The sequence below is a fragment of the Shinella sedimenti genome (genome assembly GCF_022601905.1).
GTDB classification, from domain to species: domain Bacteria; phylum Pseudomonadota; class Alphaproteobacteria; order Rhizobiales; family Rhizobiaceae; genus Shinella; species Shinella sedimenti.
Genome location: NZ_JAKVIN010000003.1, coordinates 392,238 through 448,000, shown reverse-complemented (window position 1 = coordinate 448,000; position 55,763 = coordinate 392,238). Strand labels below are relative to the sequence as shown.

Sequence of the window (55,763 nt, the reverse complement as noted above, 5' to 3'; positions counted from 1 at the left end):
CGTGGAGGACGGGTCGCCGGGAACGTCGATGATCTGGCCGGTGAGCTTGCCGCGGCCCTCAAGCCGGATCGTACGTACGCCGTCCGCATCCGTCTCGACCGTCAGGTTAGCGCCGAAGCCCTGCAGCATCTTCTCGGTGTGGTCGCGGGTCATGATCGGCTCGATGACCGTGGTGATTCCGGGCGTGTTGAGGCCGGCGAGCAGCACGGCGGACTTCACCTGGGCGGACGCCATCGGCACACGGTAGGTGATCGGCGTCGGGGTCTTGGGACCGCGCAGCGTGACCGGCAGGCGATCACCCTCGGCGGACGTGACCTGCACGCCCATCTCGCGCAGCGGGTTGAGCACGCGGCCCATCGGGCGCTTGGTGAGCGAGGCATCGCCGATGAAGGTCGAATCGAAGTCGTAGACGCCGACAAGGCCCATGGTCAGGCGGCAGCCGGTGCCGGCATTGCCGAAATCGAGCGGCGCTTCCGGCGCAAGCAGCGCGCCGTTGCCGACGCCATTGATGATCCAGGTATCGCCGTCCTTGCGGATCCTGGCGCCCATGGCCTGCATCGCCTTGCCGGTATTGATGACGTCTTCGCCTTCCAGGAGGCCGGTGATGCGCGTTTCGCCGCTCGCCAGGCCGCCGAACATGAAGGAACGGTGGGAAATCGATTTGTCGCCGGGAATGCGGACGGTGCCGGAAAGGCCGGAGGATTTGCGGGCGGTTGCGGGCCGTGCATGGGCGCCGTGCGACATGGGCGTCTTCCTTATATGGTCGGCTCTCCGCCAGGCACTCCGGGGAGATCGCGCGCTTGCTATCACAAACGATTTAAAGCGTCATCATCCCGCCGAAAAACATTCGCTACGAACGCAGGCTTCGATGCACCATCAGTTTCGCTTTGACAGGATAGCGCAAGACGATTAAGGGGACCGGCTAATCATTTTCCCTTTAACGCGCCGGTCCACCCGGCCCCGCCTGAGACAATCGGCACCTGAGAGGCTTTGACAGTGGCAAAACCGGAACTCGGAACCAAACGCATCGACCCGGAAACGGGCAAGAAGTTCTACGACCTGAACCGCGATCCGATCGTGTCGCCTTATACGGGCAAGTCCTATCCGCTTTCCTTCTTCGAGGAAACCTCCGCGGCCGCCGTGATGGAGAAGGATGAGGAAGAAGACGTCAACGAAGTCGATACCGAGAACACGGAAGTCGAACTGGTTTCGCTCGAGGATGCCGATGAAGATGCATCCGGCGGCGACGACATTCCGGATCTCGGCGATGACGACGTTGAAATCGACGGCGACGACGACGACACGTTCCTGGAACAGGACGAAGACGACGACAACGACGACATGAGCGACCTCATCGGCGTCACCGGCGACGAAGACGAAGCGTAACACTCTGATTTCCGGCCGATTTCAAAAAAATCGGCCGGATATCATTTTTCGGCTTGCCATCCTCCAGCACGGCAAGTAATAAGCCGCACACCGAACGGCAACGCCGCTTCGGTTCCCGGAAACCGGCCTCGCCGGACCCGTTATGGGGCTATAGCTCAGCTGGGAGAGCGCTTGCATGGCATGCAAGAGGTCAGCGGTTCGATCCCGCTTAGCTCCACCAAACCTTCCACAGCACCAATCTCTGTCATTTTTCTTTACGGCTGCTCGCGCATGCCGGGTGTGGCTTCGCGCTGATCTGCGTCTTCCAGATCGGTTTTGACCAGGAAGGTGTCGGAGTGCTGGCGGGCGGCTTCGCGGAGGGCTGCGAGGTTGGGCTCGTCGTCTCCCCCGATCTCGCCATTGCCCTGATCGATTTCGTGCTCGGCCTGATACCAGTGATCATCGGGCTTGCCTTCCGGCGCGCCCGCCTGTTGCCATAGTTCGTAGGCGCGCTTGCGGATGCGGTCTTCTCTCGTGTCTTCCATTGGTCTTCTCCCTTGGTTTCGTAACGCGAGAACGGACCGGCGAGCAGGTTGTTCCGCGCACCCACGGCCGCTTGCGCGATACTGCCGGCAAGAATAAGCAGATCGGTATGTACGTCCCATGACGTAGATCAGTCTTGCTGGGGAACACCATGAGCTTCACGGAAACGACGACCACGTCCTGGTTCTCCAGACTGAAGGGGGCGCTGGTCAGGATCGTGATCGGCCTGATCCTGCTTGTCGCCTGCATCTGGCTGCTCTTCTGGAACGAAGGGCGCTCGGTGAAGACCTACAGGGCGCTCGTGGAAGGGGCCGGGCTTGTCGTCTCCGTCGATAACGGTCGCGTCGATCCAGCCAATGACGGCAGGCTCGTGCATGTGTCGGGGCCTGTGAAGCCTATCGGCATCCCCGAGGATAATGTGCTCGGCATTGCGGCGGACGGTGCGGCCGGGCTCGGACGCGTCGTCGAGATGTACCAGTGGGTCGAGACATCGCGGTCGGAGACCCGCAAGCAACTCGGCGGCGGAGAGGAAACCGTAACTACCTATTCCTACAGCAAGGAATGGAAACGCGACGCAGTCAATTCCAGCAGCTTCCGCCAATCGGGGCACGAAAATCCGCAAAAGCCGATCGACGATGCAAGCTTCTTTGTCCCATCGGCAACGATCGGGACCTTCAGCGTCGATGGCCGGGCCGTCGCGCGGCTGGGCGACGAGCGGCCGATCCCGCTGACCGGATCGGAAGCAAACCGCCTGGGCGAGAAAGCAGCACTCGGCAAGCCGGCCTCCGTTGTCGGCGGCCAGGCGATCTTTTCCTACAATCCGCAGAACCCCGAGATCGGCGACATCCGCATTTCCTTCACGCGTTCTGACATCGACAGCGCAAGCTTCGTCGGCGCGCAACGCGGCGCAGGTCTTGTTCCCTATACAGCCTCGAACGGCCGGGCGCTTTTCCTGAGCGAAGCCGGTCTCGTGGATGCGCCGGCCATGTTCGACGCAGCCCAGAGCGAGAACACCGTCATCACATGGCTGGTGCGCGCCGGCGGGCTCATCGGTCTGTTCATCGGCTTCGTCTTCATTCTGTCGATCCTCGGGGTCATCGCCGATCTCGTGCCGTTCATCGGCTCGCTCGTCCGCTTCGGTACGACCGCGATCGCGCTGATCTTCACACTTCTGATCGGCCCGACTGTCATTGCCATCGCCTGGATCACCTATCGCCCGCTCATCGCCATCGCGGTTCTGGCCGCCGGCATTGCGCTGGCGGCAGGCATCCTTTATCTGCGACGGGGCAAGGCGGCACCCGCCGCCGCACCGGCATGATACCAACAGCGGGGTAAGCGACGCGTGACCTTCTACATTTCGAAGATCTTCTGGCTCGTCGCCCAACCACTTTCACTGGCCTTTTTTCTCATCGTCGCCGGCCTGCTCGCCGGATTGCTGAAGTGGAACCGCATCAGGATGCTTTCGAGCATACTGGCCGCGCTCATCCTGTTCCTTACCCTGTTCACGACGACGGGCGCGGTGCTGCTGCAGACGCTGGAGGACCGTATCCCGCGCGCGGCGCTGCCCGAGGGCGGACCGGCCTGCATCATCACGCTCGGCGGCGGCTTCGAGGCTGACGTCACGACTGCGCGCGGCGGTTACGAGATGAACCAGGCCGGGGATCGCTTCGTGGAAACGCTGCGGCTTGCGCGGGAGTTTCCACAGGCGCGCATCCTGATTTCCGGCGGCGACGGCTCGCTAAGTGGTGATTTTGAAGGCGACGCGGTCATCGGCAGCCGCTTTCTCGCAGCCTTCGGCATTCCCGAAACGCGGCTCATCCGCGAGGGCGGATCACGCGATACATTCGAGAATGCGGACTACACGCAGGCGCTGCTTGCGGAAAACGGACTGGAACGCTGCCTTCTCGTGACCTCGGCCTTCCACATGCCGCGCTCGATCGGGCTCTTCCGCAAGCGCGGCCTCGACATGCTGCCGTGGCCGACCGACTTCCGCACGACGGGCAAGGCCAGTCTCGGCCTCGACCTCACCCAGCCCTCGGTCAACAGCCAGCTGATGACAATGGCTGTTCGCGAATGGATCGGCCTGGCCTTCTATTCCCTGGCTGGCCGCACGAGCGCCTTCCTGCCGGAATAATCTACTTCTTGGAGATCGTCTCGAACCGGGCGTTGCGAACGCGGATCGTCATCGTGCAATACTCGCTGTCATCGCGGCCGCAACTGGCGGCGTTGGCCTTCAGCTCCAGCACCATGTTCCCGAAGCGCTTCTTCATGTCATAGCCGTAGAGATCGGCGACCGCGGCGAGGAAGAAACCGCCCTCGGAAACACGAATGTAGAAGTGGTGCGGGCAACCGACATTGCCGCACAGGCCGCCCGGCACGCCATCGCAATTGACCGCGCCGAGATTGAAGATCGCATCCACCAGACGGTCATTGTTGAAGTCGATATAGTCGGCGAAATCCTCACCGTAGACCGCCGTCTTGCAGCGCTTGGCGACCTCCGACTGCACCGTCGATAGCGCATCCGGAACGATGTTGGCGGCGCCAGCCGGCATCGCCATCGAAACGAGGGCGGCGGAGAGGAGCGCCAGAAAACTCATGCGGATAGCCATCTCTCAAACCTTTCCATGGCACGCGATTCGGTCATTATGGGCCGCTGACGGCGCGCGGCGTGATTCTGCCGGCGCACTCTACTGCGGCAAGGCTGTCGCGAGGCTTGGCCCGCATATGAGGGGAACACCGTGTCGATCCTGGAACTGCTTGACTACACAGGGGTTGCCGTCTTTGCCGCGACCGGCGCGCTTTCGGCCTCGCGCAAGCAGCTCGACATCATCGGCTTCCTGTTTCTCGCCGCCGCCACGGGCATCGGCGGCGGCACGTTCCGCGATGTCATTCTCGGGGCCACGCCCGTCTTCTGGGTGGTGAACCCGACCTATCTGATCGTCTGCGTCTCGGTCGCGCTCATCGTCTTCGTGCTCGCGCACCGCATCGAGTCCCGGTACCGCCTCCTGCTGTGGCTGGATGCGATGGGCGTGTCGGCCTATTGCGTGATGGGGGCGGCCAAGGGTTTCGCGGCAACCGGTTCGCCTACGGTGGCGATCGCCACCGGGGTGCTGACGGCAAGCTTCGGCGGGATCATCCGCGACCTCCTGGCAGGAGAGCCTTCCGTGCTGCTGCGCCCGGAAATCTACGTCACCGCGGCCCTCATCGGTGCAGCGGGCTTCACGGTGGCGACGGTCGCGGGCGCGCCGCTCTGGCTGGCATCGGCCATCGGCATCGGCGCGGCCTTCATCGTGCGCGGCGGCGCACTGAAGTTCGGCTGGCGGTTCCCGGTCTACAAGGCCCGCCCCGGCCGCCATCCCGATGATGTGATGTAAAAATTTCAGCCCTTTCGCGGACGCAGGCGGATAATCACGTCGACATGCGCGATTTCCATGCCTTCCGGCGGCTCGGGCAGGTTGCCGATCTCGATATTGCTTATGGGAATATCGAGGACGTGGTTTTCACCTTCAACGAAAAAGTGATGGTGATCGGAGACATTGGTATCGAAATAGGTCTTCGAGCTTTCCACCGCCAGCACGCGGATCATGCCCGCTTCGGTGAACTGGTGCAGCGTGTTGTAGACGGTGGCCAGCGAGACCGGAACGCCGGCGGTGACGGCTTCCTCGTGCAGTTCCTCCACCGTCAGGTGGCGGTCGCCCTTGGCGAAAAGCAGGTCGGCAAGGGCCACACGCTGGCGCGTCGGGCGCAGGCCGCAATGGCGCAGGCGCTCTTCGATGGGCATCTCATGTGCATGCGTCATGATCGACGTATCCGCTTGTCTGGCCTTGAACTCTAATCCTGAACTTTCGATATAACTTTTGCTGGAGCGGTATTCAATAGGATTGCGTCCGCTTCAAAGCGCGCAACATGCGGAAAAACCGGGCTCCCACCCGCCGTTCTGTACTTTGCACTGGCTGTCATGGCGAGCATCATGTATGCGGACAGCGGAAAGAACGTCTCGCCCAGACAGGGCGCGGCGAGAAGACGAGGAGATTCGGTGCACTTCAATCCGCACCCTGCCTCCACCAAATCTATGCGAACCAAGCGTCGCTCAAGACCGGGGATGAGACATTCGATGACGACCAGGCAATCCAGCTATAACTACGAGGAAATTCTGGCCTGCGGCCGCGGCGAGCTTTTCGGCCCCGGCAACGCGCAGCTTCCTCTGCCGCCTATGCTGATGGTCCACCGCATCACCGATATTTCCGAAACCGGCGGCGCTTTCGACAAGGGCTATATCCGCGCCGAGTACGATGTGAAGCCGGACGACTGGTACTTCCCTTGTCACTTCCAGGGCAACCCGATCATGCCGGGCTGCCTTGGCCTCGACGGCATGTGGCAGCTGACCGGCTTTTTCCTCGGCTGGCTCGGCGAGCCCGGCCGCGGCATGGCACTGTCAACCGGCGAAGTGAAGTTCAAGGGCATGGTTCGTCCCGACACGAAGCTTCTCGAATACGGCATCGACTTCAAGCGCGTGATGCGCGGCCGCCTCGTGCTCGGCACGGCGGACGGCTGGCTGAAGGCCGATGGCGAAACCATCTATCAGGCAAGCGATCTTCGTGTCGGCCTGTCGAAGGACAAGGAAGCTTAAGGGCGGCGCCAGCCACCGGCAGCCTGAGGGCGGCATTCGCCCTCACCATGAGACGTTCTAGAAAAGGTCAGGAAAATGAGACGGGTAGTTGTCACGGGCTTGGGGATTGTATCCTCGATCGGGAACAATGCTGATGAGGTGACGGCATCGCTGCGCGACGCGCGTTCGGGCATCAGCTTCTCGCAGGATTTCGCCGACCATGGCTTCAAGTGCCAGGTCTGGGGTTCGCCGGATATCGACACCACGGAGCTCGTCGATCGCCGTGCCGCCCGCTTCCTGTCCCAGGGCGGCGCGTGGAACCATGTCGCCATGAAGCAGGCGATTGCCGATGCCGGCCTGGAAGAGGCCGACTATGCCGCCAATCCGCGCGCCGGCATCATCATGGGTTCGGGTGGTCCGTCCACCCGCACGCTGATCGAAGCCGCTGAGATCACGCTCAAGAACAACTCGCCCAAGCGCATCGGCCCCTTTGCCGTGCCGAAGGCTATGTCGTCCACGGCATCCGCCACGCTCGCCACCTGGTTCAAGATCCATGGCGTCAACTACTCGATCTCGTCGGCCTGCTCGACCTCAGCGCATTGCATCGGCAATGCCGCCGAGATGATCCAGTGGGGCAAGCAGGACCTCATGTTCGCCGGCGGCCACGAAGATCTCGACTGGACCATGTCGAACCTGTTCGACGCAATGGGCGCCATGTCTTCCAAGTACAACGACACGCCTGCCACGGCATCGCGCGCCTATGACGCGACCCGTGACGGCTTCGTCATCGCCGGCGGTGCTGGCGTTCTGGTTCTCGAGGAACTGGAACATGCCAAGGCGCGCGGCGCGAAGATCTATGCCGAGATCACCGGCTACGGCGCCACGTCCGACGGCTACGACATGGTCGCCCCATCGGGTGAAGGTGCTGTGCGCTGCATGCGCCAGGCACTCGCCACCGTGAAGGGGGATGTCGACTATATCAATACGCACGGCACCTCGACGCCCGTTGGCGATTCCAAGGAGATCGGCGCGATCCGTGAAGTCTTCGGCGACAAGATTCCGCATATCCAGTCGACCAAGTCGCTGACCGGCCACTCGCTCGGCGCCGCCGGCGTGCAGGAATCGATCTACGGCCTCCTTATGATGCAGGCCGGCTTCATCGGCGAAAGCGCGCATATCACCGAGCTCGATCCTGAATTCGACGGCGTTCCGATCGTGCGCAAGCGCATCGACAATGCGAAGATCGATACGGTTCTTTCCAATTCCTTCGGTTTCGGCGGCACGAACGCCACGCTGGTCTTCCAGCGCCACAACGGATGACAGGCATGACGGGGATCATGAACGGCAAGCGCGGCCTCATCATGGGGGTCGCGAACAATCACTCCATCGCATGGGGCATCGCACAGAAGCTCGCCCAACAAGGCGCGGAACTCGCCTTCACATATCAGGGTGAGGCGCTCGGCAAGCGCGTGAAGCCACTGGCCGCCGAGCTGGGCTCTGATTTCGTCATTCCCTGCGATGTCGAGGACATCGCATCGGTCGACTCCACGATCGAGGCCATCAAGGAAAAGTGGGGCAAGCTCGACTTCGTGGTGCACGCCATCGGCTTTTCCGACAAGAACGAGCTAAAGGGCCTCTATGCGAACACCACGCGCGAAAACTTCTCGCGCACGATGGTGATCTCCTGCTTCTCCTTCACCGAAATCGCCAAGCGTGCGGCCGGCCTCATGACGGACGGCGGCTCGATGCTGACGCTGACCTATGGCGGCTCCACCCGCGTCATGCCGAACTACAACGTCATGGGCGTTGCAAAGGCGGCGCTTGAGGCCTCCGTGCGCTATCTCGCCGGCGACTATGGTCCGCAGGGTATTCGCGTCAACGCGATCTCGGCCGGCCCGATCCGTACCCTGGCGGGTGCCGGTATCTCGGACGCGCGCGCCATGCTCTCCTGGCAGCAGAAGAACGCTCCCTTGCGCCGCACCGTCACCATCGAGGATGTCGGCAATTCGGCGCTTTACCTTCTCTCTGACCTATCGAGCGGCGTGACCGGCGAAATCCACTATGTGGATTCCGGCTACAATATCACCTCCATGCCAACGCTGGAGCGACTGGCCAAGGCCGACAGCGAGTAACGGAAACGGCGCGAAGCTTCACACTTCGCGCCGTTTCTCTTTGATCGATCAGAGCACTAAGAGGGCACTTACGAGAAGGATCATCGCGACCAGGATGCCAAGCAGCATCATGCGCACGCGGCTGTTCATTTCGATCGGCTTGCCATCTGCCCCTCGCCTCAAGAAAGCGAGCGGCGATTCGGAAGGCGGCGTATGCCCCTCCCCCTGCTTCACGTCCTTGGCGATGACTTCCGCTACATCTTCCATCATCGGCGGTCTTGTAGGTCCAAAAGCCATTGCGGGTCTCCTGAACGGGTGCGGTTCCATCATGGTGGACCCGTTTCAGGAAAATGGCAATCGGCTGCGGCAATCAGCGCCAGCGGAAGGTGACGCCGGTCAACCCCTGGATCTCAGCGTCGGCCGAAGAGGACCTTGAAGCGGGCGTTGCGGCACACTTCGCCGCTTTCCTTGAAGGCTTCCTTGAGCACCGGCTCGTAGGGCAGGCCGCGATTGGCGACCATCAGCAGGCGGCCGCCGATCTTCAAGGACTTCGCAGCCATTCGGATCATGCCAGCACCAAGCGAGTGGTCTGCGGCATGACCTTCGTGGAAGGGCGGGTTCATGACGATGAGGTCATAGTGATCGCGCGGCGTTTCGGCCGTCAGGTCGAACCAGTAGAAGCGCGCAGGAACGTTCGGGCAGTTCTCCGCCATGTTCTCCTTGGCCGCTTCCAGCGCCTCGTAATGCGCCTCGAAAAGGTCGACGCCCTTCGCCTGCGGCGCGCGATCGGCGAGCATGACGGAGAGGTAACCCCAGCCGGCGCCGAAATCGGCGGCATGGCCGTTGAAGTCTTCGGGAATGCGGCTGGCGAGCAGCTCGGAACCGTCGTCGATGCGGTCATGCGAAAACATGCCGGGAGCCGCAGTGAAGCGGCCGTCGACGCGCACCGGCTTGGCCGCCAGCTTGGCGATGGCCTCCGCCGGATCTTCCGGACGGGCAAACCAGATGGCGAGGCCATGGTACTTCGGCATGGAATCGCCGGTCAGGCCGAGCTGGTCGAGACGCTTGCGCATGGACTGCACGCCGTCTTCCTTGCTGCCCGCCACCACGATCAGGCCGCCCGTGCGAACGCGCCGAAGGGCTTCTGCAATGCGGTTCTCGTTTTCATCCTTGTGCTTGTTCATGAGGATGAGCGCGCCGTCGAAATCCTCACCATCGATGATCGCCTTCACCGGCTGACGCACGGCCTCAAGGCCGCGATAGAGCGAGCGCAGCGGCTGCACGGCGTCCAGCGTCGCGGAGAAGCCTTCCGGCGGGCGCTGGCCGGCTTCCGCGCCGAGGAAGAGGTAGCGTTCGCCCTCGCCGGGCATGCCAAGCGTGCCGGAGGCAAAGGGATGGAACAGGGTCTTCAGGGCATCGCGGGTCATGGTCGGCTCACAGGGTGGGGTTTCAGACGTTCAAAAGAAAGGGCGCGGAACATGCCGCTCCGCGCCCCTTCCAAAAGGTAGAGGGTCCGATTACTCGGCGGCTTCGCCGTCGGCCTTCTTCTCGGCAACGATTTCCTTGCCGGTGGCCTGATCGACGACCTTCATCGACAGGCGAACCTTGCCGCGCTCGTCGAAGCCCATCAGCTTGACCCAGACCTTGTCGCCTTCCTTGACGACGTCGGAGGTCTTGGCGACACGCTCGGAAGCGAGCTGCGAGATGTGCACGAGGCCATCGCGCGGGCCAAAGAAGTTGACGAAGGCGCCGAAGTCGGCGGTCTTGACGACCGTGCCTTCGTAGATCATGCCGACTTCCGGCTCAGCAACGATCGAGTGGATCCACTTGCGGGCCGCTTCGATCTCCTTGCCGGAGGACGATGCGATCTTGATCGTGCCGTCGTCTTCGATGTTGATCTTGGCGCCGGTCTTTTCGACGATTTCGCGGATGACCTTGCCGCCCGTGCCGATGACTTCACGGATCTTGTCGACCGGGATGTTCATGACTTCGATGCGCGGTGCGAATTCGCCGAGCTGCGAGCGACCTTCGGAGATGGCATTGGCCATTTCGCCGAGGATGTGCTTGCGGCCGCCCTGGGCCTGGCTGAGCGCGACCTTCATGATCTCTTCGGTGATACCGGCGATCTTGATGTCCATCTGCAGCGAGGTGATGCCGTCGGCGGTGCCGGCGACCTTGAAGTCCATGTCGCCGAGGTGGTCTTCGTCGCCGAGAATGTCGGAGAGAACTGCGAAACGGTCACCTTCGAGGATCAGGCCCATGGCAATACCGGCAACGGGCTTGGCCAGCGGAACACCGGCGTCCATGAGAGCGAGCGAGGTACCGCAGACGGTGGCCATCGAGGACGAGCCGTTCGACTCGGTGATCTCGGAAACGACGCGCAGCGTGTAGGGGAACTGTTCCGCCGTCGGCAGCATCGGGCGGATAGCGCGCCATGCGAGCTTGCCGTGGCCGATTTCGCGGCGGCCCGGGGAGCCCATGCGGCCCGTTTCACCGACCGAGTAGGGCGGGAAGTTGTAATGCAGCAGGAAGCGTTCCTTGTACATGCCGGTCAGGCTGTCGACATACTGCTCGTCTTCGCCGGTGCCGAGCGTGGCAACGACCACGGCCTGCGTTTCACCGCGGGTGAAGAGAGCCGAGCCGTGCGTGCGCGGCAGGATGCCGACTTCCGAGACGATGGCGCGAACGGTTTCGAGATCGCGGCCGTCGATACGGCTCTTGGTGTCGAGGATGTTCCAGCGAACGATCTTCGCCTGAAGGTGCTTGAAGACGGAGCCGATGACTTCGGCGGAGTACTTCGGCTCGACGCCCTCGGGCAGGAAATGTGCCTTCACCTTGGCCTTGACGGCGTCGACGGCGGCGTAACGGTCAGCCTTCTGCGTGATCTTGTAGGCGGCGCGCAGTTCGGTTTCCGCGATGCCGAGCATTTCGGCTTCGAGCTCAGAATAGTCTTCCGGCTGGAAGTCGCGCGGTTCCTTGGCAGCCACTTCGGCGAGCTTGATGATCGCGTCGATGACCGGCTGGAAGCCCTTGTGGCCGAACATGACGGCGCCGAGCATGACGTCTTCGTTCAGTTCCTTGGCTTCGGATTCCACCATCAGGACGGCGTCCTGCGTGCCGGCGACGACGAGATCGAGAACAGACTCGTCCATCTCGTCGAGATGCGGGTTCAGGACGTATTCGCCGTTGATGTAGCCGACGCGCGCTGCACCGACCGGGCCCATGAAGGGAACGCCGGAGATTGTGAGCGCTGCGGAAGCGGCAACCATCGACAGAACGTCGGGATCGTTTTCGAGGTCATGCTGGACGACGGTGACGACGACCTGCGTGTCGTTCTTGTAGCCTTCCGGGAAGAGCGGGCGGATCGGACGGTCGATCAGGCGGGAAACCAGCGTTTCCTTTTCCGAAGGACGGCCTTCGCGCTTGAAGTAGCCACCCGGGATCTTGCCGGCGGCGTAAGTCTTTTCCTGGTAATTGACGGTGAGCGGGAAGAAATCCTGGCCCGGCTTCGGCGCCTTGGCCGAAACGACGGTGGCGAGAACGACGGTCTCGCCGTAGGTGGCAAGAACCGCACCGTCAGCCTGGCGGGCGATCTTGCCGGTTTCCAGCTTGAGCGGACGGCCCGCCCATTCGATTTCAACCGTATGGGTATCGAACATGTCTTGTCCTTCGTAAGGCGGATACGCGCACCGCCGCCCGAAAAGGCGCAGGTGGTCTATCCGCTTCATGACGCATCATGGGCAAGACAACGGGAGGCTTCTTTTCTTGCTGTTGCGATTCCGGACGGAAGACCGTTCTGGAATTGCTCCTCAGGGAAGCATCCTGCAATCCTGCCCCATGACAGGTCATCGGTTGGTTCCGCAGGTCCGGCCCATCCGGCCTGCTGGATAATTCCATTTCGCGAGGCGGCCTCAACCGGCACTGGCGAAACGGTACGGCGGAATTTTCGTCCGCGAAAGAGTGCGGCGGGCGCTCGTGAGAACGCCCGCCGAAATTGCTTAGCGGCGAATGCCCAGAGCAGCAATCAGCTTGCTGTAACGGGATTCGTCCTTCTTCTTGAGGTAGTCAAGAAGCGAGCGGCGGCTGGACACCATCGTCAGAAGGCCACGACGGGAGTGGTTGTCCTTCTTGTGACCCTTGAAGTGTTCCGTCAGGTTGTTGATGCGCTCGGTCAGGATCGCAACCTGGACTTCCGGCGAACCGGTGTCGCCTTCGACCGTTGCGTATTCCTTGATCAGCGCAGCCTTGCGCTCAGCAGTGATCGACATCGTATGTCCTTTCATGAATGGAGAACCAGAAGTCGCCAAAAGCCGGGATGTCGTCCAGCGATGGCCGTGAAGGCAAGGGGCAAGAGCCCACATTGCTGGCGGTGCCTATAAACCATTCGCTTGTGAAAGGGAAGGCCCGTTCTACCGCTGCGTCGCCGGCAGGCCGGGCGCAGCCTTCACCGCATCGCTCGTTGCCGGGCAAACAACATAGGCTGCAAAGATCCATCCGAGCTGCCGGCCCCGCACTGAAACCAGCAACCAGTGTTTCGTACCGAGCCTGCGCTCGCCCAGAACGGCAACGCCGGTGCCGTTTTGAAGCGTCGTGAGAACCTGACCGTTCGGCTCGGCGCGCACGTTGAGCGGCGTGCCCGTGGGATCATCGACCAAGCACTCTCCGGCAAGCGCCGGCGAGACGATAAAGAGGCCGGCAAGAGCCGCCGCACGCAAAAGAAACCTCATGGCATAGCCCCAAGCATGAGAAGGAGCCCCACTTCTATCATGAATTGTGGCGCGCGTTATGTGCTTCTTCATCGCGCAGCCGCAGGAGCGGGATGGTGACGCGCCATTCTATGCCGTCATCATGCACGATGAAGTCCAGCTTGGCATCGAGCGCCATGCCGAGCATGCGTTCCAGCACAACGCTGCCGAAGCCCTTTCGGCTGCCGGCGATGGCCTCGCGGTCGATCGACGCCTTGCTTTCGCGCCACACGAGATTGAGATCCTCGCCCTTCGCCACCCAACTCAGCGAGACGATACCCTTCTCGTTTGCGAGCGCCCCGTATTTCGTCGCATTGGTGGAAAGCTCGTGCAGCGCCATTCCCAGCGTCTGCGAGGCCTGCGGATCGAGCAGAACGGCTGGGCCTTTGATGAGAACGCGCGACGCATCGTCGGGCGTGAACGGCTTCAACTGGTTTTTCGCAAGCTCCATCAGGTTGATGCCGTCAGATGCATTGGCGATCATCAGATCGGTCGAGCGTGCGAGGCCCGCCACGCGCTTGCGGAAGGTTTCGGCGAAATCGGCGGCGTTCTCGGCACCGGCCGCCGACTGGTTCAGCATGGCCTGGATGACGGTAAGCTGGTTCTTGGAGCGGTGCGCGACCTCCCGCATGAGGAAACGCACCTCGTTTTCGGACTTCACCCGTGCGTCCGCCGCCTCGGCGAGCGCGCGCGAGACCGTCTCAAGCTCGGTTATCGCATAGGGCCTTGGAGCGACGCGCTCGCCATGGCCAAGCCTGCGGGCATCATGCGCAAGCAGCCGCACGTCGCGCGACAGCACCCGCGCGATACCGACGGCGCCGATCGCGGCCAGAAGCGCAAAGACCACGCCGCCGATGACCAGCCAGCGGAACGAGGAAACAGCCGGCGCCTGCACGTCGGAGGACTTCGCCCAGGCGATCATCCGCCATCCCGCCAGCGACGAGAACTCGGTAACGACCTGATAATTCGTGCCGTCCTGCCGCATCGTGCTGACACCGAGGCGCAGCGACGGCACCACGCGCAGGAAAAATTCCGTGCCGGTCTTCTGTTTATCGTCGGTCGACGCGATCACCCTGCCCGTGCTGTCGATTACCGCGGCATTCCAGCCAGGCGACAGAACATCCGGGTTGACTGCACGGCGTAACGCATCTGCGTTCTTCGTCAGTGTCAGGAGCACCTGCCGGCCGTTTGAAAGCTGCATGGGCTGATAGACGTTGAATACCCACTGCTGCGCCGTCCTGCCGAAGAAGATATCCGAGACCATGCGTTCGCCACGTTGCAGCGCAAGGCCCGCCGAAGTCGGGTCGGACGCCGTGCCGAGGGCCGTGCCATATGGCACGCGCGTATTGAGCAGTTGCCTCATCGACGGATCGATGACCAGAAAATAGATATCCGTGCCTTCGAGCGTCTTGGTGGCCTGCGCATGCAGCGCGGCAAAGTCGCCCTGCACCAGGCTTTCCGATGTGGACAGGAAGTTCAGCGTGGAGAACATGCCGGAGATTTCGCGCTCGACGGCGCGGTTCACGGCACTCGTGGAGGTGCGCAGCAGCGATTCGAAAATCCGCTCCTGCGCTTCGTTGGTGCGCTTCAGCACCACAATGGAAAACAGGAAGGCAGGCACGATCAGGACGAGGATCATGCACACGAGATAGAAGACGACCGGATAGTGCATGCGCCTGCGTTCGACGGCAGGTTTTGCCTCCGCGTCTCCGGCAGAGACTGATCTGTCAGTCGGCGCAATCGTCAACGGCCAGCCCTTTTCACCCTTCCCTCAGAAGCGATGGCGGCGGAAAAACCGCCACCCCGCCCCGGAGTGAACCTTGCAGGCCCATAAAGCCCATTGCTTGTGGTGAAATCAAGTCGGGGGCGGTTGGTTCCGCCCCCGATCATCAACCTTGGAAGACTCGCTTCGGGCGGAACTCGCCGCCGCCGATCTCTCCGATAGCGACGAGCTTGCCGCGCGCCGTCGCATAGGCCTCGTCCGCTGAAACCGGCGCATCACGACCGCGAAGGATGATGGGATTGCCCATGCGCAGGCGATGGGCCTGGTCATCGTTTATGACGATCTGCGGCAGGCTGGAGAGCGCCTCGCCCGTATCGATCAGGAACGCATCCAGTGCCGCGAGGCGTTCGGCCTCGTCCTCGATCTTTTCCAGTGCGACCAGATCGGCGAGCGGAACCATGTCGTCCTCGCCGAAGGGCGCGACGAAAGTGCGGCGCAGCGCCGAGATATGACCGTAACAGCCGAGCTGACGGCCGAAGTCGCGGGCGAGCGCACGGACATAGGTTCCCTTGCCGCACTCTACTTCGAAGCGGGCGGTATCCTCGTCCGAAGCGATCAGCGTCAGGCGGTGGATTTCCACCTCGCGTGACGGGATTTCCACTGTCTCGCCTTCACGCGCGAGGTCATAGGCACGCTCGCCGTCAATCTTGATGGCGGAAAACTGCGGCGGGATCTGCTGGATGGTGCCGGTGTACTCCCCGAGGATCGCCTTGATCTCTTCGGCTGTGGGACGCTTGTCGGAACTCTGCGTCACCTCGCCTTCGAGGTCATCCGTCGTCCGCTCTTCACCCCAGGTCACCGTGAATTCGTAGATCTTGCGGCCATCCATGACATAGGGAACGGTCTTGGTGGCATCGCCAAGCGCGATCGGCAGCATGCCGGAGGCGAGCGGATCTAGCGTGCCGGCGTGACCGGCCTTCTGGGCCTTGAGAAGCCACTTGATCTTCGCGACGGCTTCGGTCGAGCCGAAATCGAAAGGCTTGTCGAGAATAAGCCAGCCGGAAACCGGCCGGCCCTTGGGTTTGCGGGGCTTGGACATTTTTATCCTGGGTTACTTGTCGTCGTCGCCGCTATCGGCGGAAAGGTCGCGCGCCACTTCGGGCGAGCGCAGGAGCTCATCGATCTTCTTGTAATTGTCGAAGCTCGTATCGTCGCGGAAGCGGACGTCAGGCATATATTTCATCTGGCGCAGCTGCGGACCGAGACGGCCACGAATGAACTTCGCATTACGGTTGAGCGCTTCGATGACCGTGTCGTGATCCTTGACGCCCAGCGGCGTGACATAGGCCGTCGCATGTTTCAGGTCCGGCGACATGCGGACTTCGGAAATAGAGATCACAGTCTTTTCGAGCAGTGGATCGCGCACTTCGCCGCGCTGGAGAACCTGGGTCAGGGCCGCGCGCACCTGCTCGCCGACGCGCAGCATGCGTTGCGACGGTGCGGAGGTAGTTGCTCTTGCCATGGTCGTTACCTTCAAAAAAATACGAGCGCCGAAATGGTCCGGCGCTCGCAAGATATTGGGATCGCCGGACGCTTACAGCGTGCGGGTGATGTGCTCCACGCGGAAGCACTCGATCGTGTCGCCCGCGCGGATGTCCTCGTAGTTCTCGAAGGCCATACCGCATTCCTGGCCCATCGGCACTTCGGCGACTTCGTCCTTGAAGCGCTTGAGGGTCTTGAGCTTGCCTTCGTGGATGACGACGTTGTCGCGCACGAGACGGACGCCCGCGCCGCGCTCGACCTTGCCTTCGATGACGCGGCAACCGGCGACCTTGCCGACCTTCGTGATGTTGAACACCTCGAGGATTTCGGCATTGCCGAGGAAGGTTTCGCGGCGCTCCGGCGAGAGCAGGCCCGACATGGCCGCCTTAACATCATCCACCAGATCGTAAATGATGTTGTAGTAGCGGATTTCGAGACCGGCGCGCTCGGCGGCGGTACGAGCCTGTGCGTTGGCGCGAACGTTGAAGCCGATGATGGCTGCGTTCGAGGCTTCGGCAAGCGAGATATCGGACTCCGTGATACCACCGGCACCGGAATGAACGATGCGGGCGCGGACTTCGTCGGTACCGAGCTTGTCGAGCGCGCCTGCAATGGCTTCGATCGAGCCCTGCACGTCGCCCTTGATGAGCAGCGGGAACTCCTTGAGGCCGGTGTTCTGCAGCTGGCTCATCATCTGCTCGAGCGAGCCGCGCGAACCGGCCTGGCGTGCTACCTGCTTTTCGCGGGCGAGGCGCTGACGGTATTCCGAGATCTCGCGGGCACGGCTTTCGTTCTCGACGACGGCGAACTTGTCGCCGGCAGCCGGCGTGCCGGAAAGACCGAGGACTTCCACCGGCATGGACGGACCGGCTTCCTTGACGTGCTCACCCTTGTCGTTGACGAGCGCACGCACGCGGCCCCACTGATCGCCTGCAACCAGAATCTGGCCGGGCTTCAGGGTACCGGTCTGCACCAGCACGGTGGCAACGGCACCGCGGCCACGGTCGAGCTGCGCTTCGACGACGACACCTTCTGCGGTGCGGTTCGGGTTTGCCTTCAGGTCGAGGATTTCGGCCTGCAGCAGGACGGCTTCGAGCAGCTTGTCGAGGTTGAGGCGGTTCTTGGCCGACACTTCCACATCGAGCGTTTCACCGCCCATGGATTCGACGAAGACTTCGTGCTGGAGGAGCTGATTGCGCACCTTCTGCGGGTCGGCTTCGTGCTTGTCGATCTTGTTGATCGCCACGATGATCGGCACGCCGGCCGCCTTGGCGTGGTTGATGGACTCGATCGTCTGCGGCATCACGCTGTCGTCGGCAGCGACCACGAGGATCGCGATATCCGTCGCCTGCGCACCACGGGCACGCATGGCGGTGAACGCGGCGTGGCCGGGGGTGTCGATGAAGGTGATCTTGTGACCGTTGTGCTCGACCTGATAGGCGCCGATATGCTGCGTGATGCCTCCAGCTTCGCCGGCGACCGTGTTGGCCTGGCGAATGGCATCGAGCAGCGAGGTCTTGCCGTGGTCGACGTGGCCCATGATGGTCACGATCGGCGGGCGGGTTTCCATATCGCCGGCATCGTCGGTGACGTTGAAGATGCCTTCTTCAACGTCTGATTCCGAAACGCGCTTGACGGTGTGGCCGAATTCGCCCGCGATGATTTCGGCCAGGTCGGCGTCGATCAGATCGCCGGGCTTCATCATCTGGCCTTCCTTCATCAGGTACTTGATGACGTCGACGGCGCGTTCGGACATGCGCTGCGACAGTTCCTGAATGGTGATGGTTTCCGGCAGAATGACCTCGCGCATGACCTTCTCGCGGGTTTCCTGCATCTGGCTGCGCTTGAACTTCTCCTGACGGCGACGCATCGCCGACAGCGAGCGGCCGCGCTGCGAACCGTCCTCGTCCGTCGAGGCGGTGGTCAGGGTCAGCTTGCCCTGGCGGCGGCCATCGTCGGTCTTCGGACGGGCCGGAGCCTTGGCCGGCTCGGGACGCTTGACGGCGCCACGGTTGGCGGGAACGCCGCCACGCGGACGCTTGTCGTCATCTTCTTCGGCATCGCGCCGGCCACGGCCGGGAACGGCCGCAGGTGCAGCAACGGGCGTGCGGCCCGGCTGCGGACGTGTGTCAACGCCGGCAGGAGCGGCAGCGGCGCGTGAGACCGGCTGAGGTTCGACAGCTTGCGGTGCAGGCGCGGGTGCAGCGGCCTCGGTGGCGCGGCGCTCGGCCTCTTCCTTCTCGCGCTGGATGCGAGCTTCTTCCTCAGCCTTGCGGCGGGCTTCTTCCTCGACCTTGCGGCGAGCCTCATCCTCGGCGCGCTGGCGCGCTTCGGCGGCATCGCGGATCTGGGCTTCGGCAAGTGCGCGGCGGCGGGCTTCGACCTCATCGGGCGAAAGCTGGTTCAGCACGACGCCAACGCGCGGCCGGCTCTGCTCGGCCGAACGCGAAGGCTGCTGATGGACCGGCCGCGTCTGCTGCGGCGCGGGGCGCGTCTGCTGCGGCTCGGGCTGGCGCTGCACAGGCGTGACAGGCGCCGACGCCTGGCGGTCTTCGCCCGGGCGGCTGAAATGGCGCTTGGTGCGGGTCTCGACCACGACGGCCTTTGTGCGGCCACGACCCATGTCCTGGCGCACGGTTCCCTGCTGAACCCCCGAGGGCTTCAGGCTCAGGGTCTTCTTGCCAGCCACACTGATCGTCTTGTCGTCTTCGTTGTCGGTCATTCCGTTCCGTTCCTAAGATCAGGGCCGGATGCGTATCACCAGACCCCGTCGTTCAATTGTGTTCACCCAATGCGAATTCGGCCGGCCGGATGCCGGTAACCGCGTCATTGGTTTGTCTGGCCAGCGCCACCTTTTGCCATCATCAGGCTGTCGCCCCGATATTTTTCGAGCATGATTGCGCGCTTCACTACACCCTCACCCGCCTGCCCTGCAAGCGCTGCGGCATGGATAAACGCATTCTGGCCCAAAACCCCCTCCAATTCGCTCTCTGAGAAGAGCTTGAAGGAGGGAATTTCCGTTTCATCATCGGTGAGGAAGCTTGCCGCCTTCCTCGCCTGGTCAATCTTTCGCACCCCGTCCGCCGCCGCATCCGTGGCATGGAAGACGGCTAAAGCCGCCAAAGCCCGAACCGCCTGATCGACCTTGGACGAGCCCGTGATGAACTGGCCGGCCTTGCGCGCCATGTTCATCATGCCGCCGAGTTGGGCCGCAATCAGCCTGTCCACCTCGGCGCCGAGTTCCGGTGCTGCCTTCGCCTCCGCCTTCAGCGCACGCCCGAAAAGCTTTCTGGCGACCGCCTTGTCGACGATCGCCCGTTCCGCCTTTACCCAGCATCCGCGTCCGGGAAGTTGACGCTTGAGATCCGGGACGACGCTGCCGTCCGGACCCAGGACAAAGCGGATCAGATCATCCGCCTCGCCCTTTTCGCGCGTCACGATGCACATGCGGTCGTTCACGCCGTCCTCGTCTTTCCTGCCCATATAGGTTTCCGCTCTTGTCAACGCAAACCGCTATGCAAAATCAGCGGGCGGCATGCCAACATCGAGAACGCCGATCAGGCGTCCTCTTCACCGCCTTCGACGACTTCCTCTTCCTCGACGGCGAGGTCCTCCTGCGTGATCCAGCCGGCCGCAAGGCGCGCCTGAACGATCATCGCTTCGGCCTCGGCGCGGGAAACCTCGAACTTCGAGAACAGGCCCTCGAACTTCTTCGTCTCACCGTCCTTGCGCTCGGACCAGCCGACCAGGTCGTCTGCAGCGCAGCCGGCGAAGTCTTCCATCGTCTTGATGCCGTCTTCGCCCAGCGCAACGAGCATCTGGCTCGTCATGCCGTCGATCTGGCGCAGGTCGTCGGAAACGCCGAGTTCCTTGCGCTTGGCGTCCATCTCGGCCTCGAGGCGGTCGAGATGCTCGCGGGCGCGGGTCTGGAGCTCCTGGGCAGTGTCTTCATCGAAACCGTCGATCGAGGCGATTTCGTCGAGATCGACGTAAGCCAGTTCCTCGACGGCGGCAAAGCCTTCGGAGGCCAGAACCTGGCCGACCATTTCATCCACGTCGAGCGCGTCCATGAAGAGGTTGGTGCGCTCGTTGAATTCCTTCTGGCGACGCTCGGACTCTTCGGCCTCCGTCAGGATGTCGATGTCCCAGCCGGTCAGCTGCGAGGCAAGACGGACGTTCTGGCCGCGGCGACCGATGGCAAGCGACAGCTGCTCGTCGGGAACGACGACTTCGATGCGCTCGGCATCCTCATCGAGAACGACCTTGGCGACTTCCGCCGGCTGAAGGGCGTTGACGATGAAGGAAGCCGGATCCTGGCTCCACGGAATGATATCGATCTTTTCGCCCTGCAGCTCGCCGACGACGGCCTGGACGCGCGAACCGCGCATACCGACGCAGGCGCCGACCGGATCGATCGACGAATCGTTGGAGATGACGGCGATCTTGGCGCGCGAACCGGGGTCGCGGGCAACCGACTTGATCTGGATGATGCCGTCGTAAATTTCCGGCACTTCCATGGTGAAGAGCTTCACCATGAACTGCGGATGGGTACGCGACAGGAAGATCTGCGGGCCGCGCTGCTCGCGGCGCACGTCGTAAACGAAGGCGCGGACACGGTCGCCGTAACGCATGTTTTCGCGCGGGATCATCTCGTCGCGGCGGATGATGCCTTCGCCACGGCCGAGATCGACGATGACGTTGCCATATTCGACGCGCTTGACCGTGCCGTTGACGATCTCGCCGATGCGATCCTTGTATTCGTCGAACTGGCGGTCACGCTCGGCTTCGCGCACCTTCTGCACGATGACCTGCTTGGCAGACTGCGCGGCGATACGGCCGAAGTCCATCGGCGGCAGCGGATCGGCGATAAAATCGCCGAGCTTGGCGTCGGGGTTGCGGTCGCGGGCCAGTTCCAGCGGGATCTGGGTCGAGTAGTCCTCGGCGTGCTCGACGACCTCAAGCAGACGCTGGAGGCGGATTTCGCCGGTCTTGGAATTGATGTCGGCGCGGATGTTGGATTCCGTGCCGTAACGCGAGCGGGCTGCCTTCTGGATGGCGTCGGCCATCGCGGCAAGCACGATCTCGCGGTCGATGACCTTTTCACGGGCCACGGCATCCGCGATCTGCAGAAGCTCAAGCCGGTTCGCACTGACTGCCATTGTCTCAGGTCTCCATGGTCGGGCCGGGGCTTGTGCCTCCGACCTATCTAGAGCGGAACACCGCTCCGGTTGCGTCCTCTCCGCCCCGCCTATCGGCCGGAGCGCACTCACACATTATTCTTCGTCGCCGCCGTCTTCGTCGTTCTGGTTGGCGGCCTGCGCGGCCTTGGCCTTCTTGTCGGCGGCCAGCGCATCGCGGATCAACTCGTCGGTCAGGATCAGCCGGCCTTCGGCAAGCGCCGTGAAGGGAATGACGACCGTCGGCGCGTCGCCTGCGGCGGGCTGGTCACGGTCCAGCGTGAAGCCATCCTCGTCTGCGGCCACAATCGTGCCGCGGAAACGCTTTCGGCCATCGACCAGGATCGACGTCTCGCATTTCAGCAAGTGCCCGGTCCAGCGCTTGAAGTCCGACTTGCGGACCATCGGCCGGTCGATGCCGGGCGACGATACCTCAAGATGATACGCCTTATCGATCGGGTCCTCAACATCGAGCACCGGCGAGACCGCCATGGAGACCTGCTCACAGTCCTCGACGGTCATGGTGCCGTCCGGCCGCTCGCACATGATCTGCAAGGTCGCACCGTTCTGCGCCGACAGGCGCACGCGCACCAGCTGGTAGCCGATCTGCTCGATGGTCGGCTCGATGATCTCGGCAACGCGGCGATCGAGGCCGGTTTCGACGATCAGCCGTGGCTCGATGGCCACATTTTCCGTCTGGGTCGTGTCGGACATGGCGTGCCCTCCCGGGATGGTCGTTATCATGCGCCTGATCGGGGCAATAAAAAAGAGCGGGTCCTCACGGGCCCACTCTTCATCTGACGATCAAGAATTTGAGGTGGATATAGACCGGCTTCGTCACAAATGCAAGGTCGACGATGGGCAAGCCCTGTGGGCGAGCTATTTCCGGCCATCGACTTGCCGCTTTCGTCGCATGGACTAGATTGCTAGCCAACGCTGCGTCGAGAATGAGTGCCCCACCGTGCCGGACCGGAAATCCCCCCTCGCCCCTTTCCGAAATGAGACGTTTCGCGTGATCTGGGCCGCGAGCCTGATTTCCAACTTCGGTGGGCTCATCCAGTCGGTCGGCGCGGCCTGGATGATGGCCTCCATTTCCTCTTCCGCGAACATGGTCGCGCTGGTGCAGGCCTCCACCTCGCTGCCGATCATGCTGTTCTCCGTCGCCGCCGGCGCGCTGGCCGACAATTTCGACCGGCGCAAGCTGATGCTGACGGCGCAGGCGTTCATGCTGGCCGTCTCCATCATGCTGACGGTCTTCGCCTGGCAGGGACTGATCACGCCCTGGCTGCTCCTGACCTTCACCTTTCTCATCGGCTGCGGCACGGCCCTGAACAACCCGGCCTGGCAGGCGTCCGTCGGCGACATGGTGCCGCGCGAGGACCTGCCAGCCGCCGTATCGCTCAACAGCATGGGCTTCAACCTGACCCGCAGCGTCGGCCCTGCCATCGGCGGCGCCATCGTCGCGGCGGCCGGCGCGGCAGCGGCCTTTGCCGTCAATGCCTGCAGCTATTTCGCTCTTCTTTTCGCGCTGTTCAGGTGGAAGCCCGCCGTATCGCCACGCACCCTGCCGCGCGAGGATTTCGGGCGGGCCGTCTCGGCGGGCCTGCGCTATGTCTCGATGTCGCCGAATATCGGCAAGGTGCTGTTGCGCGGCTTCGCCTTCGGCCTTGCCACCAGCTCCATCCTGTCGCTCCTGCCGCTGATCGCCCGTGACCTCGTCAAGGGCGGACCGCTGACCTTCGGCATCCTGCTCGGCTGTTTCGGGCTTGGCGCCATCGCGGGTGCCCTCATGAACGCGCGCCTGCGGGAACGCTTTGCGAGCGAAACCATCGCCCGCATGGCGTTTGCAGGCTTTGCGATCAGCGCATCGGTCTGTGCCGTCAGCGGCTCCGCGCTGCTGACGGGTGCTGTCCTGCTCCTGTCCGGCGCGTCCTGGGTCTTGGCGCTTTCGCTGTTCAACACCACGGTCCAGCTTTCGACGCCACGCTGGGTGGTGGCGCGTGCGCTTTCGCTCTACCAGACAACGACCTTCGGCGGCATCGCGGCCGGCAGCTGGATCTGGGGCACCACCGCCGACACCCATGGCGCGGAAGCGGCCCTGCTCGCCTCGGCCGTGGCGATGATCGCCGGCGCGGCGATCGGCCTGCGTTTTGCGCTGCCGGAACTGCAAAGCCTCAATGTCGATCCGCTGAACCGCTTCAGCGAGCCGGATCTGCCGCTCGATCTGAAACCACGGAGCGGACCCATCGTCATCCTCATCGACTACGAGATCGCCGAGGAAGACATTCCCCAGTTCCTGGAGGCGATGACCGAGCGGCGGCGCATCCGCATTCGCGACGGGGCCGGGCAATGGGCGCTAATGCGCGACCTTGAGAACCCGACGATCTGGACGGAGACCTACCACGTTCCGACCTGGGTGGAATATGTGCGCCACAACCAGCGCCGCACCCATGCCGATGCCGCCAATGGCGAGCGGTTACGCCAGCTGCATCGCGGCGCGGAGGATCCGCGCGTCCACCGCATGATCGAGCGCCAGACGATCATTCCGCACGAATACGAGCGCTTCAAGCAGAATGTCGAGATGCATTGAGGCTGGAGGGTCTTGTCGCATTATCCAACGCCGAAGCGATCTCGCTTCGGTTGGAAATGCTCTAGCGCAGCTTGGATTTCAGCGAGGCATCGGGATAGCAGGTCGGCTTGAGGCCGCTTTTCGTCTGCCAGTCGCCAAGCGAGCGGCGTGTCTTGTAGCCGGGAAGGCCGTCCACCTTGCCGACGTCATAGCCCTTGGCGACGAGCGCCTTCTGCATGGCCAGCACATCCGAGCGCAGCATCTTGCCGACATCGCCCCACTGGCCCTGGAACGAACCGCTGCCATAGGCGATGCGGTCGGCGAGGTTACCGATGAAGAGCGCGTATAGGTCGGAATTGTTGTATTCCTTGAGCACATAGAAATTCGGCGTGACGATGAATTCCGGCCCATGCGTGCCGGCCGGAACGAGCATCATGCCTGATGCCTTAGCCTCACCGGAGGGAAAGCCCTTGCCGGAAATGCGCGTGATGCCGGTGGCCGCCCAAGCCGAGATCGGCTTGGCGAGATCGGGCCCCTCCTGCGCGCAGCTCGCACCCGACGGGATGGAGACCTCGTAGCCCCAGCTTCGTCCCGCCTGCCAGCCCTTCTTGGCGAGATAATTGGCGATCGAGGCGAGGCTGTCGGGCACCGAGCCCCAGATATCGCGCACGCCGTCGCCATCGAAATCGACGGCATATTGCAGGTAGCTGGTGGGCATGAACTGCGGCTGGCCGAGCGCCCCCGCCCAGGAGCCCTTTAGCTGCGCGACCGTGCGGTCGCCTCCATCGACGATGTGAAGTGCGGCGATCAATTCCTTGCGGAACATGTCCTTGCGCGTCGACATGAAGGCCTTGGTTGCGAGGACATCGACGGCCGAATAGGGGATCTTCGCGCTGCCGAAGCCGGATTCGCGGCCCCAGACCGCAACGACGATCTCGCCCGGCACGCCGAAACGCTGCTCGATCTTGCGCAGCGTCGCCGCATGGGTCTTCGCCAGCCCGCGCCCGGTTGCCGCTAGCCCCTGCAACCGCTTTTCGGAAAAATAGGCGCCGGGCGAGGAAAATTCCGCCTGGCTCTGCGCCTGCTGCTTCGTCGGCTTGGAGCCCGGCGGCACGAGATCGGGCAGGTCCCAGTTGAGGGTCACGCCCTCCATCGCCGCACGAAACGTCTTTTCGGTAACGCCGGTTTTCTGCGCCGCCGGCCAGAGATCCTTGTCGATCCAGGCCCGGAACATCCTCTCGACCTCGGCCTTGGAGGCGGCGTTTGCAGGCAGTGCCAGAGCAAGCGAAAACAGGACGATGCCGACGGAGGCCTTGAAAACTTTGCGAATGCTCAAGATGGGTCTCCTCAGATCGCCGTGCGGGCACGAAGTGCCGCCGTCAATGTGCCTTCGTCGAGATAGTCGAGTTCGCCGCCAACGGGAACGCCATGAGCGAGCCGCGTGATCTTCACGTCCAGGCCAGCGAGCTGGTCGGTGATGTAGTGGGCTGTTGTCTGCCCCTCGACCGTGGCGTTGACGGCGATGATCAGCTCGCGCACGCCGCCCTTTGCCACCCTGTCGACGAGGCCGCGGATGTTGAGGTCGTCAGGGCCGACGCCGTCGAGCGGCGACAGCGTGCCACCGAGAACATGATAGGCCGCGTTCATCGCGCCTGCGCGCTCCAGCGCCCAGAGGTCGGAAACGTCCTCGACCACGATGATCATGCCATGATCCCGGCGCACATCCGTGCAGACGGTGCAGGGATCGCTGGTATCGACATTGCCGCAGCACGAGCAGATGCGCACCTTGCGATGCGCCTCGCCCATCGCCTCGGCAAGCGGCCCGAGAAGCTGATCCTTCTTCTTGACGAGATGCAGCGCCGCCCGGCGCGCCGAGCGCGGCCCGAGGCCCGGCACCTTCGCCAGAAGCTGGATGAGTTTTTCGATTTCGGGACCGGTGACTCGTTTTGCCATTGGCGCTATCTAGCCCATATCACGGGGAAACGGAATCTTTGGAGATCGACGCTTGATCAAAATCCTCGCGGTGTGCACGGGCGTCGCCCGTCCTGTTCCCGGCAAAAGCTACAAGACCGGCATTTTCAAGACGCCGACCGACGCGTCCATCGTCGTCGATCGCGAAGGCCTGCTCGGCGACGCGATCTGCAACCGAAAGCATCACGGCGGCCCGGAACAGGCGGTCTACGGCCTGGGCTCGATCGATCTCGACTGGTGGTCGAAGGAACTCGGCCGCTCCATAGAGCCCGGCACCTTCGGCGAAAACATCGTGATAGAAGGCATCGACAGCCGTAGCATCAGCGTCGGCGATCGCTTCGAGACGGAAAGCGTGCTTCTGGAAGTGACCTCGACGCGCACGCCCTGCGCGACCCTCAATGCCCGTATGGGCGATCCCGGCTTCGCACGGCGCTTCATGACCGCGGGACGCCCCGGCTTCTATTGCCGGGTGCTGCGGGACGGCGTGTTGCAGACCGGAGATCCGGTGACCTATACACCCTTCGACGGCGAGCCCGTCACCATGCCGGAACTGCTGCGCACCTATGGGCGCAACCTCTCCGAGGAGGACCGGCTGCGCTATCTGGCGGCGCCGATCAGCGACAAGCTGCGTGCCGCACTGACCGGCTGACGCGTGATCAGAACGGCAGCTTGAAACCGGGCGGGATCGGCAGGCCGGCGGTCAGCGCCTTGGTGCGCTCGGCGGTTTCGGCCTCGGCCTTGTCCTTGGCGTCCTTGTGCGCGGCCACGATCAGATCCTCGAGGATTTCGACGTCGTCTTCCTTGAAGAGCGAGGGGTCGACCTTCAGCGCCTTGAGATTGCCCTTGCCGTCGAGCGTGACCGAGACGAGGCCGCCGCCGGAGGTGCCGTTCACCTCGAGGGCGGCGATCTCCTCCTGCATCTTCTCCATCTTGGCCTGCATTTCCTTGACCTTGCCCATCATGCCCATGATGTCGCGCATCGGCCTCTCCTCTCGGTTCTCTATTTTAATGTTCAATATCGTCGCCGGGCAGGATATCGCCCTCGGCGGATTCCGCGATGGCCGCGGCCTCGACGGTCTCCGGCTCGTCTTCCGTTTCCGGCACCTTGATGCGCACGTCGGTGATCTTCGCGCCGGGGAAGCGCTGAAGAATGGCGGCGACATCCGGGTCCTGCCGGGCATCGGCCACGCGCGCTTCCTGCGCCATCGTTTCGGCCTCGGCAAGCGTCGGGCCACCGGCCTCCCGCGACAGGATGACCAGCCAGCGCGTGCCGGTCCATTCCAGGAGACGGTTGGACAGTTCGGAGACGAGCGATTTCGGCGCGTCCTCTGTCAGGCTGATTTCGAGCTTGCCCGCTTCCACGCTAACGGGTCGCACGAAGGCGCGGACCAGCGCGCGAAGCCTGATGTCACGGTTCTTGGTGCAGAGGTCGGCGATATCGGAGATCGACTTGACCGGCACCTTGGGGAGCGCTGCCGGCTGCTCAGCCGGGGCCATCTCGACGCGGCCGACCGGCTGTGGCGCGGATTCTGTCTGCGGTACGGGGCGCAGCATCGTGACGGTTCCACCGCCTGCCTGAGCGCGCATGGGCGCATCGGGCTGACGCGCGACCGCGGACACCGAGCCCTGCGCCGACGGTTGCCCGCCATAGCCGCCGGACTGCGGCGCACGCGCGCCGTTGCCGCCAACGTCACCGTTGGAAAGCTCGGCAAGCCGCCGTGCTGCATCTTCCGGCGAGGGAAGGTTTGCGGCATGGGCAAGACGGATTATGACCATTTCGGCGGCACCCGCCGGACGGCTGGAGGCTTCCGTTTCCGGAATGCCCTTCAGCAGCATCTGCCATATGCGTGACAGCGCGGTGACCGCGATGGAGTTGGCGAACTCCACGCCGCGCACGCGCTCGATCTCGCTCAACGACTGGTCGCCGGTGGCATCGGGCACATATTTCATGCGGGTGACGAGATGGGTGAAATCGGCAAGGTCGGTTAGCACCACGGAGGGGCTGGCGCCCGCCTCGTACTGCGCGGCGAATTCGGCCAAAGCCGCCGCCGCATCGCCCTTCACGATGTGTTCGAAGAGATCGACGATGCGCGCGCGGTCGGCAAGGCCGAGCATGGAGCGCACGGCATCGACCTCGACGCGGCCCGCCCCATGGGCGATCGCCTGGTCGAGCAGCGACAGGCCGTCACGCGCGGAGCCTTCGGCCGCACGGGCGACCATGGCGAGCGCATCCGGCTCGAACTCCACGCCTTCCTTGCCCAGGATGGTGGTAAACAGGCCGACGAGATCGGACGCGCCGATGCGGCGCAGATCGAAGCGCTGGCAGCGCGACAGGACGGTGATAGGCACCTTGCGGATTTCCGTCGTCGCGAAGATGAACTTCACATGCTCCGGCGGCTCCTCAAGCGTCTTCAGCAGGCCGTTGAAGGCCTGCGTCGAGAGCATGTGCACTTCGTCGATAATATAGACCTTGTAGCGCGCCGAGACCGGGCGGTAGCGCACCTGCTCGATGATTTCCCTGATGTCGTCGATGCCGGTATGGGAGGCGGCGTCCATCTCGATGACGTCGACATGCCGGCCTTCCATGATGGCCTGGCAATGTTCGCCGGGGATGCGCAGGTCGATGGTCGGCTTGTCTATTTCAGCCGTCTTGTAGTTCAGCGCGCGGGCAAGGATGCGGGCGGTCGTCGTCTTGCCGACCCCGCGCACGCCCGTCAGCATATAGGCCTGGGCGATGCGGCCCGTCTCGAAGGCGTTGGTCAGCGTACGGACCATCGGCTCCTGGCCGACCATGAGGTCGGAGAAGTCCTTCGGCCGGTATTTTCGCGCAAGCACGCGATACGCGGCGGGCTTTTCAGTGGACGGATTTTGCGTTTCGTCGCTCATCGACCCTGCCGTTAATCGAACGTCTGTCCCGACAGGACGGAAAGGTGGGAGGCTGGCACGATGACCCGTGCCGGGGCTCGTTAGGGCTGCTTCCTTCCGGACCTGACCCGGTTGGCGAGTGGCTCGTCCACCACCAACCTCCCGGCCTCCATATCGGCAATATTCCAACCGAATGCAAGCGGAGCCGATAAAAAACTGTTGGAGGGAAATCCGCTGCGTGTCATGAATCACCAAACAAGAAGCATGCGTGAGAGTTCCGATGAGCGATTTTCGAACCGACGAACGGCTGGAGCGCGACAGCGACCTTCTGACGAAGATCGGCCTGTGCGAGCTGCGCCTCATGAAGGACGGCCGCTGGCCCTGGCTGGTGCTGGTGCCGCAGCGCCCGGATGTCAGCGAGATTTTCGATCTCACGCCGCTCGACCAGACCATGCTGACCTTCGAGACGACACTCGTTGCAGAAGCGTTGAAACAGGTCACCGGCGCAACGAAGATCAATACCGGCGCGCTGGGTAACATCGTGCGCCAGCTTCATGTGCATGTCATCGCCCGCTCCGAAGGTGATCCGAACTGGCCCGGTCCCGTCTGGAGCCACGGCACGGCCGTGCCGCGCGCGGAGGCGGACGCCAAGGCATTCACCGCCAAGCTCCTAGATGCGCTGAACCCATGAAGCCTTCGCTTTTCGATCTCTATCGCCCGCATGCAGAACCCAGCACCATGGTGGCCTTTGCGGAGAACACGCTCGACCGCCGCTCGGAATATCGCGCGCCGGATTGTCTAGAGCAGGCCTTCAAGGCGGAAAACGTTCACGCCTTCGCGCTGGCCAGTGGAAAGCTCGTCGTCAAGCATGACGAGAAGATAATCGATCCGCTGTTTGCGCCCTATGAGCTCGCCGAACTCGATCCGGTTCCGGAGGATGCCATCCTGCTCGGCTATCTCAAGAACGGCGAGCCGCGGCTGGCCATTCCCGTCCGCGCCGATCCCGAGACCCTGCAAGAGCCGCTGAAGGCGACGGACGGCCGCACGCTCTATCGCCAGCAGATGCTGGACGACGACCTGCTCGGCCAGTTCGCCCAGGCCTCCAGCCTGATGACCTGGAACGCCAACAATCGGTTCTGCGGCAAGTGCGGTTCTTCCACTCGCTCGGAGATCGGCGGCTACCGACGGGTCTGCGAGGCCTGCGGCCACACCCTCTTTCCCCGCACGGACCCGGTCGCGATCATGCTGGTCATCGATGTGGAACGGGATCTGTGCCTGCTCGGCCGCTCGCCGCATTTCCCCGAGGGCATGTATTCCTGCCTTGCCGGCTTCCTCGAACCCGGCGAGACGGTCGAGCATACGGTGCGGAGAGAGACGTTCGAGGAAGCAGGCATCAGGGTCGGACGCGTGCGCTATCATGCCTCGCAGCCCTGGCCGATGCCGCATTCCCTGATGATCGGCTGCTACGGCGAGGCGATCTCCTTCGATATCCGCCGCGACGAGCAGGAACTCGAGGATTGCCGCTGGTTCACCCGCGAGGAGACGGCGGCGATGATCGAGCGCAGCGCCACGTCGGGCCATGCAGCGTCCAGCGTTGCGCCGGGCACCACCACGCCGCCGCCGAAGGGCGCCATCGCGCATCGCCTGATGCGCGATTGGCTGGACTGGAAGCTCGACTAGCGCCAGCCGAAGGTCGGCCGGTCGCCGGGATGTTCACGCAACCTCAGCCTCGGCGCCATCAGGCGGGCTATGACGGGACTGACGATGAACGTGATGACGATCCAGGCCGGCAGAAGGTATTTGGCATGATCGGCAAGCGACGGCACCGCCAGGATGGCGATGGTGCCGGCGCCGAAGACGACGGCATTCACCATCATCGAAACCATGATCGTTATATAGGTGATCGTGCGCATTAGGCATCTCCTTTCATGATGGAAATGCCGTTGCGGAAGCCCGGTTCCGGGCTCCCTGACGATCGTCAATTCTAGAAGGCGCTTCGCATCGGATGGGCACGATAGGTGCCGAGAATGCGTACTTTTTCGGAGAAGTAGCGCAGTTCGTCGAGCGCCTGACGCACATGCACCTCATCCGGATGCCCCTCGATATCGGCGTAGAATTGTGTGGCGATGAACTTGCCGCCGATCTGGTAGCTTTCGAGCTTCGTCATGTTGATGCCGTTCGTCGCGAAGCCGCCGAGCGCCTTGTAAAGCGCGGCCGGTATGTTGCGCACGTTGAAGACGAAGGTCGTCACGATAATGCCCTCGCTCGTCTGCTCCGCGGTCTTCTCCTCCCGCGAAAGCACCACGAAGCGCGTGACGTTGGTCTCCGTGTCCTCGACATTCTCGGCAATGATCGACAGGCCGTAGAGGTCGGCCGCCAGGCGCGGCGCAAGCGCTGCCATGGACCGGTCGCCGGTTTCCGACACGAGCTTTGCGGCGCCCGCCGTATCGCCGGCGATCACCGGTTTCCAGCCGTTGAGGCGCACGATCTTGCGGCACTGACCCAGCGCATGGATATGGCTGTGAACCGTGCGCACCTCCTCCTTGGTCACACCCGGCAGCACCATGAGCTGGAAACGGATCGGCATGAAATACTCGCCGACGATATGCAGGCGCGATTCCGGCAGGAGATGATGGATGTCGGCAACGCGGCCGGCGATCGTGTTCTCGATCGGGATCATCGCGAGATCGGCGTCGCCATTCTCCACGGCCAGGAACGCGTCCTCGAAGGTCTGGCACGGCAGCGGATCCATGTCGGGGAACATGTCCCGGCTCGCCATGTCGGAATTGGCGCCGTACTCGCCCTGGAAGGCGATCCTGTTGGTCTTCATTGTCATGGCTGGGATCCGTATCAGATGGGGTTGGCCGCGAGCATGGCGCGCGCCTTTTCGAGGTCGGCTGGAGTATCGACACCGAGCGGAACGGTGTCAACGATCTCCACGTCGATGCGCATGCCGGCTTCAAGCGCCCGCAGTTGCTCCAGCGACTCCCGCTTTTCCAGTGTCGAGGGCTTGAGCGCCACGAAGGCTTCGAGCGCCTTGCGGCGGTAAGCGTAGAGGCCGATATGATGGAAGAGCGGTCCCGTGCCGTGCGGCGCCGTCGCCCGGGTGAAATACAGCGCGCGCAGGCGGCTCTCAGCGATCGGCGATCCCACGACTTTCACGACATTCGGGTTGGTCTTCTCGTGCTCGTCACGGATTTCCGTTGTCAGCGTCGCGATGTCGGTGGATGCGTTTTCCAGCGGGCGCAGCGCGGCGCGGATCGTGTCGGGATCAATGGTCGGCAGGTCGCCCTGCACATTGATGACGATATCGGCACGACGCTCGGGATCGCACACCGTGAGCGCCTCATGGATGCGGTCGGAGCCGGACTGATGATCGCCGCGCGTCATGACGGCCTCGAAACCCGCCGCCACGACCGCGTCGAAAACGTCCTGGTGATCCACCGCGACCACCACGCGGCCGACATCGGCAGCGGCCGCGCGCCGCGCCACCTGGACGATCATCGGCAGGCCGGCGATGTCGGCCAAAGGCTTGCCCGGAAGCCGTGTGGAGGCCATGCGCGCCGGAATGAGCACAAGGCTCTTGTCAAAATTGGCGGGATTCATCTCAGGCCCTTCAAAACCCCCTGGAAAAGTGTCAAAAAGTCTCAGTGCGGGGGCTACAATCACTGTTGCAACGAAGCAGCAAAAGACATAGGTTCCGCGCGATTTCAAGACTGGCCGGTGTCACGTCCGCCGGTTGCTAGGGGAGCGTTTGGATGAACTCTTATGTGAACATGGGCGTAGGTGCCCTGCTCGGCACCGTATTCGTACTGATGTCCGTGTCGATCGCTTCTGAAGGCATCTTCCATTCGGGCGCGCCCGAGAAGGAAGGTTTCGCGATTGTGGCCGAGGAAACCGGCGGTGCGGAAGCCGGTGGCGGTGAAGCCGCTGCGGCGGTCCCGATCGCGACCCTGCTGGCCAGCGCTGATGCCACTGCCGGCGAAACCGTCTTCAAGAAGTGTGCGAGCTGTCACACCTCGGAGAAGGGCGGCCCCAACAAGGTCGGACCCGGTCTCTGGGATATCGTCAACCGCCCGATCGCTTCGCATGAAGGCTTCAGCTATTCCGCAGGCATGACCACCTTCTCCGAAGACCACAAGGTCCTGTGGGATTACGATCATCTGAACTACTTCCTCGAAGCACCGAAGAAGCATGTGCCGGGCACCGCCATGGGCTTCGCCGGCCTGAAGAAGGACGACGAGCGCGCCAACCTGATCGCCTATCTGCGCACGCTCGCAGACAATCCGGCTGCGCTGCCCACGCCGTCTGCCGAAGGTGCGGATGCCGGTGCTGCCGCAACGGATGGTGCAGCGACCACCGAAGGTGCGGCTCCGGCCGATGGCGCAGCCGCCACGACGCAGGACGGCGCAGCTGCAACACAGGACGGTGCGGCCACGACCACCGAAGGTGCCACGACGCCGGCCGAAGGCAACAACGGTACGGCGACCGAGGGTGCGGCGCCCGCCGAAGGCGGCACGACCGAGGGTACCACGACCGAACAGCCGGCCGCCCAATAAGGCAGCCGCTTGGCAGCGACTTCGAAAACCCGGCCTTGCGCCGGGTTTTTTGTTGCCCGCCCGCCGCCAGCGATGCTCAGCCGAGCAGCCATGCCCAGAACGACACCGTGAAGACGCCGAGCGCTGTCGTCATCGTTATGGTCGAGGAGGCGAGCGCATGGCCGACGCCGAAATGATTGGCGAGCAGCCAGGCATTGACGCCCGTCGGTACGGAAGCGGTCAGCACCATGGCCGCCGTCCATTCCGGTGGGAGGCCAAGCAGCCGGCAGGCGACGTAGACGCAGCCGGGCAGCATCAGGAGCTTCAGGGCAGTCATGGCAAGCGCAATGCGCGCGTTGCCGCCGACCTTGTACCTGACGAGCGCCATACCGATCGACATGAGCGCGGCAGGCGCCGCCATGGCGGCGACCTGGTCCACCATTACCTTGACCGGCCCCACAAGCGGCACACCGCCCGCGTGGAACAACGCACCGGCGAAAAGGCCAATCACCAGCGGATTGCGCACCAGGCTCCTGACGATGCCGAGCAACAGCACGGACAGGCTTTGCGGCTCCCGCACCCCCTCCTTGCGTTCCGCCCGCTCCATCAGAACCGTACCGGCGATCATCATGGTCGGCAGATGCACGGACAGGAGCACGGAGATCGCCACCAGCCCGTCTTCACCCACCACCCGCGAGACCAGCGGCAGCCCGATGAACACCGTATTGGCGAAGGCTGCCGACACGCCCGCGAGAACGCCGATCCGCCGATCCCGCCTGAAGCCGAGCGTCGCGACGAGATGCGCGATCGTCCACGTAACCGCCACACCGCCAAAATAGGCAACCCAGATTCGCCACGGCGCCCCGCCCGTAAAATCGGCTTCCGCAATGGTGCGAAACAGCAGGACCGGCACGGCAACGCGAAAGACGAACTCCCCGAGCCCCTCCCCCAACTCCTCCCGCAGATACCCAACCCGCACAAAAATCCACCCCAGCAGGATCAGCGCAAATACCGGCAACACATTCAGGGCGACATCGGACATCAAACCATCCCGGAAAGTGAGAACACGGCGCGTGTCCTTCAAAACATGGACATCGTGCCCAAAGCGTTCCATCTGCGGCCAATCGCATCCGCGATCGAAACGCACCGCAAATGCGCTTCAATCACACTCAAGCATTTTTCGAAGAGAATATGAATGAGGGCTAATGGTGCCCGGAGGCGGATTTGAACCACCGACACGCGGATTTTCAATCCGCTGCTCTACCAACTGAGCTATCCGGGCATCCGGGTGGATTTCTCTTGGAAATCCTTGGGCGCTTGGTTTCGCCCCGGGAGCGAGCGGGGTTATAGCATCTTGCAAAAATGTGTCCAGCCCCAAGGCGGGTTTTTTGCGGGAAATTTGAGAGGCATTTCAAGCCATGGAAAAGATTGTGCTTTTCCCGGGTGATGGCTGTCACATTTCCTCGTCGTCGGCCTTGGCTTCGTCATCCGCGACAGGGATGGCATAGGAGCCCGAGAGCCAGCGGTTGAGATCCACATCGCGGCAACGGTCGGAACAGAACGGATAATGCTCCCTGGCTGAGGGACGGCGGCAGATCGGGCACGGCACGGCCTTGCGCAGCGGCGCGACATTGGTCGCGGCTTTCTCGTTCTCATCGGCCATGTCAGGCATCCGCCCAGCCGGCATGCACGTCGAAGCCCTCGCCCGACAGCAGTGTCAGCGTCTCATAGAGCGGCAGCCCGACGACATTCGTATAGGAGCCGACGAGCTTGACGACGAAGCTGCCGGCGATGCCCTGGATGGCATAACCGCCCGCCTTGCCGCGCCACTGGCCCGAGGCGAGATAGTGCTCGATATCGGTGGTCGACAGGCGCTTGAAGCGCACCTTCGTGTCGATCACCTTCTGGCGCACGGTGCGATCGGGCGTGATGAGACACACGCCGGTGAAGACGCGGTGGCTGCGGCCGGAGAGCAGATGCAGCGCGCTTGACGCCTCGTCGACCATCTCCGTTTTCGGCAGGATGCGCCGGCCGACCGAGACGACCGTATCAGCCGCCAGGATGTAGCTGCCGGCGTGGGCGGGATCGCCCTTGATGGCGGCGAGCGCAGCCTGCGCCTTGCCTGTCGACAGGCGGCGAGCGAGCGAGCGCGGGTGCTCGGAGCGTTTCGGCGTCTCGTCGATATCCATCGGCATAAGGCGCGCGGCTTCGATACCCGCCTGCGCGAGAAGTTCCACGCGGCGCGGCGAGCCGGAGGCGAGGATGAGCTTTTCGGTCTGCGCCATGGAGGCTCCGGGAGGCTCCGGGGTGCGCCGCTATTCGCGCGTCGGCCATCGGCCGGGCGGGGGCGCGGCCCCCTCGGCTTGCAAGAGGACTTACTTGAAACGGTAGGTGATGCGACCCTTGGTGAGGTCGTAAGGCGTCATCTCGACCAGCACCTTGTCGCCGGCCAGAACGCGGATGCGGTTCTTGCGCATGCGGCCCGCGGTGTGCGCGATGATCTCGTGCTCGTTTTCGAGCTTGACGCGGAAGGTCGCGTTCGGAAGCAGTTCCGTCACGACGCCGGGGAATTCGAGGACTTCTTCTTTTGCCATGTTTGAGCGATATTCCTTGAAGGTAGATTCGGGGCAGGCTTTATGTCCGCCTCGGAAAAGTTGCCGGAAACTACACAATCCCCGATGCTTTGTGAACACCGAAGCAGCGGCTTTCTGCATTTGGTCTTATCTGCAGGTCCGGCGGCTCAGCCGGGGCCCTTCAACCGCTTCGCAATCAGCGTCTTCAGGAATTCGCGAACCTCGCGATAGGAGGCGAGAATCTGGTCGCGCGTGCCGGTTGCGACCGTCGGATCGGGGGTCGGCCAGTACATGACGTCCACGGCCATGGATCGCGTGAGTTCAAGCGCGGCGTGATGGGCTTCCGGTGCCAACGTGACGATGAGATCGAAATAGTCGTCTTCCAGGTCCTCCAGCGACCGGGGCACATGACGGCCGAGCGACAGGTCGACCTCGCCCAGCACCGCATCGACGAACGGATCGCGCTCACCGGGGCGCACGCCCGCCGAGGCGACGTAGATGCCGGGCAACATGTCTCGCGCCAGCACTTCGGCCATGGGCGAGCGCACGGCATTCATACGGCACATGAAGAGGATCGAACGGGGCGTTCGCGGCGCATCCATATCGGGTGCCGGGGAAACGCCCTCCATCCACTCACCCGCGCCAGTAGAGAACGCAGACAAGCGTGAACAGGCGGCGGGCCGTATCGAAGTCGAATTCGATCTTGCCCGACAGGCGGTCCATCAGTGTCTGGGAACCCTCGTTATGGATGCCGCGCCGCCCCATGTCGATCGCCTCGATCTGGCTGGGCGTGGCGGACCGGATCGCCTGGTAGTAGCTCTCGCAGATCATGAAATAGTCCTTCACGATGCGGCGGAAGGGCGTGAGCGAGAGAATATGCGTGGCGACCGGCTCGCCGCTCTCCGTACGGATAGCGAAGACGAGCCTGGAATCGACAAGCGACAGATGGAGGCGATACGGGCCGCCGGCATGGCCGACGGGCTCGAAGGTATTTTCCTCGATGAGATCGAAGATGGCAACGGCACGCTCGTGCTCCACATCCGGCGTGGCGCGGCCGATCGTCTCGTCCAGCACCACATCGCAGAGGCGGAAGTTGCCCTTCGTGGCCATGGACTAGCCTTCCAGGTTGAGACGGATGGCAACGGAGCGGGCGTGGGCGCCGAGCCCTTCGGCTTCGGCGAGCGTGATGGCGGCGGGACCAAGCGCACGAAGCTGCTCGGCGCCAAGCCGCAGGATCGAGGTGCGCTTCATGTAATCGAGCACGGAAAGCCCCGAGGAGAAGCGGGCGGACCGGGCGGTGGGCAGGACGTGGTTGGAGCCGCCGACATAATCACCGATTACCTCGGGCGTGTGGCGTCCGACGAAGATGGCGCCGGCATTGCGGATTTCCGCCATCAGCGCATCCGGATCGGCCGTTGCGATCTCCAGATGCTCGGCGGCGATGCGGTTGGCCAGCGGAATGCTCTTCTTCAGGTCCGGAACGAGAATGATGGCGCCGAAATCGCGCCAGCTGGCGGCAGCGGTTTCGGCACGCTCCAGCGTCTTCAACTGCCTGTGGACCGCCGCCTCGACCGCATCCGCCAGCACAACGCTGTCGGTGACGAGGATGGACTGGGCGCCGGCATCGTGTTCGGCCTGGGCGAGCAGGTCGGCGGCCAGCCAATCGGGATCATTGTCGCTGTCGGCGATGACGAGCACTTCCGAGGGCCCCGCGATCATGTCGATGCCGACAGTGCCGAAGACCTGGCGCTTGGCGGCGGCGACGAAGGCATTGCCCGGGCCGGTGATCTTCGCGACGGGCGCGATGGTCTCTGTACCATAGGCAAGGGCAGCGACGGCCTGTGCGCCGCCGATACGGTAGATCTCGTCGATGCCCGCAATGCGCGCGGCGGCGAGAACGGCCGGGTTGATCGCACCCTCCTTGGCGGGAACGACCATGACGACACGCGGCACGCCGGCCACCTTGGCCGGCACCGCATTCATCAGAACGGAGCTCGGATAGCTCGCCGTGCCGCCGGGAACGTAGAGGCCGACGGCGTCGATCGCCGTCCAGCGCGAGCCGAGACCCACGCCGATATCGTCCTCGTAGATGTCGTCCTTCGGCTTCTGGCGGGCGTGGTGCTTTTCGATGCGCTGCGCGGCAAGTTCCAGCGCGGCGATGATCTTCGGATCAACCGCGTCAAAGGCGGCGTCGATTTCCTCGAGCGAGACGCGCATGGAGGTGGTCGCGAAATCGAGGCCGTCAAATTTTTTGGAATAGTCGGCGAGCGCCTTGTCGCCGCGCGCGCGCACATCATCGATGATCGCGCGCACAATGGCGTTAACGTCCTCGGAGACCTCTCGCTTGGTGGTCAGGAACGCAGCGAACCGGCTTTCGAAATCGCTGCTCTGGTAGTCAAGTCTGATCGCCAAGTCGTCCGTCCCTGTCGTCTCCGGCTGAAAAGCCGGTTCATGCTCTCAAACCGCTGGATGGCGGGGTTTCAAGCTGGTTTCCCATGCTCCGCCCGTATCTGCAAGCTGAACTTCGACGCATTCCACATCGAGCGCGATGGAGGCATTGCCGGAGAGCACGAGTTCCAGCGTTCCCTCGGGGCCTTCGCCGTTCGGCGTGAAGTCGATGGCGAGCAGTGAGAGGACCGCATCCTTGTCCTTCCGGTCAATGCCGATCGAACGCACAGCATTGACGCGCTTGAAGGCGATGGCCGCCCGCCGGCGCTCGAAACTCTTGCCGCGCCCGCCCGCCTTTTCCCACACGAAGCGGTTGACGACCACGGAGAAGACGTGATGGCGGGCGTCATAGGCGAGGCCGTCGGTCTTAAAGACCGCATCCTGCAGGTGGGCCGACACGACGGAGAGATCTTCCGTGTCGAGGGCAAGCAATTTCAGGCTGTCCATGGTCGGGTCCTTTGCGCAGGCTGTGCGGCATCTCGTATATTCGACCACGAGATAGGACGGCGTGCGGCCGACTGCAACTGCAAGGGGCGGAGCGTTTGCGAAAACGCCCCGCCCCTTGGCTGCATGTTAACCCTGCCGCGGCCGACCGTTCAGTCGCTGACGCGTTCGACGATGGCGCCGCACCGGGTGAGCTTCTCTTCCAGGCGCTCGAATCCGCGGTCGAGATGGTAGACACGAGAGACCATGGTTTCGCCTTCGGCGGCGAGGCCCGCAATGACGAGCGAAACGGAGGCGCGCAGGTCGGTCGCCATGACCGGCGCACCGCGCAGGCGCTCGACGCCTTCGATCTTGGCGGTCTGGCCGGAAAGCGAAATCTTCGCACCGAGGCGGGCCAGTTCCTGCACATGCATGAAGCGGTTTTCGAAAATCGTCTCGGTGATGTGCGAAATGCCGTTCGACTTGGTCATCAGGCCCATGAACTGGGCCTGCAGGTCCGTGGGGAAGCCCGGGAAGGGATCGGTCACAACGTCGACCGGCTTGATGCCGCCGCCGTTGCGCACAACGCGTATGCCGCTTTCTGTGGACGTGATTTCCGCGCCGGAACGGCGGATCGCTTCAAGAGCCGTTTCGAGCAGGGACGCGTCCGTACCTTCCAGCACCACGTCGCCGCCCGTCATGGCGACGGCCATGGCGTAGGTGCCAGTCTCGATGCGGTCGGGCAGAACACGGTGGCGCGCGCCGGAAAGCTGGTTGACGCCTTCGATGGTGATGGTCGAGGTGCCCGCGCCTGATATCTTCGCGCCCATGGCGTTGAGGCACTTGGCGAGATCCTGCACCTCCGGTTCGCGCGCGGCGTTGCCGACGACCGTCGTGCCCTTGGCGAGCGTCGCTGCCATCATCATGACATGGGTGGCACCGACGGAGACTTTCGGGAAGGTATAACGCGCGCCGATGAGGCCACCCTGCGGCGCGGTCGCCTCGATATAGCCGCCATCGATCTCGAGCTTGGCGCCGAGCGCCGCAAGGGCCTCGATGAAAAGGTCCACCGGGCGCGTACCGATGGCGCAGCCACCGGGCAGCGAAACGCGGGCCTTGCCTTCACGCGCCAGAAGCGGGCCGATCACCCAGAAGGAGGCGCGCATCTTCGAGACCAGCTCGTAGGGTGCCGTCGTGTCGACGATATTGCGCGACGTGAAGGTGACGGTGCGCGAATAGCCCTCGCCCTGGCGCTCGCGGCGCCCGTTGACGGTGATATCGGCGCCGTGGTTGCCGAGAATGCGGATGAGCTGTTCGACATCGGCCAGATGCGGCACGTTTTCCAGCGTCAGCGTGTCGTCGGTGAGGAGCGACGCGATCATCAGCGGCAGCGCTGCATTCTTGGCACCCGAAATCGGGATGATACCCTTGAGTTCGTTGCCGCCTACAATCCTGATACGATCCATGTGCGATTACGGGCCGGGCCCGCCTTTCTCGAAGAATATCGGCGTTCGGAGATGGCGGCCTCTTTAGAGCATCGCAAAAGAAAAATGAAGCCCGCGCCGGTGGCCCGCCTCAGGCGAGCCCCGGTTTGAAAAATCACCCCCGTCGCCTTCTGCTGAAGACAGGCCCGACTAACCGTCCGATTCGTCTTTTTTTGCGGCAGCCGGCGCAGCCGGCAGACCGGTCGTCTCATCGGCCGCCCCCGCACGCCGGGCGCGCGCCTGCTGCTTGCGGCGCTGGAGATTGTCGCGCAGCGTCCTGGCCAGCCGCTCAGCACGAATCTCCGCTTCAGTCCTGATCTTCCTGTCTTTCGTCTCGTCGGTACCGCTCATGCCGTCTCTCATAACGAATTCCCGCAGATGAAAAAAGCGTGGCCGCCAACAGTTTTGTTGCAACAAACGCCATTTCGCCGCTTGCACTGCCGAACCACCTATGGCAATAGGCCCTCGCTCACGCGAAACAGATGTTGCTTCGCCGGATGCTGCTATAGCTCAGGGGTAGAGCACTCCCTTGGTAAGGGAGAGGCCGAGAGTTCAAATCTCTCTAGCAGCACCATTTTTACCCATTTTTTCCAAGATTGACGATTGTTTGCGAGTCGCCGCACGCGAGCGGGTTTACTCGATGAACACCCGAACGCTCGCGGCCCGGCCGGCGGCGTCGATGACGGTGAGCGTCGAGAAGCCTGCGCCTTCGGGCATCCATTGGGTGGTGCGGCGGCGGGCGGCGTCGGGGAGGACCTTGCCGTTGGCGAGCCAGCGGAAAGGTGCGCGGCCGCCCTGGAGCTTCAGAACGAGGGGGGCGATGTCGGCGCCGGTCGTGGCGCCGAGTTCGACATGCGCGCCTTCCGGCGGATAGACAATCTGCGGGGCGGGCTCGCGCGCCACGGTCGCGACGAGGCCGTTTGCCGTCGTGGAGAAGCGACGCAGGCTTGCGGGAAGTTCGGACTGGGCGATGCGCACCGCGCCGGAGGGCGCGCGCGGCAGGGCCGTGATGGCGAGGCCCGAGCGGGAAAAGGCCTCGAAGAGGATTGGCGCTGCTGCGCCATAGCCGGTCAGGCCGGGCACCGCGCCGTTGTCGGCCCGGCCGACCCAGACGCCGAGCACATGGCGGCCGTCATAGCCGACGGACCAAGCGTCGCGGTAACCGTAGCTCGTGCCGGTCTTGTAGGCGATGCCGAGACGGCGGCTGCCGGCGGGCGGTATGACGGCTGAAAGCACATCCGAGACCTGCCAGACGGCGACGGGATCAAGCAGCGGATCGCCGTTGATCACCGCCGCATCGCCGGTGATGCCATCACCGAGCTGCACGGGCATGCCGCGGTTGGCGAGCGCCGCGTAAAGCTGCGTGAGATCGCGCAGCGTGATGCCGAGACCGCCCAGGCCGATGGCAAGGCCCGGCGTCTCGCCCGGCGGCAGCGCCGGCCGCACCTCGGCGCGCCGGAAACGCACCATCATGCGCGTCGGACCGACGGCCTCGAGCAAGCGAACCGCAGGCACATTGAGCGACATCTGCAGCGCCTTGCGCACGCTGACATCGCCCTGATAGGTCATGTCGAAATTGCGCGGGCGATAGCCGGAAAAATCGGAGGGGCGGTCCTCGACGATGGTTTCCTGCGCGACGAGCCCCTCTTCGAAGGCAAGGCCGTAGATGAAGGGCTTGAGTGCCGAGCCCGGCGAGCGGCGGATGCGCGTCATGTCGATCCAGCCGGCGCGGCTGCCATCGAAATAATCCGCGGAACCGACCTCGCCGAGGATCTCGCCGGTGCGGGCATCCGCCATGATCATGGCGATGGAGACTTTCGGCCCCAGACGCTCGGCAGCCTCGTGCGCGACGGTCTCCAGGCCATCCTGCACGGTGCGATCGAGGGTCGTGCGGTGTTCCGTCTCCTTCGGGTCCTTGCGCAGCGCAAGCTCCGACAGGTGCGCGGCGAAGGCGGGAAGCTGGCGGCGTCGGTCCGGCACGGCCTCGCCGCCTGCGCGCTCCGCCTCGCCCTCGCCGATCACCTCGGACACCGCCATGCGGTCCAGCACGCGGGCGCGTGCCGCTTCGGCCACGGCGCGATGCCGGTCCGGTCGGCGCTTTTCCGGCAATTGCGGCAGGGCGACGAGCAGCGCGGCCTCGGCGACGGACAGGCGCTTCGGTTCCTTGCCGAACCAGGCGAGGCTTGCCGCGCGCACGCCCTCCAGATTGCCGCCATAGGGCGCGAGCGTCAGGTAGAGATCGAGGATCTCGGCCTTGGACAGGCGCCGTTCGAGCTGGATAGCGCGCGCCATCTGGCGCAGTTTGGCGAGAAGCGAGCGGTTTTCGCGCGGCTCGATCAGGCGCGCGACCTGCATGGAAAGCGTAGAGGCGCCCGAGACGATGCGGCCATTGCTGAGAAACTGCCCGGCCGCGCGCAGCAGGGCCAGCGGATCGACGCCTGAATGCGCGCCGAACCGCCTGTCTTCATAGGCGACGAGCATGCGCAGGAACTGCGGATCGACATCGGCGGCCGTAGTCTTAAGCCGCCAATGACCCTCGGGCGTGGCGAAGGCGCGCAACAGCCGGCCGTCCCTGTCGAGCACCTCCTTCGACACGATGCCGGCGACATCGACCGGTGGCGGATAGGCACGATCCAAATGGTCGAGCCCTGCGGCGAGAGCGGCGATTGCCGCCGCCCCGCCGAGGGAGCCGATCAGGAGCTTGCGCCAGAGCGCCATCGGTCCGCCCTCTCCTACTCGGCCTTGACGACCTGCATGCGGCCGGTCGCGGTACGGGCGGAGTATTGCGGACGATACATGTCCTCCACCTGTGCGGCCGGCAGATCATAGGTGCCGGGCGTGACGGCGCGCACGACATAGGCGACCGTCACATCACGGTTGTTGCCCTCGCTGCGGTTGAAGGCCGCGACGAAGCGGTCGTAGCGGAACTCCGTATGCGCCGTCTCGGTCTCGCCGAGCCAGTCGAAATTGGCAAGCTTCGCGCTATCGACCAGGCTCGGATTGTCGATCTCGAAACCGGCTGGCAGCAGGTCTGTGATGATGATACGCGAAGCCCAGTCATTATGCTCCGTCACCTTCAGCACGACGACGTAGCGCTCGTTCTGCTGGGCTTCCGTGATGTTGGCCTCCTCGCCGTCGAGCGTGTAGTAGGTGCGCTCGATGGCGAAGCCGTCGCCGCCTGCCGGCAGCGGATCGGCAGGGGCCGCCACCGTCGTCAGCATGGCCGAGACCGGCTCGCCGGTGCGGTTGGCGATGGTCAGCGGATTTTCCAGCAGGGACTTGCCCGCCATCTGTGCGGCATAGCCGCCCGCGTGTTCGGCGCCGTTGATTTCGAGCTTGAGGTTCTTGTCGGCGTCCTTCACGGAGCGCGCGGCGAGCAGCATCCAGGTCTGCTCCTGCGTGCTGGTCCAGCGCTTGTTTTCCCACTGCGTGCCGACCTGCTTGACCAGCTCGGGAATGATCGTCGGCACCGGCCGGGCTTCGGCGGCCAGCGCCAGGATTGCCGCGCCGTCACGCAGCGACGAACCGTAGTCGCTGCGCGAGAGGCTGGCATTCATGATGCTGTCGCGAGACAGGCCAAGCGCGTTGGAGAAGAGCGCCATGGACCGCTGCGCATCGCCGTAAAGGCCGAGCGCACCGGCGAGCTGTGCGCGGGCGAGCGGCGAGGTGAACTCCGACAGCTTTGTATCGGCGTAGTAGCGCAGGTCGCTGATCGCGGCCTTGCGGTTGCGGGCGAGCACATAGAGCGCATAGGCGATCTCGCTGCCCTGGTTGGAGACATTGACGTCATAGGACAGCGCGTTCTGCAGGTTGGAGAGCGCCTGCAGCATGGCCTGTTCCGGCACGTCGAACTTCTGTTCGCGGGCCCGCGTCAGGAAGTCGGTGACGAAGGCATCGAGCCACAGGTCGCCATAGCCCGGCGACCACAGGCCGAAGCTGCCCGAGGAGGACTGGTTGGCGAGCACGCGGTAGATCGCTTCCTGCACGCGCTTCTGCGTTTCCGTATCCTCCGGCAGGCCGGACTGCTTGGACAGCTCGCTCAGGTAGAGCAGCGGCAGCGCGCGGCTCGTCGTCTGCTCCGTGCAGCCATAGGGGTAGCGATCGAGCGACATCAGCAGCGCGGGAATGTCGAAGGCCGCGGCCCGCGACACGCTGAGGCTTACCGAAGCGCCGCCGAGCTGGCTGTCGGCCAGCAGCTGGTCGTCGATGGTCAGGCTGCCATTGGCGGCGATCTCGATCGGCCGGCGCGTGGTGATCGGCATGGCCGCCGGACGCACGGGCACGTTCAGCGCCTGCTCGAGCGACAGGCCGTTGCCGTCGGTGAGCGTAACCGTGACGAGGCCATCGCCGATCTCGCCGCCGACAAGCGGCAGGGTGAGCGCGGTCTTGGCGCCGGGTTGCAGCGACAGCGTCTGGCCCGCACCGGTCTGCTCGACCATCACCGAGGCATTGTGCGTGATCGCGACCCTGTAGTCTCCGGCGGGCGCGTCGGTGTTGACGATGTCGAGCCTGAGGTCGGAACGGTCTCCGGGTGCGAGGAACTTCGGCAGGCTTGCCGTCACCACGATCGGATCACGGATGACGACGTCCTTGGACGCGCTGCCGACACCGGTCTTCGTCCAGGCCACGGCCATGATGCGGGCCGTGCCGTTGAACTGCGGAATGTCGAAGCTGACCTTCACGTTGCCGTCCGCATCGAGCTTTACGGGGCCTGCGAAGAAGGCCACGAGCTTTTCCGTCGGCGGGTTGCCCTGAAGGGCACCCTCGCCGCCGTCGCCGCCGGTGCGCAGGCGGCCGGTAGCTCCGAGCGAACCATCGATGAGGCGGCCGTAGAGGTCGCGGATTTCCATGCCGAGGCGGCGCTGGCCGAAATACCAGCCGGCCGGATCGGGCGCTTCGTAGCGCGTGAGGTTGAGAATGCCGACATCGACGGCTGCGACCGTGACATAGGCCTCTTCATCCGCGCCCGCACCTGCAACCTTCAGCGAAATGTCGAGCGGCTGGCGCGGCAGCGTCTTTTCCGGCACGTCGAGCGAGACGTCGAGCTTGCGATCCGCCGGATCGACCTTCAGCCAGGTGATGCCGATGGCGCGCATGGGCATGCGGCTTTCCTGGTCGGAGCCCGGACGGAAGAGCGTCGCGGTGATGTAGGAGCCGGGCCCCCACGCCTCGGTGACGGGGATTTCGACCTCGCCCCCCTCGGCGCCGATTTCGGCGGTCTGGGTGGCGATCAGGCTTTCGGCACCGACCGTGATGAGAAGCTGGCCGGCATGACGAGGCGAGACTTTCAGCTTGGCCGTATCGCCGACCGCATAATTTTCCTTGTCGAGCGAGATCTCCAGCGCGTCGGGCGTTTCCGTCGACGTGGCGGCGACATACCAGCCGGCATCGAACTCGACGCTCGTCGCCGGGCCATCCGGCTCGGGGCTTTCGACCTCAAGGCGATAACGGCCCCATGTGACGGGTACGGAAATCTTGCCGCCATCGGCCGCGACATCCAGCGTTCCGTTGGCGATCTGCTTCGTCGAGAGAACAGGCTCGTAGCGCCACGAGCTGCCGTCACGATACCACTGGTAATTCCGTTCGACGGACAGCAGCTTCCAGGGCAGGCCCTGCATCGCTTCGCGCGCACCATCGGGTGTCACCGCCACGACGTTGAAGTTCGCGACGCTGTTTTCCGAAAGCTCACCCTGGAATTCCGGCTTCACGCCGATCATCGGGCCCGTCGCCTTGACCGGCAGGGGGAGGCTGCGCTCGACGGCGCGGCCGCCGGCTTCGTTCATGCGCAGCGTCACGAGTGCTTCAAGGCGCTGGGTGGTCGAGGGCAGGTCGTTGACCAGCACGTCGAACGTCGTCTTGCCCGCCTCATCGAGCAAACCGAGACCCTCCAGCGGAATGCGGCTTTCCTCGATCGCCTCTTCGTCTGCGAGACCGAAGACGTAGCCGGGATAGGCCGGGTCCTGGCGAGTCGGCTTCAGCGCGACGTCGCCCTCGATTTCCAGGCCCGCGCCGGGCGCGCCATAGAGATAGCGGCCTTCGACGGATACGGGCGCGGCAACACCGGTCTCGATATCCTTGGCCTCGCTCGTCATGTCGAATTCGATGCGGTCAGGCACGAAGTCGTCGACGAGGAACTGCTTTTCGGCGATGGCCGTGCCCTTCGGGTCGGTGAAGACCTGCATGGTCCAGGTGCCGCGCATGCTGTTGGGCTGGAGCGACAGATCGATGGCATGGCCACCCAGCGCCGCACCGTCGGATACCATGCGGCGGTCTTCCACGCCATCCGGGCGGTTGAAGACGAAGGTCAACGGCAGCTTCTCGACGGCATTCGCCTCGATGTCGCGGGCAAGCGCCGAGGCATGAACCGTCTCGCCGGCGCGGTAGATGCCGCGCTCGGTCCAGGCCAGCACGTCGATGGCGCCCGGGGCGGGGCGGCCGGTGACGCCGCGGTCGGACAGGTCGAAGCCGGCGCGCGTCATATCGAGGAAGACGAAGTCGTCTTCGCCCTTCCTGGCGAGAATGACGGCCGGCGTGTTGGCCGCCGTGCCGCGCATCAGGCCGGCGGTGAAGGTGGCACGACCGTCGCTGTCCGTCGTTGCGGTCCCGAGGATCTCGTTGTTCTTGGCGATCAGTTGCAGTTCGACGCCTTCCAGCGGGCCTGCACTATCGAGCGAGCGGGCGAAGACGTTGAGGCCATCGGTGCCGGCATAGGTCGTCAGGCCGACATCGGAAACGACGAACCATTGCGTCGCCTTGGCATCCCATTCATTGCTGCGGCCGTTGGAGGCCGCGGCGGTCAGCACGTAGACGCCGGGCTTGCGCTCAGGCAGCGCCTCGTCGACCGGGAAGCTTGTGACGACGTCCTTGTTGAGCTCCGGCGAGATCTCGATCTTGCCCTGCCAGACGAGTTCGCCGCTCTGGCTCTCGATATTACTCGCGGAATAGCCGTCGAGCTGGGTGAGGAAGCGGCTTTCGGCGAGCAGGCCGGCAATGGCACGGTCACCGACGCGGTAAAGCTTCAGATCGGCGCTGTCGGTGTTGACCGAAACGATCGGAATGCCGCGGCGCACGCTGCCCGGCAGCACGAAGCCGTCGCCGGTAAAGCGTACCGTGGCGGCGCGGTCCTGCACGTAGATGTCGAGATCGACGGCCGCGGCGAGCGGCTCGTCTACGGCGGACGGCAGGCCCGGGCGGAACGCGATCTTGTAGCGCTGGCCATGCGTAAGGCCCTCGATGCAGATCTGCCGGTCCTTGGCTTCGACGGCCTTGGGTGCCGCACCGTCGAGCGTGACGAAGGAGGCATAGTCCGCCCCGGACTTGACCAGCGGTTCGGAGAACTCGACGCAAGCGCGCGGCGTCGCGCTGTCTGAATCGATCGTGTGGTTGACCACGCGGAAGCCCTGGCGGGCGCGCAGCCCGAGATAGGCCGAGCGGATCGCCACATCGTCCTTCAGATCAAGGCTTGCCTTGTAGGCGTTGATGCCGGCGCGGTAGCTGCCGGACTTGTCGAGCGTGTCGGCGAGTACGGCCAGCGCGCGGGCGCGCGTCTCGGTCGTGCGCGACAGCTGGTAGGCATTGATGGCTGCCAGCGCGCCCTGCCCTGCGAGGTAGCTGTTATTGTTGGCGCGGCCCATGGATTCGGCAGTTTCGATCCACAGGAAGAAATCATCGCGCGCGAGCGACAGTGCGCCCTTGTAGGCGGCGAGCGCTTCGTCGAAACGGCTCGACGCGGTCTCGATGCGGCCGAGCGAAGCCAGACTTTCGGCACCCTGCCCTTCCTGCCCGCTTGCGAGCGTGAGATTGTCGCGGAACGCGCGGGCATCGGCCGCCATATATTCGCTGATGAACGAAAGCACCGGCGGCGCGCCGATATCGGCGGCATCGTCGGCCTTGACGATCTTGCCGGCAATGGCGCCCTGGAAATGGTTGAGCTGGTTGAAGTCGCTCTTCAGGAAGCACCACTTCACCTTGGGATTGTAGGTGAAGGCGCGGCAGGACAGGTCGTCGATGCAATCCGTCTTGCACTGGTCCAGCGTCACATCCTGCACGGTGCGCAGGTCGAAGCCGAAATAATCGCTGTTTTCCGTCGTGACGACGGTGCGTGTTTCCGCAGCATGGGCCGGGATCGATGGAGATGCTACGGCGGAGAGAAGAAGTGCCGAGAAACCGAAGATTGCGCGCATAGACATCAAGTCCTCCTACCGCTGCCCGTCTCGCTGCCGCCACTGTCGGGAGCGCACCCCGGCTTGTCAATCGAAAGACGACGACATCAGGAGGATCACCCACAGCAGGCGCTGAAACCACGAAGAAGACGTTTGGGACATGCACTTCAATCGCTAGGAAAGCGAATTTTTTCACGCTCTGGAATTTTAACCTTTTGTTAACCATATGAGCACAGACTTCATATCACCGACGGATCACGTCCTGTCATACCGCTGTTACAGCGCGCCGATAGAACTGCCGTCAGACACGAAAGTCGTGTTTCGCAACGCGGTGACCACGGATGTACTGGCACTGCGCGAAACACTTCCCCGGCCCGGCCGGGATGAGGAAGCGAGGGGCCACCCTCGCTTTTTTCATTTCTGGGACGATAGCGGATGGCCCCACCACGCGCGGCCGTCCCATCACCGAATTCGATGCATGTGTCAAAGAAACGCGCGTGAATGGTCCTGCAAAACCGGTTAGAGCTTGGTGACTTTGCCCCACCGGGCAGCGTCCAACCGCGATTTCCGGAGAGATTTGCATGACCATCGCCGAAAGCCTCAGCCCCCGTTCGCTGCGTGCGCCGGAAAGCGGCATCGTCGAAGTTGTAAACTATGCGCGCGAACGCGAGGGGCTGATCCCGCTCTGGGTGGGGGAAGGCGACCTGCCGACGCCGGAGTTCATCGCCCGCGCAGCCTCCGATGCCCTGATGCGTGGCGAGACCTTCTACACCTGGCAGCGCGGCATCCCCGAACTGCGGGCAGCCCTGTCGCGCTATTATGCAAGGCGTTTCGGCATATCGCTCCCGGCTGAGCATTTCTATGTCGTCGGCTCCGGCATGCAGGCCATCAAGCTTGCCATCGAGGCGATGGTCTCTCCTGGTGATGACATGGTCTATCTCACACCAGCCTGGCCGAACTTCGCGGCGGCGGCCGAACTTTCCGGCGCCAATCCCATCGCGGTGCCGCTCGATTTCGTAAACGGCCGCTGGCAGATCGATCTCGCCCGCGTGGAGGCCGCTATCACACCGAAGACCCGCGCGCTCTTCATCAACACGCCGTCCAACCCGACGGGCTGGACCGCAACGCGCGAGGATCTTTCGGACCTTCTTGCGATGGCCCGCCGCCATGGCCTGTGGATCATGGCCGACGAGATCTATGCGCTCTACCACTATGCCGGGGGTCGCGCGCCGTCCTTCCTCGACGTGATGGAAGAAGGCGACCGCGTCATCTTCGTCAACTCCTTCTCGAAGAACTGGTCGATGACCGGCTGGCGCGTCGGCTGGATCGTCGCGCCGCCGGAAATGGGCCAGGTCATCGAGAACCTCGTCCAGTATTCCACGTCGGGCGTGCCGCAGTTCCTGCAGCAAGGCGCCATTACCGCGCTCGACGAGGGCGATGCCTTCGTGCAGGCCAATATCGACAAGGCGGCGAAGAACCGAGACGTCTTCTGCGACGCGCTGATCGCGACCAACCGGGTGGAAACGCTGAAACCCGACGGCGCGCTCTATGCGTTCCTGAAAATCGACGGCGTGACGGATTCGCGGCTCGCTGCCCTCGACATTGTCGACCGCACCAATGTCGGCCTCGCCCCGGGCACCGCCTTCGGACCGGGTGGCGAATTATTCATGCGTGCCTGCTTCCTGCGCGACCCCAAAGACATCCTGGAAGCAGCCGACCGGCTGGCACGTTACATCGCAGCCCGCTGACGGCTCTCACAGCCGGGAAAGCATGAAATCCGCCCGCGCCTCCACCGAAACCTTCGGCAGCACGACCGTCTCGTATCCGAGGCGCGGATAGGCCTGCACCAGCCGCTCATATTCTTCCAGCGCGGCTTCGAAACCGTGCCGGCGTTCCGCGTCTCCGGCATAGATTTCCGGCCATGGCGGCGTGAGGAACACCTGGCGATGGTAGCGATGTGCGGCGGCCAGCGTGTCCAGAGCCGCCTCGCCGCCATGGGCCTCCAACGCGCAGGCCGCATCGATCAGCCCGCGGTCGAAGAAAACGAGGCCGGGCTGCTCGCGCATCCGGGCTCGATCCGCCAGCGCGAGATTCACGGCGCGGCGGGCAAAGGCGGCCATGTCGATCCACGGCAGGGCGCTGCCGCCCGCCGCCAGTTCCGCCTGCACGATCCGGCGGCCGGGTTCCTCGACCGTGGCATGGCCGCGCCGGCGCAACTCGTCGAGCAGGGTCGATTTTCCACCGCCGGAGCAGCCGGACAGCACGATGAAGCGATCGGACATGCGATTTCCCTCCCGTTGGAGCGCCGGCCCTGCGCAATAAGCGGTTGCGTCTTGCGGGCAGGCGGAGTGATATGCCTGAAATTCAGGCGATTCGGAGATTTTCCATGGCGGTTCTTGTCACAGGGGGCGCGGGCTATATCGGCAGCCACATGGTCTGGGCACTGGTGGATGCAGGCGAAGACGTCGTGGTGCTGGATCGCCTGTCCACGGGCTTCCGCTGGGCGGTGGCGCCTGAGGCGAGGTTCTACGAGGGCGATATCGCCGATGCTGCACTGCTTACCACAATCTTCGCCGAAAACAGCATCGATGCCATCATCCATTTCGCCGGATCGATCATTGTGCCGGAATCGGTCGCCGATCCGCTCTCCTATTATGAAAACAACACCGTCAAATCACGGGCACTGATCGCCGCCGCCGTGGCGGCAAAGGTGCCCTATTTCGTCTTTTCGTCCACGGCCGCCGTTTACGGCACGCCCGACGGCACCGAACCCGTGCTGGAAAGCGCGGCCCTGCGCCCGGAATCTCCCTACGGCTCCTCCAAGCTGATGACGGAGATCATGCTGCGCGACACCGCCGCCGCCCATGACTTCACCTATACGGCGCTGCGCTACTTCAACGTGGCCGGTGCCGATCCGCGCGGCCGCACCGGCCAGTCGACGGCGGGCGCGACGCACCTCATCAAGGTGGCGAGCGAAGCCGCGCTCGGCAAGCGCAATGGCATGGATGTCTATGGCACCGACTACCCGACCCCCGACGGCACCTGCATCCGCGACTATATCCACGTCTCCGATCTTGCCAATGCGCATCTGAAGGCCCTGCAGCGCATGCGCGCCGGCGGCGGCTCGATCGTCGCCAATTGCGGCTATGGGCGCGGCTTCTCCGTGCTGGAAGTGCTGGAGCAGGTGAAGGCCGTCTCAGGCAAGGACTTTCCGGTGCGCATCGCGGGCCGCCGGCCCGGCGATGCAGTGCTGATCGTCGCCAATCCCTCAGTCGCGATGAAGGAGCTCGGCTGGACGCCGCAATATGACGACCTTCCCTTTATCGTCCGCACCGCGCTCGATTGGGAAGATCATCTGGGCAAGCGCAACCAGCGCTGACCCGCCACGCTTCAGCCCTCGCCGAGCTGCGTCTTCTCATAGGCGATGGCATGTTCGATGAGCTGCGCCCAGATTTCCTCGTAGAAATCACCGTCAAGACCATAGGCCTGCGCATTGCGGTTGGCGTTGTCACGCACTTCCTTGACGCGCGCGGGAACGTCGGCGGGAATGCCGAGGCCCGCCTTGATCTCGGCGGCGCGGCGGATGAAGCTCCAGCGTTCCTCGAAAAGCGCCATCAGGGCGTTGTCGACCCGGTCGATGTTTTCCCGGATTTCCGCCATCGTCGTGCAGTCTGCCGCAGTCTTCGCCATTCCGGTCTCCTTCATGAGCACCCGGATAGCAGAGGAATGTTTGGGGGGAAAGGCGTCTGTCGGTGACGGGACACAAGGCCACATGCAGGCCCGGGGCTTAAGCGGAAGGAGGGTGCGGTCCTGTCTTCTGCTAGCGGGCCTGCATGCTGGCCGACGCGGAACCTAAAGCGGCAAGCTGGCGTCAGGCTGGATCGATTGACGTTACGTGAAGTCAGGTTCCGATCGCCAGCTTGATCATGAAACCGACGGCCGTGACCGCGAGAACCCCCGCCATCCACAGCGCCACAAACCACAGCAGTTTCCGGCCGAGCGAGTTTTCCACCATCAGTGATATCCCTCTTCCGGGTCGACCTTTCCACGGAACACCCAGTAGGCATAGACCGTGTAGCAGAGGATCATCGGCACGAGCACCAGCGCACCGACGATGAGGAAGGCGAGGCTTTCATGCGGGGCCGCCGCTTCCCAGATCGTCAGCGACGCCGGCACGATATAGGGATAGAAGCTGATGCCGATACCGGCAAAGCCGAGCACAAAGAGGCCGAGTGCCGCCACGAACGGCCAGGCATCGTGACGGGTCTTTAGCCCGTAGACGAGGAGCGCGAAGCATCCCAGCACGAGGGCCGGTACAAGCACGCTGAAAATGACCGTGGGCCAGCCGAACCACCGCTCGAAGTAGAGCGGCTCCGTAAACGGCGTCCAGAGGCTGAAGATGCCCATGGCGGCGAGCGTGCCGATGCCCGCGCGCATCGCATAATGACGGGCGCGCGCGGCAAGATCGCCGCTTGTCTTCATCACCAGCCAGGTTGCGCCGAGCAGCGCGTAACCGACAAGCAGCGCCAAGCCCGTCGCGATGGAGAACGGCGTGAGCCAGTCCCACCAGCCGCCGGCATAGGCGCGGTTTTCCACCGCGATACCTTGCACCAGCGCCCCGAGCGCAACCCCTTGCGTAAAGGACGCCACCATCGAGCCGCCGGCAAAGGCGAAGTCCCAGAGGAATTCACCGCGCCGCGTGCGCCAGCGGTATTCGAATGCGACACCCCTGAATATCAGGCCGAGCAGCATGAGGATGAGCGGCATGTAGAGCGCCGGCAGGATGGTGGCATAGGCCAGCGGGAACACGGCCATCAGCCCGCCCCCGCCCAGGACGAGCCACGTCTCGTTGCCGTCCCAGACAGGCGCGACCGAATTCATCATGACATCGCGGTCATGCTTTTCCTTGAAGAAGGGAAACAGAATGCCGACACCGAGATCGAAGCCGTCGAGGATGACATAGGCAAGCACCGCGAAGGCGATGATCGCTGCCCAGAGGAAGGGAAGGTCAAGCGCCATGGTGCTGGCTCCCGGGTTTGGTGGCTATGGCTGGAGCAGGCGTGATGCCGGCGGAGCGTATCGGTCCCTCGCCGAGGTCCGGCATCGGATCACGCGGCAGGCGGCCCATCAGCCGCAGGATATAGAAGGTACCGGCACCGAAGATCAGGAAATAGACCACGATGAAGGCGATCAGCGATGTCGCCACCGCTGGCGCGGCGATGGGCGCTACCGACTGTGACGTCAGCAGATGGCCATAGACGGTATAGGGCTGCCGGCCGACCTCGGTCGTCACCCAGCCGGCGAGCACGGCGACGAAGCCGGCAGGTCCCATCACAACGGCGGCGCGGTGCAGCCAGCGGTTCTCGCCGAGCGTGCCGCGCCAGCGACACCATAGCGACCAGAGGCCAAGGCCCAGCATGGCAAAGCCGATCCCCACCATGACGCGGAAGGCCCAGAAAACAATGCCGACAGGCGGGTGGAGTTCGCGCGGCACGGTATCGAGGCCGGCAAGCGGCGCGTTCAGATCGTGCTTGAGAATGAGGCTCGACAGTTTGGGGATTTCGACGGCGTAGTCCACCCGCTGCTCGGCGGAGTTTGGAATGCCGAACAGTATGAGCGGCGCGCCATCCGGGTGGCTCTGGTAATGCCCTTCCATCGCCATGACCTTGGCCGGCTGGTGCTCGAGTGTGTTGAGACCGTGCATGTCACCGGCAAAGATCTGGATCGGCGCGACGATCGCCGCCATCCACATGGCCATGGAGAACATCTTGCGCGCCCGTTTGGGCGCATCGCCGCGCAGAAGGTGAAAGGCGCCGACGCCACCGACCACGAAGGCCGTCGTCAGGTAGGCGGCCAGCACCATGTGCACCAGCCTGTAGGGGAAGGAGGGATTGAAGATCACCGCCCACCAGTCGATGGGCACGAACTGACCTGCCTCGTTGATGGAGAAGCCGGCGGGCGTCTGCATCCAGGAATTGGCCGCGAGAATCCATGTCGCCGAAATCAGCGTGCCGACGGCGACCATGAGCGTCGCGAAGAAATGCAGCTTAGGGCCCACCCTGTTGAGGCCGAACAGCATGATGCCGAGGAAGCCCGCCTCCAGAAAGAAGGCCGTCAGCACCTCATAGCCCATCAGGGGTCCGATGACAGGGCCGGCCTTGTCGGAGAAGACGCTCCAGTTCGTGCCGAACTGATAGGACATGACGATGCCGGACACGACGCCCATGCCGAAAGCGAGCGCAAAGATCGTCTTCCAGAAATTGAAGAGCGTGAAATAGACCTCGTTCTTCGTCCAGAGCCACAGCCCTTCGAGCACAGCCAGATAGCTCGCAAGCCCGATGGAAAACGCCGGGAAGATGATGTGGAAGGACACCGTGAAGGCAAACTGAAAGCGTGCAAGCAGCGTTGCGTCCAGGGATTCGAACATCGGCCCGGCCTTTCTGAAGACGTCGCAACGCGTCGGCGCTGCATCTCCCCAACCATGTTCCCCTGGCTGGCAAAGGTCAATTCCGCCAGCCCGCCCGCATTGCCGCACCGCGACAATCACGCGCGTGCGGCATTTCGCACCGCGACAAATCCTTGCTTCAAACGAGCGAAGCTCCCGGTGTTTCAACCAGGAGCTTCGAGAATTACCGGCAATTTGCCGCAGTCTTAGTTGTCGTTCAGGTTGCCGGCAGGGCGGTAGTCGCCGCGGTCGTAGGGCTGCTTGATCGAAGACGACTGGCCGGAAACGACATGCTTGTTGCCGATGCTGTTCGTGCGGACCGTGTCGACGTTCTGGCTCTTCACGGCATCCGGCGAACCGCCGACGTAGTAGTCGCCGCTGGCGAAGGCAGCAGAGGCGCCGCCGAAGACGGAAGCTGCGATGAGGGCAGCGGCGAAAGTGGTGTTCAGGGTCTTGGTCATGGTCTTTGT

The 55,763-nt window shown here is 63.7% G+C and carries 54 protein-coding genes, 3 tRNA genes and 1 other RNA gene (1 of these 58 only partly in view); 16 read left to right on the top strand and 42 right to left on the bottom strand.

Annotated features, from left to right (window positions below):
* Positions 1-744: the 5' portion of a 3-phosphoshikimate 1-carboxyvinyltransferase gene (aroA, locus tag MKI86_RS09570; RefSeq protein WP_241600318.1), read on the bottom strand. The gene continues 624 nt to the left of window position 1, outside the view; only the first 744 of its 1,368 coding nucleotides appear in the window; the start codon lies at positions 742-744; its stop codon lies beyond the left edge, outside the window.
* 252 nt (positions 745-996) lie between these two features.
* Here aroA and MKI86_RS09565 point away from each other — a divergent pair, with 252 nt between their 5' ends.
* Entirely contained in the window at positions 997-1,386 is a 390-nt protein-coding gene (locus MKI86_RS09565; RefSeq protein WP_134649645.1) for a TIGR02300 family protein, read from the top strand.
* Positions 1,387-1,530: 144 nt separating this feature from the next.
* A tRNA-Ala gene (locus tag MKI86_RS09560) sits at positions 1,531-1,606 on the top strand.
* A 34-nt stretch (positions 1,607-1,640) separates the two neighbouring features.
* On the opposite strand, the gene MKI86_RS09555 is transcribed toward MKI86_RS09560, so the two are convergent.
* Complete coding sequence (locus MKI86_RS09555; protein WP_370879935.1) at positions 1,641-1,910, bottom strand: DUF2934 domain-containing protein; 270 nt, start codon at positions 1,908-1,910, stop codon at positions 1,641-1,643.
* Between the two features lie 149 nt (positions 1,911-2,059).
* Here MKI86_RS09555 and MKI86_RS09550 point away from each other — a divergent pair, with 149 nt between their 5' ends.
* Entirely contained in the window at positions 2,060-3,226 is a 1,167-nt protein-coding gene (locus MKI86_RS09550; RefSeq protein WP_241600315.1) for a TMEM43 family protein, read from the top strand.
* A gap of 24 nt (positions 3,227-3,250) precedes the next feature.
* The gene (locus MKI86_RS09545) at positions 3,251-4,042 is read left to right on the top strand and encodes a YdcF family protein (protein WP_241600313.1); all 792 of its coding nucleotides are present in this window, start codon (positions 3,251-3,253) and stop codon (positions 4,040-4,042) included.
* A gap of 1 nt (position 4,043) precedes the next feature.
* Here the strand turns inward: MKI86_RS09545 and MKI86_RS09540 are convergent, their stop codons facing one another.
* Positions 4,044-4,517, bottom strand: coding sequence for a hypothetical protein (locus tag MKI86_RS09540; RefSeq protein ID WP_241600311.1), 474 nt, complete (start codon positions 4,515-4,517; stop codon positions 4,044-4,046).
* 129 nt (positions 4,518-4,646) lie between these two features.
* Between MKI86_RS09540 and MKI86_RS09535 the strand changes: the two genes are divergently transcribed.
* On the top strand, positions 4,647-5,282 hold the full coding sequence (locus MKI86_RS09535; protein WP_241600309.1) for a trimeric intracellular cation channel family protein: 636 nt from the start codon (positions 4,647-4,649) through the stop codon (positions 5,280-5,282).
* A gap of 5 nt (positions 5,283-5,287) precedes the next feature.
* On the opposite strand, the gene irrA is transcribed toward MKI86_RS09535, so the two are convergent.
* Positions 5,288-5,707 carry an iron response transcriptional regulator IrrA gene (gene irrA, locus MKI86_RS09530; RefSeq protein ID WP_241600307.1) on the bottom strand — a complete coding sequence of 140 codons (420 nt, stop codon included), beginning with the start codon at positions 5,705-5,707 and terminating at the stop codon, positions 5,288-5,290.
* A gap of 315 nt (positions 5,708-6,022) precedes the next feature.
* Here irrA and fabA point away from each other — a divergent pair, with 315 nt between their 5' ends.
* The 3 genes from fabA to fabI all read left to right on the top strand — a co-directional run bounded on the left by fabA (position 6,023) and on the right by fabI (position 8,649).
* Positions 6,023-6,538, top strand: coding sequence for a 3-hydroxyacyl-[acyl-carrier-protein] dehydratase FabA (gene fabA, locus MKI86_RS09525; protein ID WP_203317511.1), 516 nt, complete (start codon positions 6,023-6,025; stop codon positions 6,536-6,538).
* Between the two features lie 75 nt (positions 6,539-6,613).
* Positions 6,614-7,837: a beta-ketoacyl-ACP synthase I gene (gene fabB / locus MKI86_RS09520; protein WP_241600305.1), complete on the top strand. Its 1,224-nt coding sequence runs from the start codon at positions 6,614-6,616 to the stop codon at positions 7,835-7,837.
* 5 nt (positions 7,838-7,842) lie between these two features.
* On the top strand, positions 7,843-8,649 hold the full coding sequence (fabI, locus tag MKI86_RS09515; RefSeq protein WP_241600303.1) for an enoyl-ACP reductase FabI: 807 nt from the start codon (positions 7,843-7,845) through the stop codon (positions 8,647-8,649).
* Positions 8,650-8,697: 48 nt separating this feature from the next.
* On the opposite strand, the gene MKI86_RS09510 is transcribed toward fabI, so the two are convergent.
* From MKI86_RS09510 to rimP, 12 genes are all read right to left on the bottom strand, one after another.
* Positions 8,698-8,925, bottom strand: coding sequence for a hypothetical protein (locus MKI86_RS09510; RefSeq protein ID WP_241600301.1), 228 nt, complete (start codon positions 8,923-8,925; stop codon positions 8,698-8,700).
* 113 nt (positions 8,926-9,038) lie between these two features.
* Positions 9,039-10,055, bottom strand: coding sequence for a class I SAM-dependent methyltransferase (locus MKI86_RS09505; protein WP_241600299.1), 1,017 nt, complete (start codon positions 10,053-10,055; stop codon positions 9,039-9,041).
* Positions 10,056-10,145: 90 nt separating this feature from the next.
* Positions 10,146-12,287 (bottom strand): polyribonucleotide nucleotidyltransferase, encoded by a 2,142-nt coding sequence (gene pnp, locus MKI86_RS09500; RefSeq protein ID WP_241600298.1) that lies wholly within the window; start codon positions 12,285-12,287, stop codon positions 10,146-10,148.
* A 339-nt stretch (positions 12,288-12,626) separates the two neighbouring features.
* Positions 12,627-12,896 (bottom strand): 30S ribosomal protein S15, encoded by a 270-nt coding sequence (gene rpsO / locus MKI86_RS09495; RefSeq protein WP_134649621.1) that lies wholly within the window; start codon positions 12,894-12,896, stop codon positions 12,627-12,629.
* A gap of 141 nt (positions 12,897-13,037) precedes the next feature.
* Positions 13,038-13,355, bottom strand: coding sequence for an SH3 domain-containing protein (locus tag MKI86_RS09490; protein ID WP_241600296.1), 318 nt, complete (start codon positions 13,353-13,355; stop codon positions 13,038-13,040).
* Positions 13,356-13,392: 37 nt separating this feature from the next.
* Positions 13,393-15,045 (bottom strand): sensor histidine kinase, encoded by a 1,653-nt coding sequence (locus MKI86_RS09485; RefSeq protein ID WP_241600294.1) that lies wholly within the window; start codon positions 15,043-15,045, stop codon positions 13,393-13,395.
* 217 nt (positions 15,046-15,262) lie between these two features.
* Positions 15,263-16,195: a tRNA pseudouridine(55) synthase TruB gene (gene truB, locus MKI86_RS09480; protein ID WP_241600291.1), complete on the bottom strand. Its 933-nt coding sequence runs from the start codon at positions 16,193-16,195 to the stop codon at positions 15,263-15,265.
* Between the two features lie 12 nt (positions 16,196-16,207).
* A complete protein-coding gene (rbfA, locus tag MKI86_RS09475; protein WP_241600289.1) occupies positions 16,208-16,618 on the bottom strand; it encodes a 30S ribosome-binding factor RbfA in 411 nt (136 codons plus the stop codon).
* 72 nt (positions 16,619-16,690) lie between these two features.
* Positions 16,691-19,360, bottom strand: a complete 2,670-nt coding sequence (infB, locus tag MKI86_RS09470) for a translation initiation factor IF-2 (RefSeq protein ID WP_241600287.1) — start codon at positions 19,358-19,360, stop codon at positions 16,691-16,693.
* 104 nt (positions 19,361-19,464) lie between these two features.
* Positions 19,465-20,121 carry an RNA-binding protein gene (locus MKI86_RS09465; protein ID WP_241600285.1) on the bottom strand — a complete coding sequence of 219 codons (657 nt, stop codon included), beginning with the start codon at positions 20,119-20,121 and terminating at the stop codon, positions 19,465-19,467.
* A gap of 74 nt (positions 20,122-20,195) precedes the next feature.
* The gene (nusA, locus tag MKI86_RS09460; protein ID WP_241600283.1) at positions 20,196-21,797 is read right to left on the bottom strand and encodes a transcription termination factor NusA; all 1,602 of its coding nucleotides are present in this window, start codon (positions 21,795-21,797) and stop codon (positions 20,196-20,198) included.
* Between the two features lie 114 nt (positions 21,798-21,911).
* A complete protein-coding gene (gene rimP, locus MKI86_RS09455) occupies positions 21,912-22,529 on the bottom strand; it encodes a ribosome maturation factor RimP (protein WP_241600280.1) in 618 nt (205 codons plus the stop codon).
* A gap of 247 nt (positions 22,530-22,776) precedes the next feature.
* Between rimP and MKI86_RS09450 the strand changes: the two genes are divergently transcribed.
* On the top strand, positions 22,777-24,405 hold the full coding sequence (locus MKI86_RS09450; protein ID WP_241600278.1) for an MFS transporter: 1,629 nt from the start codon (positions 22,777-22,779) through the stop codon (positions 24,403-24,405).
* A 61-nt stretch (positions 24,406-24,466) separates the two neighbouring features.
* Here the strand turns inward: MKI86_RS09450 and MKI86_RS09445 are convergent, their stop codons facing one another.
* Positions 24,467-25,714, bottom strand: a complete 1,248-nt coding sequence (locus tag MKI86_RS09445) for a lytic murein transglycosylase (RefSeq protein ID WP_370879940.1) — start codon at positions 25,712-25,714, stop codon at positions 24,467-24,469.
* Positions 25,715-25,731: 17 nt separating this feature from the next.
* A complete protein-coding gene (gene recR / locus MKI86_RS09440; RefSeq protein ID WP_241600276.1) occupies positions 25,732-26,337 on the bottom strand; it encodes a recombination mediator RecR in 606 nt (201 codons plus the stop codon).
* A 55-nt stretch (positions 26,338-26,392) separates the two neighbouring features.
* Between recR and MKI86_RS09435 the strand changes: the two genes are divergently transcribed.
* Positions 26,393-27,004, top strand: a complete 612-nt coding sequence (locus MKI86_RS09435; RefSeq protein ID WP_241600720.1) for an MOSC domain-containing protein — start codon at positions 26,393-26,395, stop codon at positions 27,002-27,004.
* Positions 27,005-27,011: 7 nt separating this feature from the next.
* Here MKI86_RS09435 and MKI86_RS09430 read toward each other — a convergent pair whose 3' ends face one another.
* The 3 genes from MKI86_RS09430 to ffs form a co-directional block, all read right to left on the bottom strand.
* Positions 27,012-27,335 carry a YbaB/EbfC family nucleoid-associated protein gene (locus MKI86_RS09430; protein ID WP_241600273.1) on the bottom strand — a complete coding sequence of 108 codons (324 nt, stop codon included), beginning with the start codon at positions 27,333-27,335 and terminating at the stop codon, positions 27,012-27,014.
* A 25-nt stretch (positions 27,336-27,360) separates the two neighbouring features.
* Complete coding sequence (locus tag MKI86_RS09425; protein ID WP_241600272.1) at positions 27,361-29,241, bottom strand: DNA polymerase III subunit gamma/tau; 1,881 nt, start codon at positions 29,239-29,241, stop codon at positions 27,361-27,363.
* A 44-nt stretch (positions 29,242-29,285) separates the two neighbouring features.
* An RNA gene (ffs, locus tag MKI86_RS09420) (signal recognition particle sRNA small type) lies at positions 29,286-29,383 on the bottom strand.
* 117 nt (positions 29,384-29,500) lie between these two features.
* Here ffs and MKI86_RS09415 point away from each other — a divergent pair.
* Both MKI86_RS09415 and nudC read left to right on the top strand, forming a co-directional pair.
* Positions 29,501-29,911, top strand: coding sequence for an HIT domain-containing protein (locus MKI86_RS09415; RefSeq protein WP_241600269.1), 411 nt, complete (start codon positions 29,501-29,503; stop codon positions 29,909-29,911).
* The gene (gene nudC / locus MKI86_RS09410; RefSeq protein ID WP_241600267.1) at positions 29,908-30,900 is read left to right on the top strand and encodes an NAD(+) diphosphatase; all 993 of its coding nucleotides are present in this window, start codon (positions 29,908-29,910) and stop codon (positions 30,898-30,900) included. The genes MKI86_RS09415 and nudC overlap by 4 nt, the downstream gene beginning before the upstream one ends.
* Here the strand turns inward: nudC and MKI86_RS09405 are convergent.
* From MKI86_RS09405 to MKI86_RS09395, 3 genes are all read right to left on the bottom strand, one after another.
* Complete coding sequence (locus MKI86_RS09405) at positions 30,897-31,133, bottom strand: hypothetical protein (RefSeq protein ID WP_241600264.1); 237 nt, start codon at positions 31,131-31,133, stop codon at positions 30,897-30,899. The two genes, nudC and MKI86_RS09405, sit on opposite strands and share 4 nt — an antisense overlap.
* A gap of 71 nt (positions 31,134-31,204) precedes the next feature.
* Positions 31,205-32,056, bottom strand: coding sequence for a prephenate dehydratase (locus tag MKI86_RS09400; protein ID WP_241600263.1), 852 nt, complete (start codon positions 32,054-32,056; stop codon positions 31,205-31,207).
* A gap of 14 nt (positions 32,057-32,070) precedes the next feature.
* Positions 32,071-32,826: a 3-deoxy-manno-octulosonate cytidylyltransferase gene (locus tag MKI86_RS09395; RefSeq protein WP_241600261.1), complete on the bottom strand. Its 756-nt coding sequence runs from the start codon at positions 32,824-32,826 to the stop codon at positions 32,071-32,073.
* Between the two features lie 152 nt (positions 32,827-32,978).
* Here MKI86_RS09395 and MKI86_RS09390 point away from each other — a divergent pair, with 152 nt between their 5' ends.
* Positions 32,979-33,779, top strand: a complete 801-nt coding sequence (locus MKI86_RS09390) for a c-type cytochrome (protein WP_241600258.1) — start codon at positions 32,979-32,981, stop codon at positions 33,777-33,779.
* Positions 33,780-33,855: 76 nt separating this feature from the next.
* Here MKI86_RS09390 and MKI86_RS09385 read toward each other — a convergent pair whose 3' ends face one another.
* From MKI86_RS09385 to MKI86_RS09335, 11 genes are all read right to left on the bottom strand, one after another.
* Entirely contained in the window at positions 33,856-34,800 is a 945-nt protein-coding gene (locus MKI86_RS09385; RefSeq protein WP_241600256.1) for an AEC family transporter, read from the bottom strand.
* Positions 34,801-34,964: 164 nt separating this feature from the next.
* Positions 34,965-35,040, bottom strand: a tRNA-Phe gene (locus MKI86_RS09380).
* A 171-nt stretch (positions 35,041-35,211) separates the two neighbouring features.
* Complete coding sequence (gene yacG / locus MKI86_RS09375) at positions 35,212-35,421, bottom strand: DNA gyrase inhibitor YacG (protein ID WP_241600254.1); 210 nt, start codon at positions 35,419-35,421, stop codon at positions 35,212-35,214.
* Between the two features lies 1 nt (position 35,422).
* Positions 35,423-36,043 carry a Maf-like protein gene (locus MKI86_RS09370; protein WP_241600252.1) on the bottom strand — a complete coding sequence of 207 codons (621 nt, stop codon included), beginning with the start codon at positions 36,041-36,043 and terminating at the stop codon, positions 35,423-35,425.
* 90 nt (positions 36,044-36,133) lie between these two features.
* Positions 36,134-36,352 carry a translation initiation factor IF-1 gene (infA, locus tag MKI86_RS09365; RefSeq protein WP_004435948.1) on the bottom strand — a complete coding sequence of 73 codons (219 nt, stop codon included), beginning with the start codon at positions 36,350-36,352 and terminating at the stop codon, positions 36,134-36,136.
* Positions 36,353-36,498: 146 nt separating this feature from the next.
* Positions 36,499-36,960, bottom strand: coding sequence for an arsenate-mycothiol transferase ArsC (locus tag MKI86_RS09360; protein WP_241600242.1), 462 nt, complete (start codon positions 36,958-36,960; stop codon positions 36,499-36,501).
* A 4-nt stretch (positions 36,961-36,964) separates the two neighbouring features.
* Positions 36,965-37,441 carry a UPF0262 family protein gene (locus MKI86_RS09355; RefSeq protein ID WP_241600240.1) on the bottom strand — a complete coding sequence of 159 codons (477 nt, stop codon included), beginning with the start codon at positions 37,439-37,441 and terminating at the stop codon, positions 36,965-36,967.
* Positions 37,442-37,444: 3 nt separating this feature from the next.
* A complete protein-coding gene (gene hisD, locus MKI86_RS09350; protein WP_241600238.1) occupies positions 37,445-38,743 on the bottom strand; it encodes a histidinol dehydrogenase in 1,299 nt (432 codons plus the stop codon).
* Positions 38,744-38,788: 45 nt separating this feature from the next.
* Positions 38,789-39,226 carry a DUF2948 family protein gene (locus tag MKI86_RS09345; RefSeq protein ID WP_241600235.1) on the bottom strand — a complete coding sequence of 146 codons (438 nt, stop codon included), beginning with the start codon at positions 39,224-39,226 and terminating at the stop codon, positions 38,789-38,791.
* Positions 39,227-39,375: 149 nt separating this feature from the next.
* Positions 39,376-40,668 (bottom strand): UDP-N-acetylglucosamine 1-carboxyvinyltransferase, encoded by a 1,293-nt coding sequence (gene murA, locus MKI86_RS09340; protein ID WP_241600233.1) that lies wholly within the window; start codon positions 40,666-40,668, stop codon positions 39,376-39,378.
* A 168-nt stretch (positions 40,669-40,836) separates the two neighbouring features.
* A complete protein-coding gene (locus MKI86_RS09335; RefSeq protein WP_370879931.1) occupies positions 40,837-41,037 on the bottom strand; it encodes a hypothetical protein in 201 nt (66 codons plus the stop codon).
* A 148-nt stretch (positions 41,038-41,185) separates the two neighbouring features.
* Between MKI86_RS09335 and MKI86_RS09330 the strand changes: the two genes are divergently transcribed.
* Positions 41,186-41,260: transfer RNA gene (locus tag MKI86_RS09330), tRNA-Thr, on the top strand.
* A gap of 59 nt (positions 41,261-41,319) precedes the next feature.
* Here MKI86_RS09330 and pbpC read toward each other — a convergent pair.
* Together pbpC and MKI86_RS09320 are read right to left on the bottom strand one after the other, a co-directional pair.
* Entirely contained in the window at positions 41,320-43,404 is a 2,085-nt protein-coding gene (pbpC, locus tag MKI86_RS09325) for a penicillin-binding protein 1C (protein WP_241600222.1), read from the bottom strand.
* Between the two features lie 14 nt (positions 43,405-43,418).
* Entirely contained in the window at positions 43,419-48,869 is a 5,451-nt protein-coding gene (locus tag MKI86_RS09320) for an alpha-2-macroglobulin family protein (RefSeq protein WP_241600718.1), read from the bottom strand.
* Between the two features lie 560 nt (positions 48,870-49,429).
* Here MKI86_RS09320 and MKI86_RS09315 point away from each other — a divergent pair.
* Positions 49,430-50,596 (top strand): pyridoxal phosphate-dependent aminotransferase, encoded by a 1,167-nt coding sequence (locus MKI86_RS09315; RefSeq protein ID WP_241600220.1) that lies wholly within the window; start codon positions 49,430-49,432, stop codon positions 50,594-50,596.
* Between the two features lie 6 nt (positions 50,597-50,602).
* Here MKI86_RS09315 and MKI86_RS09310 read toward each other — a convergent pair whose 3' ends face one another.
* On the bottom strand, positions 50,603-51,130 hold the full coding sequence (locus MKI86_RS09310) for an AAA family ATPase (RefSeq protein WP_241600218.1): 528 nt from the start codon (positions 51,128-51,130) through the stop codon (positions 50,603-50,605).
* A gap of 104 nt (positions 51,131-51,234) precedes the next feature.
* Between MKI86_RS09310 and galE the strand changes: the two genes are divergently transcribed.
* Positions 51,235-52,227 (top strand): UDP-glucose 4-epimerase GalE, encoded by a 993-nt coding sequence (gene galE, locus MKI86_RS09305; protein ID WP_241600216.1) that lies wholly within the window; start codon positions 51,235-51,237, stop codon positions 52,225-52,227.
* An 11-nt stretch (positions 52,228-52,238) separates the two neighbouring features.
* Here galE and MKI86_RS09300 read toward each other — a convergent pair whose 3' ends face one another.
* From MKI86_RS09300 to MKI86_RS09285, 4 genes are all read right to left on the bottom strand, one after another.
* A complete protein-coding gene (locus MKI86_RS09300) occupies positions 52,239-52,538 on the bottom strand; it encodes a chorismate mutase family protein (protein ID WP_241600214.1) in 300 nt (99 codons plus the stop codon).
* Positions 52,539-52,862: 324 nt separating this feature from the next.
* Complete coding sequence (cydB, locus tag MKI86_RS09295; protein ID WP_241600212.1) at positions 52,863-53,867, bottom strand: cytochrome d ubiquinol oxidase subunit II; 1,005 nt, start codon at positions 53,865-53,867, stop codon at positions 52,863-52,865.
* A complete protein-coding gene (locus MKI86_RS09290; RefSeq protein ID WP_241600210.1) occupies positions 53,857-55,275 on the bottom strand; it encodes a cytochrome ubiquinol oxidase subunit I in 1,419 nt (472 codons plus the stop codon). Before MKI86_RS09290 ends, cydB begins: the two co-directional genes overlap by 11 nt.
* A 224-nt stretch (positions 55,276-55,499) precedes the next feature.
* Positions 55,500-55,763: hypothetical protein (locus tag MKI86_RS09285; RefSeq protein ID WP_241600207.1), on the bottom strand; the 264-nt coding region annotated here is incomplete at its 5' end.

Bases quoted from the DNA above. Each gene is read 5' to 3' on its own strand.
- cydB (WP_241600212.1), bottom strand. From the start codon at position 53,867: ATGGCGCTTGACCTTCCCTTCCTCTGGGCAGCGATCATCGCCTTCGCG.
- MKI86_RS09395 (WP_241600261.1), bottom strand. From the start codon at position 32,826: ATGAATCCCGCCAATTTTGACAAGAGCCTTGTGCTCATTCCGGCGCGC.
- MKI86_RS09370 (WP_241600252.1), bottom strand. From the start codon at position 36,043: ATGGCGCAGACCGAAAAGCTCATCCTCGCCTCCGGCTCGCCGCGCCGC.
- MKI86_RS09425 (WP_241600272.1), bottom strand. From the start codon at position 29,241: ATGAGCGACGAAACGCAAAATCCGTCCACTGAAAAGCCCGCCGCGTAT.
- MKI86_RS09345 (WP_241600235.1), bottom strand. From the start codon at position 39,226: ATGGACAGCCTGAAATTGCTTGCCCTCGACACGGAAGATCTCTCCGTC.
- pbpC (WP_241600222.1), bottom strand. From the start codon at position 43,404: ATGGCGCTCTGGCGCAAGCTCCTGATCGGCTCCCTCGGCGGGGCGGCG.
- nusA (WP_241600283.1), bottom strand. From the start codon at position 21,797: ATGGCAGTCAGTGCGAACCGGCTTGAGCTTCTGCAGATCGCGGATGCC.
- MKI86_RS09465 (WP_241600285.1), bottom strand. From the start codon at position 20,121: ATGGGCAGGAAAGACGAGGACGGCGTGAACGACCGCATGTGCATCGTG.
- MKI86_RS09510 (WP_241600301.1), bottom strand. From the start codon at position 8,925: ATGGCTTTTGGACCTACAAGACCGCCGATGATGGAAGATGTAGCGGAA.
- recR (WP_241600276.1), bottom strand. From the start codon at position 26,337: ATGGCAAAACGAGTCACCGGTCCCGAAATCGAAAAACTCATCCAGCTT.
- yacG (WP_241600254.1), bottom strand. From the start codon at position 35,421: ATGGCCGATGAGAACGAGAAAGCCGCGACCAATGTCGCGCCGCTGCGC.
- MKI86_RS09555 (WP_370879935.1), bottom strand. From the start codon at position 1,910: ATGGAAGACACGAGAGAAGACCGCATCCGCAAGCGCGCCTACGAACTA.
- MKI86_RS09540 (WP_241600311.1), bottom strand. From the start codon at position 4,517: ATGGCTATCCGCATGAGTTTTCTGGCGCTCCTCTCCGCCGCCCTCGTT.
- MKI86_RS09300 (WP_241600214.1), bottom strand. From the start codon at position 52,538: ATGGCGAAGACTGCGGCAGACTGCACGACGATGGCGGAAATCCGGGAA.
- murA (WP_241600233.1), bottom strand. From the start codon at position 40,668: ATGGATCGTATCAGGATTGTAGGCGGCAACGAACTCAAGGGTATCATC.
- fabB (WP_241600305.1), top strand. From the start codon at position 6,614: ATGAGACGGGTAGTTGTCACGGGCTTGGGGATTGTATCCTCGATCGGG.
- truB (WP_241600291.1), bottom strand. From the start codon at position 16,195: ATGTCCAAGCCCCGCAAACCCAAGGGCCGGCCGGTTTCCGGCTGGCTT.
- infA (WP_004435948.1), bottom strand. From the start codon at position 36,352: ATGGCAAAAGAAGAAGTCCTCGAATTCCCCGGCGTCGTGACGGAACTG.
- infB (WP_241600287.1), bottom strand. From the start codon at position 19,360: ATGACCGACAACGAAGACGACAAGACGATCAGTGTGGCTGGCAAGAAG.
- rbfA (WP_241600289.1), bottom strand. From the start codon at position 16,618: ATGGCAAGAGCAACTACCTCCGCACCGTCGCAACGCATGCTGCGCGTC.
- MKI86_RS09335 (WP_370879931.1), bottom strand. From the start codon at position 41,037: ATGAGCGGTACCGACGAGACGAAAGACAGGAAGATCAGGACTGAAGCG.
- MKI86_RS09430 (WP_241600273.1), bottom strand. From the start codon at position 27,335: ATGCGCGACATCATGGGCATGATGGGCAAGGTCAAGGAAATGCAGGCC.
- MKI86_RS09405 (WP_241600264.1), bottom strand. From the start codon at position 31,133: ATGCGCACGATCACCTATATAACGATCATGGTTTCGATGATGGTGAAT.
- MKI86_RS09385 (WP_241600256.1), bottom strand. From the start codon at position 34,800: ATGTCCGATGTCGCCCTGAATGTGTTGCCGGTATTTGCGCTGATCCTG.
- nudC (WP_241600267.1), top strand. From the start codon at position 29,908: ATGAAGCCTTCGCTTTTCGATCTCTATCGCCCGCATGCAGAACCCAGC.
- MKI86_RS09505 (WP_241600299.1), bottom strand. From the start codon at position 10,055: ATGACCCGCGATGCCCTGAAGACCCTGTTCCATCCCTTTGCCTCCGGC.
- MKI86_RS09320 (WP_241600718.1), bottom strand. From the start codon at position 48,869: ATGCGCGCAATCTTCGGTTTCTCGGCACTTCTTCTCTCCGCCGTAGCA.
- fabI (WP_241600303.1), top strand. From the start codon at position 7,843: ATGACGGGGATCATGAACGGCAAGCGCGGCCTCATCATGGGGGTCGCG.
- MKI86_RS09415 (WP_241600269.1), top strand. From the start codon at position 29,501: ATGAGCGATTTTCGAACCGACGAACGGCTGGAGCGCGACAGCGACCTT.
- MKI86_RS09355 (WP_241600240.1), bottom strand. From the start codon at position 37,441: ATGGCCACGAAGGGCAACTTCCGCCTCTGCGATGTGGTGCTGGACGAG.
- MKI86_RS09485 (WP_241600294.1), bottom strand. From the start codon at position 15,045: ATGCACTATCCGGTCGTCTTCTATCTCGTGTGCATGATCCTCGTCCTG.
- rimP (WP_241600280.1), bottom strand. From the start codon at position 22,529: ATGTCCGACACGACCCAGACGGAAAATGTGGCCATCGAGCCACGGCTG.
- MKI86_RS09315 (WP_241600220.1), top strand. From the start codon at position 49,430: ATGACCATCGCCGAAAGCCTCAGCCCCCGTTCGCTGCGTGCGCCGGAA.
- MKI86_RS09490 (WP_241600296.1), bottom strand. From the start codon at position 13,355: ATGAGGTTTCTTTTGCGTGCGGCGGCTCTTGCCGGCCTCTTTATCGTC.
- MKI86_RS09310 (WP_241600218.1), bottom strand. From the start codon at position 51,130: ATGTCCGATCGCTTCATCGTGCTGTCCGGCTGCTCCGGCGGTGGAAAA.
- irrA (WP_241600307.1), bottom strand. From the start codon at position 5,707: ATGACGCATGCACATGAGATGCCCATCGAAGAGCGCCTGCGCCATTGC.
- MKI86_RS09390 (WP_241600258.1), top strand. From the start codon at position 32,979: ATGAACTCTTATGTGAACATGGGCGTAGGTGCCCTGCTCGGCACCGTA.
- MKI86_RS09400 (WP_241600263.1), bottom strand. From the start codon at position 32,056: ATGACAATGAAGACCAACAGGATCGCCTTCCAGGGCGAGTACGGCGCC.
- fabA (WP_203317511.1), top strand. From the start codon at position 6,023: ATGACGACCAGGCAATCCAGCTATAACTACGAGGAAATTCTGGCCTGC.
- MKI86_RS09360 (WP_241600242.1), bottom strand. From the start codon at position 36,960: ATGGAGGGCGTTTCCCCGGCACCCGATATGGATGCGCCGCGAACGCCC.
- MKI86_RS09290 (WP_241600210.1), bottom strand. From the start codon at position 55,275: ATGTTCGAATCCCTGGACGCAACGCTGCTTGCACGCTTTCAGTTTGCC.
- galE (WP_241600216.1), top strand. From the start codon at position 51,235: ATGGCGGTTCTTGTCACAGGGGGCGCGGGCTATATCGGCAGCCACATG.
- rpsO (WP_134649621.1), bottom strand. From the start codon at position 12,896: ATGTCGATCACTGCTGAGCGCAAGGCTGCGCTGATCAAGGAATACGCA.
- pnp (WP_241600298.1), bottom strand. From the start codon at position 12,287: ATGTTCGATACCCATACGGTTGAAATCGAATGGGCGGGCCGTCCGCTC.
- MKI86_RS09550 (WP_241600315.1), top strand. From the start codon at position 2,060: ATGAGCTTCACGGAAACGACGACCACGTCCTGGTTCTCCAGACTGAAG.